Source organism: Prolixibacter sp. DSM 2831 (assembly GCF_056493735.1).
Genome location: NZ_CM151379.1, coordinates 3,114,258 through 3,171,928 on the forward strand (window position 1 = coordinate 3,114,258; position 57,671 = coordinate 3,171,928).

Below are 57,671 nucleotides of genomic sequence, written 5' to 3' on the forward strand. Positions count from 1 at the left end.
AGCAGCTCAAGTTTACGCTCATGCAATACAGCATCTTTTAATGCCTGTCCTGATAATCCACTTATATCATGACTGGAATTCCCAAAAGCTCTTTCTCTAATTTGGTTAACCAAACTGATTGCATCGGCATTCTGACCCAATTCAGCTTTTACTTCGGCCTGCATCAACATCACATCCGCCATTCTCAAAACAGGCCAGTCCATGCCTGATGATCGAGCATGATCTGTATAAGGTGGGTTCATTCGATTCTCATCCCACTTATTGGTAGCAATTCCACCATTGCATTTGTTTCCTGGAATGAATGACAATAATTTTTCATTACCATCCCCGTTACTTCCTGTTACTGTTACACTGGCATCTCTTCGCTTATCCCCGTTTTGGAAATCACCATAATATACAGTAGGAATAATACGAAGAGCACCGTACGTCTTACAGGGAGCTGCATTTGAACCACCCCCGTTCGAAGGCCGACCAAAGGCATATGGATATTCGCTATTAGTCCGCCTATCTCCGCCTTGAATATTACCCAGCTGGAAAATTGACTCAGGGCTTACCTGCAAGTTCTCAAAATACTGAAAGTTCATTTGGAATGGATTGTTGGCATATGATCTGCTATCAGTGGTAATCAGATGGGCAGTTCCAGCATTATCCATTGCTGCCTGAAAATATTTTTCAGCTACTTTGTAATAATCAAGATAATCGGAACGTCGGGCATACACACAACCGTATGCTTCATTACCTTTTTTGTCAAAAGTTACATTCCCATACAAACCAGGCATGTCGGTACGTATTGTCTGATAACCACCAGAATAAAGAGCCAACTCACCTATCAAGGCATCACAAAATGTCCTGGAAAGACGTTCTGCGTTTACACCTCCCTCTCCAAGCCGGTACATAAGTGGTTCAGCCTTTTCAAGAGAAGCGATTAAATCATCATATATATCGAAACGAGAGGTCAATTTATAGTTCTCCACATAGTTATTCTCATAACCATAAGGAACATCGCCAAAATGTTTGACCAAATCAAAATAACACATCGCCCTCATTGTCATTGCTTCACCATACAACTGAGTCCAATCGGAAACCTTACCGGCCGCCACATCAGCTTGATATGCCTTTTTCTTTGCGATTAAATTGGCTACCTTGGTCGCCCGGGCAAGAGTAGTATAAAGACCATCAAATCCACTTTTTATATAATCAATCGGTAACTGATCAGTCTGCAAAATGGCATTCATATTGTTACTGGAATTTTCCTCCGGATACATTTCAGCATCCGACCCAATCGGATCATTCCATCGGTAAACTCCCATGATACAAGATTGACGATAATTGGCATAACACCAGGATAACGTTTTAAACGTCTCCGAAGGTGTACTTGTAACAAAAGTACCATCAACATTGGATGGAGAGGAAGTATTCAGAAAATTATCCTGGCATTGTGTAAAAGTGACAGGTAACACAATTGCTATTATATAATATATTAATCTTCTCATAATGGTCACGTATTTTTTTTTATAAACTAAGATTTACACCGACGACAAAAGACCGTGCACGTGGATACGTCCCAAAATCCAATCCGGTTGTAGGATAAACAGCGTGGTTATGTGACGGATCGGCATTTACCTCGGGATCGAGTCCGGAATATCCGGTAATTGTAAGCAAGTTATAAACACTACCATATATACGAAGCCGGCTTATCCCTGCTTTTGTCATTAATGATTTAGGTAAAGTATATCCCAAAGTAAGCGTATTCAATCGAAGATACGACCCATTCTCAATACCGAGAGTCGAGGTAACTCCTACCTCATTATATGCCAACGGTAAAGTGGCATTCTTGTTGGCAGCATTTAGTTCTTCCGGCGTAGTCAGCCTTTGAAGTTGTCCGTTGACAACATCGTAAATTTTATAAGAGTTATTCAGAATAGCCAGCTTGTTCTGATATACTCCTGATTCTTTCGGACCATACAGAGAAGCCAGTTTATTGGCATTATAGATATCATTTCCATAACTCCAGTTGAAGTACATTCCGAAATCTACATTTTTATAGGTCACATTAAGATTAAAACCACCTGTATGTACCGGATTCGTATTTCCTATAACAGCAATATCGTTTTCATCTATTTTACCGTCATGGTTCAAGTCCTTATATTTGGGAAGTCCCGGATATGCATACTGTGTAGAAGGGCGATCCCCGGAGCTAAGTCCATGCACAACACCAATAAAACTGCTAAGGTCGGGCACGCCAGCTTTCAACGTGTATGTTCCATTATTGTAATTAAAGTCATTTGGCGTATAAAAACCATCGTAAACAAGTCCCCGAACCAGTCCGACAGGATGCCCTTCTTCCAGGATGTAATCATCAGACGGGTATGATGCGCTCCCCGCCCAACTCGCTCCGTAAAGCCCACTTACGTTAGGTGCAAGTTTATCTACATTGTTCCTGTTAAAGTTAATATTGCCACTGGCAGTTACTCTCCAATCGTGGTTTTTGAAAATCGTTCCGGTAAGTGATAGTTCCACCCCTTTGTTACTCGTCTGTCCAATATTAGCATAAGTAGCTGTAAAACCTGTAATTCCCGGAATACTAGTCAACATCAGCAGATCTTTGGTCGTATTCCAATAAACGTCAACAGTTCCCGACAATCGGCTGTTCAAGACAGCAAAATCGGTTCCTAAATCACGAGTAATGGTTGTCTCCCATTTCAGATCTTGGTTTGCCAGCGTAGAAGAAGATAAGTCATAAGCAGATTGACGTTGTTGATCAATAGCATATTGCCATCTCTGATCGGTCTCCGACGTCCACTTTTGTGACCATAAACTAGAACTGATTCCATCATTACCGACTTCACCGTATGAAAGACGAAGTTTCAAATAATTTAGCCAGTGGATATTCTTCATGAAAGGTTCTTCCGACATTCTCCATGCGAATGCACCGGCCGGAAAATACCCCCAGCGATTCGTAGGCGCAAATTTAGAGGAGCCATCGGCACGGAAGGTCAGCGTAAACAAGTACCTGTCCAATAAAGAGTAGTTTACACGGCCAAAGTAGGACATAATGCGGCTGGGCGTACTTACACTCGAAGAAATTGTACTGGAACCGACCGTCTGATCATACTGGTTAATCTGGGCGAACGCTGTTTTCATGTCAAAATTTGAAGGAAAATGGTTGGCCGAAACTTCCAGGTTGGTACCACCGGAATTGGAAACTTCCTGTCCCGCCAGCAGATTGAATTTATTATGTTCATTGATACTGACTTCATAATTTAATGTATTTGTCCAACGCATTCCCCAACTATCCGATTTTCCATAATCAGCATTGCCAGCATATAGTTTTTTTCCGGTTACATCATCAACATAATCGTTGTAAATAGCACCTGACCAGTATTTCTTTTGTCCCCACGACCGGCCTATACTAAAAACACTATTATATGTCAGCCCTTTAACAACCTTCCAATTTAATGTTGCGATACTTTTAAGAGATTGATTCACCCTAAGTGGATAATAATCCCTCACCCGGGCAGCAGGACTGTAAGTATCCCACATCGAATTCTTCCCGTATTGCTCAATATTACCTTCTCGCAATGCACTCAAATCGCCTAAAATATCTGACGTCGCAATCGGACGGAACCGATAGGCAGAAGAGAGCAATGATCCACTCCCATTCGATGTGCCTTCATCTCCAAGATTTTGAATATCAACATAACGTGTATCCAGGTTAAATGTAACGTTGTCGAACACTTTTTGATTAAGTTTAAACGATACGTTGGCACGTTTCAAATATGAATTTAGCTTCATCCCCTCATCATCCAGATAGTTGGTTGAGAAAAACATCTTTGTTTTATCGCTTCCTCCTGTAATCGTCAAATTATGGTTCCATGAAACAGAATTGTTATAAACCTTCCTCTGGATATCGTTGGAAGACAGATTCCGATAGCTTTCAATTCCCCCTGGATTATTGCCTGTATATGCCCCGATACCAAACAATTTTTCAAATGGTTCCCGGTAAGAATTTCCGTTCGCGGCAGCATTAGCCCAAACATATTTCAAATAATCATAGGGATTCAGAGCTGCCAAATATCTGGTAGGCGTATTGATTTTCATGTAACCGTCATAAGTAACAGTCGCTTTACCAGCTTTTGCCCCTTTGGTGGTAACCAGAATTACACCATTGGCTCCACGAGCACCATAAATTGCTGTAGATGAGGCATCTTTCAGCACATCAATACTTTTCACCTGGTCAGCAGGGATGTCGCTCAAATCGCCAGGAACCCCGTCAATTAGGATCAATGGCTGATTGCTTTGCGATATGGAACCTCCACCCCTAACACGGATAGAGATTTCTGCCCCCGGACGACCGTCTTGTGAAGTAACACTTACACCTGATAACTTTCCTTGCAGAGCATGGGCTACATTGGATGTAGGAGTAGCCAAAATCGCATTTCCGGTGACAGAAGCAACAGAACCTGTCAAATCCTTCTTCTTCATCGTACCATAACCAACCGCTACTACTTCATCCAGGCCAATTGAACTCTCTTCCATCTTAACATCAATTGTGCGCTTTCCAGCCACGGCAATGTCTTTCGTTTTCATTCCCATAAACGCAAATTCCAATGTTGCTCCCTGAGGTACATCGGTAAGCGTATAGTTTCCACTTTGATTCGTAATCGTCCCAATGCTACTTCCTTTGATGACAACAGTAACTCCCGGAACCGGAGTCCCCGTATTATCTATCACCTTTCCGGAAACAGTGATTTTCTGCTGGCCATAAACCGGAGTCAAACATTGCAGTAAAACCGTCAAGAATAATAGAGAAGAGAATCTCATGAATTGAGGCCTCATCCATATCAATCCTTGCTTCGTTCGAACCTTTGCTTTCATAACTTCCATTGATATTGAAATTTGGATTTAAAATTAAACTACACTCATGCACACATGAGCAGACATTAGTTACCTACTTCTTTTTCAATAAATTAAAAGAGGAGAAATTCGTACATTGTAGTTAGAATGACATACCAATCACCCTCTTTCACGCGAAGAACGAATCACACTTATGTTATTAGGAAAAGCAAAGCTTGCGGTCCACGGGAAATCTTTATCTGAACCTTTTTCATTCTATTTTACTAGTGAACATTCACGGTTCAGTGGTCGATATTCAAAACAGCACTTTAATATTTTGACATTCCAGCACTGGAACATACTATCAGCATCTAATTCTTTCGAAAAATTAAGCATTGTGAAATTTTTAAATACATTTCGTAAATTTTCGATACCTTTTTCACATTCAAATGTAAAATTTAAATAAATAAACAATAATTAGATTAACTTTTTTTAAACTATATCAATCTTCTTTATCAATATTTAATATTAAAAGATTAGCTATGTTCATAATTTCAACGACACATCGAACCATTCGTCAGAACAATTTCCCAACAGCCCACTATGTGTCACTTACACATCTAAACACAAATAAATGAAGAAATATATGATAATGTTCCGACAGGACACTGAACAGAAATGGCGGCAACAAAAAAATCGTAAATCACTTGTCATTTTCAAGACACCACAAGTCTTCAAAATACTCTCCACCAAACAAATATCCCTATCTTAAAGCCCAACAAAAAAATTACAAACAAAATCACCGAATTCAATTTTCTTTTGATGAAAACAAAAAGTATAAATTCAATTACGCTTCTTTGCGTTTTTCAATTTTATGGTTTCAATTAGTAATTTTCCCATTCAACAAATTTACTGGACCGCCCCACCCCAATTTTTTGATTTTATCTATTCACTGGATTCCAGGGCTTCAATCTCATTGTGAAAATGTATCCAGGTTAATTGCCCCCAATGAGTACTGTCTTAACGAGCGGAAATTTTAATGTTGTTTTCCATTTCACTGGATTTTTTTCCAAAACAAGTTTTCACACCTATCTCAAAAAACCCTTGAGCTTGACTGGTTACCCTGGTCCTGTTGAAAATATCAGCATCCGGGAATTTCCGGCAATCGGCTCAAAAAGTGGATGATGAAGGAGGGCCCCCCATTCTCTCAAAAACATATGGTTGTGCGACCTTAAAAAAAAATTAACGGCATTTCTTTCGGTTCACATTATAGCAGACGAATAACATTAATCCGGATCACCTTCTCCTTTATTCATTTCCGCTTTCAGGAAAAAAGCACCTGTCAAGACAATGTTTTTTTTATTCAACAAAGAATCCGGACTCAAAACCTGAATAAAATCCTCGTTTCTTATCCCGGTATTGACCCTGGTCTTTTTAAATACCACACTTTCCCGACCGGAATTTTCTTTTTGTTTTCTTACGTATATGAAAATGTATTCAGCATTTTTGTCCCGCACAACGGCACCTGCCGGAAGCGCGTATACTTCATTCTTCGGAGAACGTACGCGGGCTTCAATGTACAAGCCAGGAGCCAATACCCCTGCAGGTTCAATCTTCCCAGTCACCATCATGCTTTTTGTTTTAGGATTCAGCACCCGGTCAATTCCCGTAATTTCCCCATGATACCTCAACGAATCGTTAAATGCAGGAACTGAAAAGACAAATGTTTCTCCAACGTGGATTTGGTTAATATCTTTCTCGAATACCGTAAGGCGCGCATATAATTTACTGTTGTCAGCTATTTCAAAGGCGACTCTTTGCGGGTTGATCAATTCCCCCTTGTGAATGTTAATCTGAGAAACTGTTCCCGAAATTGGAGCCTTCAGGTAGATCGAGTTTTGAATATTACCGGCCTGTACGTCTGCAGGAGATATCCCGAGAAATTTCAGTTTCTCCCGGGCGGCAAAATACATGCCCCTTGCAGTTTCATATTCCGACTGAGTTTGTTGATATCGTTTTTGCGCACTCACGTTGGCCTCGCTAAGAATTTTCTGGCGTTGCAATTCCTTCTTCAAATAATCAAACCGTCCTTTGGCTCCCAGAAAATCCTGCTGAAACTGAATATATTCCGGATGTTTCAGACTGCACAAGATAGCTCCCTTTTGTACATGGCTACCTTCCTGGCAATTGATCATTTCAACATTTCCGCTTGCAAAAGGGCTTACTGAAGCCAGGTAATTGGGTAACAAACGAATGGTTCCGTTTACAGAAACTTGTTTTTGCATCTGCTTTTTAACGAGTTGTCCCATGGTTACTCCTGCCTGCTTAACCTGTTCCTCGCTTAATTCTACCTTATCCGGATTTACCTTTTCGATTTCGGATACCTCATCCTGCCCAGGTCTGCTCTTGGCAGACTTCTGATTACATGAATACAAGCCTGATATGGCAAAGATTGTGAATATGAATAATATAATTGTTTTCATTTTTATTTCCCGTTTATATAGTTGATATATAAAACTGTTTGATTGAATTCTGAAAGAATTTCAAGCCAGGAGATTTTGATATTGACAGCCCTGTCGATGTTCTGTAAATATTCAACATAGCCAATTTCTCCTGTTCGAAATAAGAGCTCAGCGTTCTGAATCAGTTGCCGACTCAAAGGCAACCCGTCGCTTTCATAATACTCAAGCTGTTTCTCGAGCGTTTGATACCTGAGGGCCAACTGTCGTTGTGAAGTCTGCATTGCAATCTTCAAATCATCCAGGTTCTTCTGTTCAATTTCTTTTCCGATTTCCGCGGCCCGAATTCGCCTTTGCTGGGCACCGAACCACAATGGTATTTCTACTCCTATCTGCCAGGCGTAAAAGCCCTTCTCACCATTGACCTTTTCTCGGGCATACTCGCCACTGATTTCCGGCAATAGTTGCGATTTTCGAAGTTTTATTTCACGGCTTGCCAGTTTTACTCTCGATTGCTGATAATTCAATTGAGGATTGCCTGCCACTGAATCGGTCAATTGTACTCCGGTCGAAAGAGCGGATTTTACCTGCTCCGGGATTATTGAATCGGGAAGCTGGATATTCATCCAACGCTGGAGCATCCTTTGAGCCACCTTCAGATCCGAACTGGCTTTTTCAAACTGCAACCCGATTTGCTCTTGCTTACTTTTAGCCGCCAACATCTCCAGTCTCGATGCATCTCCTGTCTTAAAACGCAATAAGGCAGCCTGATAGAACCGACCATACAAGCTGTCTATCGATTGGTAAAACAGCCATTTCCTCCAAGCAACACTCCAGTCGAAATAGGCAGCTGACACTTCCCTCATCAGTCTGTTTTTATGCTTACTGTAATCCAGCTCAGAGACCTTTGTCTTTTGTTTGAGATATTTACTTCGCTTAATCGATGTAACAGGAAATTCAATTGTCTGTCCAACACCTACTACTTTTTGAATCGCTTCTGCTGAATTTGGGTTCACTTCATCCTTCCCCATATAAACACTGGCTTTTGGGGGATCGAAAGCTGTTTTTTCAAGGGTACGTTGCTGTTTTATAGCAAGCTCCATAGCCTGCAGACCAGGATTATTCTTAAGGGTGGTCTCAATGGCTTCGTCCAAACTCAGTTTATGCAACCGTCCGTAGTCCTGCGCATGCGTTACAGCTGGTAATCCAAATATGATAAACAGTATCATTGCAACGACGTGCCCTTTCTTCTTCATTTTAGGTGGATTTTCGAACATGGAATACAATAACGGAAGCAAAACAAGTGTTAGCAGGGTGGAAGTCACCACCCCTCCAATCACCACTGTTGCCAAAGGGCGTTGCACTTCCGCACCTGCCGAAGTAGAAACAGCCATCGGCAGAAACCCCAGAATATCTACCGACGCTGTAAGGAAGATCGGCCGAAGACGGGAACGAGTAGCCTTAAGTATTCGTTCCTGAAGATCCGTGACCCCATCTTTTTTAAGGTCGTTCAGGTAGGAGATCAGCACTAATCCATTTAATACAGCCACTCCAAAAAGTGCGATAAACCCAACGCCCGCGGAAACACTGAAAGGCATTCCCCTGAGCCAAAGCGCAAAAACTCCTCCTATCGCCGCAAACGGAATAGCGGTATAAATCAATAAGGTCTGCTTCAGCGAACGAAGACTGATAAAAAGAATAATGAAAATCAGGGTCAGTGCCAAAGGTACAACAAGCGACAACCGATGGGTTGCCCGTTGCAGGTTTTTATACTCTCCACCATATCTAATATAATAGCCTGGGGGTAGGTCAAGTTTTTCACCCAGTTTTTGCCTGATTTCTTTCACCAGCGATCGAATATCGCGGTTTCGTACGTTAACCCCCACGACTATCCTCCGGTGCGTATCATCACGTGAAATCTGGTTAGGACCTTCTTCAAAATGTACATCAGCAACTTCTTTTAGTGGGACCCTGCCTCCGGAAGGTAATGGAACATATAGATTTTTGATGGATTCAATGTCTCTTCGGAAAGCTTTCTTTAACCGAACAACAATGTCAAAACGCTTTTCTCCTTGATAAAATGTACCAGCAGTCGATCCTGAGAGCGCTGTTCTTAATAAGGTATTCAAATTATTTATTTTCAGCCCATATTGAGCCAATCTGTTCCTGTTGTAATCTACAACAATTTGTGGCAAACCTGCGATCTGGTCAGGCCGCACGTCTGCTGCTCCCTGTATGGATCGTATGATGGAAGCTGCCTGATTCCCTTTTTTCTGCAAAACGCCAAGGTCATCACCATAAATTTTTACAGCAAGGTCGGCTTTGACACCCGATAACAGTTCATTAAAACGCATCTCAATAGGCTGCGAAAATTCAAATGACATTCCGGGGAGCACCGACAATGCCTCCTTCATTCGGTTGGCCAGTTGTTCGTAAGATAGGTCCGATGGCCAATCATCTTTATCTTTTAGTGCTACTGCGATATAGCCCCCCTCGATGGGATCGGGATCCGTCGGCACTTCTGCTGCCCCAACCCGCGTTACTACTTTTTCAACCTCAGGGAAACGAGATAGCAGGATATTTTCCACTTTCTCAGATGCCTTGGTTGTTTGGGTGATGGAAGTCCCTGGTGACATGCGAAATTCGATCGCAAAATCCCCTTCCTGAAGTTTAGGAATGAATTCACCCCCCATATTGATGAATACGTAAGCCGCTATCCCCAGAAGGACGATGGACATTGTAATAATAGCGGTTTTCAGACCTAATGCCTTTTGGATGGTTGGTATGAAAATCCTGTTATCAAGCCATATCATGAATTTATCGCCAATATTTTTTCTGCCAGCAGATTTCCCATATAGCAGCAACGAACTAACCATCGGAATATACGTCAGGCAAAGTATCATGGCTCCAAAGATGGCAAAACCAAAAGCCAGAGCCATAGGGATGAACATTTTACCCTCAACCCCTTGTAAAGTTAGAATGGGGATGAAAACAATGAGAATAATAATTTGACCAAAGGTGGCTGCGTTCATCATCCGGCCGGCTGAATGGAAAGCGATATCATCCAGTCTGGACCGCTTGTCAATGCCTGACAATTTTCTCAGGTTATCGTTGTTTCTTGCCAGTTGCACCGCCATAAATTCGACGATGATAACAGCTCCATCCACAATAATACCGAAGTCTAGTGCCCCAAGGCTCATTAAGTTCGCGGAAACCCCTAGGGCATTCATCATGCCTAAAGCAAAAAGCAAAGAAAGGGGTATAATGGATGCTACAATCAAACCTGCCCGCAGGGTCCCTAAAAGAAAAACCAACGCGAGAATAACGATGACTCCTCCGATAAGCAGGTTTTCTTCGACTGTCCCTGAGGTTTTTTTGATCAGTCGGGCCCGATCGATAAATGGCTTAATAACAACACCTTTCGGAAGGCTCTTCTGGATTTCAACAATCCGCTTTTTAACGGCGTCAATCACGCCCATAGAATTGGCTCCACGAAGCATCATAACAACACCAATCACCGTTTCTCCTTTACCATTTACAGTTGCAGCTCCATACCGGTTCGCATGTCCGATTTGCACAGTCGCTACATCTCCAATGGTTAACGGTACACCATTCCGGGTGGTAACCACTGTCTTTCGGATATCGTCCAGGGATCTCACCAGGCCGCGCCCACGCACATAATACAGATTCGGGCCTTTTTCAATATAACTTCCGCCGGTATTTCCATTATTGTCGGCAACCGCTGAATAAATATCAGAAATAGTAAGGTTATAACTATTTAACAGGTTGGGATCGACAGCTATTTCATATTGTTTAAGATAACCACCAATTGAATTGACCTCTACAACCCCGGGGATTCCGGATAATTGCCGTTTGATAAGCCAGTCTTGTATGGTCCTTAACTGAGTAGCATCGTACTGATCCTGATATCCCGGTTCAGCCTCAACCGTGTAGTGGTAAATTTCGCCAAGACCTGTACTGATTGGCCCCATTCGTGGAACTCCCAGCCCCGAGCCGATTTCATCCTGAACCTCTTTTAATTGTTCCGAAACCAGTTGTCGTGGTTTATATATGCCCATGTTGTCATCGAAAACAACCGTCACCACTGATAGTCCAAATCTGGAGATTGACCGGATATCTTTTACACCAGGCAGATTATTCATAGCTAGTTCAACCGGTTGCGTTATGAACTGCTCCACTTCCTGTGCCGCCAGATTTTGTGATACAGTTATCACCTGTACCTGGTTGTTTGTAATATCCGGTACAGCATTGACCGGAATATTCAACATTGAATAGATGCCCCAGCCGACTAAAATTAATGTGAATAAGCCAACGATTAGCTTATTTTTAATAGAGAACGATATAACATGATTGATCATTTTCCATCTTGTTTAATTTGGTTTATCATTTGAAGAAACGACCTTTCGGATTTTTTCTTCTCTTGAACGAAAAGACTTCAGAAATGGAAAATGCTAAATAATTAATTTACAATTTATTAGATAGATTACCGAAAAATTGTACGATAGTACAATCACCGGGATGAATGATAAGAAAATCACTTGATAGATAACAGTAGAAACATTTGAAATACCTGGAATGGCTGAGTTTCCAAGAGGAATGTCAACCGACAGGTTTGCAACAGTAACATCGTTGTAACTCTGCGCGGGAATATATGTATCATATTGGTCATCCCAGGTTTGATGAACACCACCAGGAAAATTGATTTCCAAAAAGGCAATGCAGTAAAAAAAGCCAACAATTGGAAGTAGTATTTTAATCCAGTTTCTCATCAAGTTCTTAATGCCTTTTCTGACCTAACAAATTTAAAAAATATTTGAGAATCATTCTGAGTTTTTGCATTTCCTCCATTATTTGTTTATTGACTTAACCAGAGGATATTTTTAATCAAAAGCCCCATCATCCACCCATATTTAAAGGCGTTCATTGATTACCTTGGTATAAATGGATTCATATGTCAACCGAAAATTCAAATCGATATTGGGATTGTCGGTCGTTGCCTGTTTGCGACGTTTTAGCAATACTCCTTCATGAGAGGCATCACCTTTGGGGCAATACAGTTGATTGTGGACAGCCTCGGCCTCAAATTCACCATAAACGAAAAATTGCTTCGCTAAACGCACAGAAAATTCAGCATCAAAGGATAACTTATTATTAGCAAAATCATACAGATAATGAGACCGTCGCAAAACAGGTTTTTGAGACGGTCTCTTTTTTATCAGGTAAAATACCGGAACAAAACACCTCCGGTTATTCAATGTTGTTGAGAGTGGAGATGAACAGTTACAATTCAAGTTTCTGTTTTTTTGGAAAGTTGACTGAAGGTCGTTCACCGTTTGACTATTCCTCAGAGATAAAAACAGGTAAATTCTGGATGCTAAACTCTCTTAACAAAACGCCAGTCATTTCATGATATTTAACAGACCATTTTCCTCATTTTGGTTTGCCCAGATACTGAACGAGTTCTTCAAAAAACTTTTTAGCCATCTTCATATTTCCTTTATCATTCGGATGGTATCTGTCATAGGGAACCCCAGGATATCTGCGCCCCCACATATCTCCGCCTCCGTATGGTGGTTTGGCCGTAGGATCTGGAATGCTATCACTGTAATCCAGTCCTGCTCCATTTTCCATGTCCACCATAATAATTTTTATTTTGTCAGTTATCCGGTGAGCTACTAACCTGGAAACTTCTTCATTAAACCGGCTGGTTGGTACTGAATCTTCCAAATAAAACCGTTTGATGATTTTACACAGAAATACCGTTATCGGATGGTTATTTTTGACCGAATACGCATTAATCATATCCAGCATGTCCATAACTTGGCGGGGTTTCTGTGCCCAGTCTCTGCCATTGGTACCCACATGAACCAGGAGAATATCAGGCTGATATACGGGCAATGCCTCTTGAACCTTTTCGGTAATCGCAGGGATGGTCCAACCCGGATAGGCCTCGTTATTCCAATCATACCAATTCGGGTCATCTTTCGGCCGCTTACCATGATCCTGTGAACCAACAAAATCGACGTTATAGCCTGCTTTGACCAACATCTCATACAACGCTTTCCGATAGCCGGTCCTTTCCGCTACAGACGGATAGTGATAATGTTCTCCCGCTGTAATGGAATTCCCCACAGGCATAATTTTGATTGGTTTTGCTGCTTTTAGGTTCAGACCGGCAAGCAGCAGAATCAAAAACAAAATAAAACTCAACCCCGCGGTAATGACTTTTGTTCTCTTCTCAGCGAAAAATAGTGGAAAAGAACTACGACACAGCAAAGTACCGGCATTTTTGTTCCTATATGGCATGATGAATTTTTGTTTAAGACTTGGCTGATGATTTCTGCCCAACTTCGCTACTACTACTTTTCAGACCATTCGCTTTTTAATAGAAAATAAAATGCGCTGTTTATGGAATTAGGTTTGGTTTTCAGTATTCTAATTATATACTTTTGTTTAACCAACTAGTTGACAGATACGTTTCCAACATCTTCTTGTACAAGCCATTTTCGGGCATCTGGTAGTTCTGTCGTTATATGGCAGTTGATAAAATCAACCTTATCTGTATGTCTAATAAAAAAACCATAGGCATTTGTAATCCCAAATTTGCTTCCTTCCGGGTATTTCCCATCATACTCCATAACCGTTTGGTTGGTGGTATTTATCCCACCTTTTAACGCTAGATTTAAATTCTCAAAAGTTACATTCTGAATATTGTGCCCTTTAATCCCCGTGATTATAGAAGGATATTGTTGTGTAAATCCTTTGCCACTAATATTTTTAAACTGGATATTGGAAATGCTTCCTATTCTTGGTTTTCTTCCCGGAACCGTACGTTTTCTATTTGCCAGGAGCATAAAAATGGCTTGCCCTGAATTTGATATCTGACAATCGCTGATATTGATATTATCAAGCACAGCGCCATCCATCGATTCGATTACCAGCGCCGAATTTTGATGTGCATTTTTCAGGATTAATCCGGAAACGTCAAAATTCATGAAGCTACCGATGCCATCTGTTCCAAGCTTAAAACAGTTTCCGGCATCTACATTCAGTTTGTCGATAACGCAGTTGCGAACGACAACATCTTTACAGCCATATTCGCTTCCGCTTTTAAAGCAGATGCCATCATCTTCGGATTTAATATTGCAGTCTTCTATATTCACATTATGGCAATCCACGATGTCTATCCCGTCGCGATTTGGTGTTAGTTTGCCGGTACGCACTTTTATATTGCGAATGGTAACACTATCAGATTCAATATACACCTGGGTCCAGCATCCTGGGTCTTTCATGGTAATGTCTGAAACCGTAATGTTTTTGGATCCGACAAATGCTAAAATTGAGGGTCTGTCTTTCTCAGTTCCCAGCTCCTTAACGTTCATCCACGGGGAATAATCTCCCTGACCGTCAATTTTACCTTTCCCCGTTATGGTTACATTTCGTACATGATTGCCGTAAATTAACCTACGTTGACAATCATGTAGCATTCGGTTCGGAAATTGGGTCTCAATCTTGTGATGAGGATATGCGGCTTCTGCATCTGATTGAATTCCCAATATTGTCGCAGCCGAATCTATTTTTAGGACCATATCATTCCCAAGCACTAATTGTCCTGTTAAGAAGGTTCCTTCTGAAAATAAAACGGTGCCCCCTGTTCCTTTACAAGCATCAATAGCTTTTTGAATGGCTTGCTGGTCGTTGGTTACTCCGTCTCCTTTTGCACCATAGTCATAGACATTGTAGATGTCTGTTTTTTTTTCAGCATTCGAACATTGAAATAAGATGGGAATTAAAAAAAACAGTAAATATTTATTCATCTCCTATGGTTCTTCAATTTTTTCGTTGTCATCATGTGTATTGCACATGAATGGAATATGCTTATCTTATATATTCGCTAATAACACTATTTCATTTTGTTAGTTTTCCCAAAGCCACTTCCATCGTTTTGCCCAATCCAGCAATGCTTCGTTTCGCCACTTTAGTATCGTTTTAGCTCCTTGCCATTGCCCGTCGAATAATTTCGGATCGGAGCGGTCGGTATACCAGTGGGTACCTAACTGATAATCTGCAGGTCCTGGTTTGCCCGGCCAATGGTCATCTACCACAAACGTACCTTCACGGGCCCAAAATCCCGGAATACCTGAAGTAATCGTATACGTTAATGTCTCGGCCTTCTTAGGCGCATATCTTACCCCATAGTTGCCATTGCCAAGGTAGAAACCTCCCCACTTTTGCCCCGCAACCTTCAGTGTAAAACAGGTGGAATCAGATGGAATTTCGATTTTCGGCCCCTTGAGGTGGAATTCCAGTACAGAATAAACCGGAACCGTATCAGCAATTGTTGTATTTTGGTTGAAAATAATCCGAGGACTGTGGTTCATCTTTTCAAAACTACCGCCCCAGCTTTCCCCCTCGGGATTGTTCGGCGCACCGTTCATCATATACAATACCGAGGGTGTATCCCCCATCTTGATCCGACCGTCGTAGTATCTTTTGAAATCTTTTCCTAAGTATCCCGCACCACGGATATAACGAGCGTAATAGTTATCGGTATTCAGGCTGTCCGGTACACCGGTATTGGAAAAGAAGCCCCTGTAGGAAGCATTCACCTCGATAAACCATAAATCAGGAAAATTTTCGGCAATATAGGCGTAGCTATTAACGCTCCATTTCTTGTTTGGCCCTCCAATCCAGTAAACTTTGATTTTACTCTGAATTTCCGGTGCATCATGCAATGCCTGAGCCAAATCGTCCAGGCCACCCCAGACCAACACCCAAAGTGGCCGATCGCTTTTCCTTTTCGCACATTTGATAATCCAGTCTGAGCCCTCGCTGGCCTTGGAGTATCCAACGTACGGTGCTCCCCCGCGACGCCCCTGCTTGGTCACAGATCTCAGGTATTCGGGTGATGGAAAATCTTTCCTGTGTTTCCGAAGCTTGGGCAGATCCTTTTCATAGAGACCGATCGCTCGCAAAATCTGGTTTTCATTACCATATCCATAGGAAGGAGAAGAAACGAGCCCCTCAATATCAAACATATTACTATACATCAGCAAGTGAATCATCGATTGATTATCATCCGGATCTGTACCTCCAATATCCGTGCTGATAAGCACCCGTGGCTTCTCTGACACCGGCTGCTGAGCAAACAGGGGAGCGCTACAAACTAAGAAACTAAAAATCAGTGCAATTCTATTCATGATCGGATAAATTTTATTTCAAAATATTTTTAATAAATTCTTTATCAATTGCTTATTAGCCGTCTGTTACTCTTTTTTATTTGACATACAGAATTCGACCTTCCGGATTGAACGTTACATGGACATTTTTATGTGACTTTGTCAGCCGAATCGTATACGTGACTACTCCCCCTCTGTCGGTCATATCTGCATCTCGTATATCATACTCTTTATAAGATTCATGGATGGTACTCATAATGGCAGACGGAACCTTAGATTCCGGAAGATCTTTATGATATTCCAATAAGTTTACTTTATCATCAAACAGAAAGACTGCAGCATCTCCGGCGATGATATAGTACTTTTTCCCGTTTTCTATTACGTATTTGGCTCTGTCAATTTCATCTAACGGACCGTAATTTGTGCGTATATATTCCATGATGGAAGCTGGAATCTCATCGTCTTTCAATTCTTTTCGATATTTAATCAAATGCCCCTTGTCATCAATCCAAAAATACCGGCGCTTTCCATCAATTTTGAATTCTATTTGATATTCGGTTCTCCCTCCTTCTTCAAATTTGTCCGCATCGCCCACGTCGAAAAAAGGTTCTTTAGAACGAATGGTTTTAAGAACAACCCCGGGAATTTGACTCACGTACAAGTCCTGGTGATATTTTAGGATCTGCCCTTTGTAATTTATCGTCACTTCGTTCAACTTGTCATTTACTTTACACCTCACTTCATAGTCGCCATCTTTTAGTTTCCAACGAATATCTTCCGCATTAGGAAACTTTAACTGAAAGGAATTCAAGACCACAGCGGGTATGTTTTCCTGACTAATACTCTGTGCTGCTGCGCTCATCCCCAAAAGGACGAAAACTAATACGTAAATCGTCTTCTTCACCTTTTCAAATTTTGTTGATACAAAGAAAAAACATGAACCTGTAATAAAATGGGAAACAATCTGGAAACAATCTGGAATTTCGTCGTGGCAAAAACAAATAATAATCAACTATTAACTAACGCTTCTCGCTTACTTCAAAGACATGTTTCCCATTGAACGAATAGAATAGCTTCAATCCAGATGCATCAGTTATGGCACGCACAATTGCCAGTCCCAATCCGGTTGAACCTATATCTGTTGAGTTTCTGGCAAAACGTTCAAACAGTTTATCATCCAGCTTCACTGATTCCTTACTTGTGTTTTCAATGGTGAATGAGGATGAAGAAAGTTTGACAAGGACCTCCCCTCCGCGTTGGTTATGGAAAATTGCATTTTTTACCAGGTTCATGACCAGAATGACTGCAAGGTTCTTGTTCATTTTAAAAACCCAATTATCTTCTTTTTGATATTCGATCTTAATATCCTGGTATTCCGTGTAATCTGAAAAATCCTGAATAATCTTGCTAAAAACTTCATCGAAAGAAACTTGTTCCACTGAAATGTATTGCCTGTTCTCAATTTTTGAAAACAACAACAGGGATTTATTCAGCCCTGAAAGTCGACGTAAGGTATCGATAATGCCACCAAGTTTCTGGATTTGATCTTTAGATAAATCCTCATCTCCGGCAAATAATTCGAGTTTATTAATTCCGATGGCCAAAGGGGTTTGCAATTCATGCGCAACATTCTCAATAAATTGCTTTTGGTTGTTAAAAATATCTACGTTGGTCCTTACCAGATTTGTAACCGAATCGTTCAACATTCGGAATTCCTCAATTTTTGTCTTAGTGGGTTCGGGAATGGCTCCCCTGTCCAGCCTGAACTTATTGAGGTAATTCAACAGTTGGTAGAAAGGTTCCCAGGTTTTCTTCAGGACAAAATTGTTGACCAGAATCGAACTGGCGAATAGCAGCAGGTACAACCAAAATAATGAGGTGGCGATTTTTTGAATTAATTTGGATTTATCTATCTCGTGTGAGATAAGCTTCATTTCATAATATTTCCCATTAGATGCAACAAAAGCGGTAGTCAACAACCTGGTTTGGTACGTCTTGTTTTTGAGGTTGGAAAAAACGACGGTATCTTTGTATGTATCCCTAACCTGAAGAGCAAACTCTTCATCTACCCGTTTTATGAGATAGTTATTTTCCTCAAAGGTATCCTGTTCAGCGATTAGAGAATCATCCTTTAATTTGTCGATGACCACAATTTTATAATCGGCAAGGCCTTCATCGATGGTCTTTTTAACTTGCTTAAGTACCTGATAATAGAACAGAATCGCCCAGAAACTGATCAGGACAAACAAAATCGCAGAAAGCAATGTTAATGTGTGATTAATGAGCTTCATTTCACAATCAATTTGTAACCCATTCCGTAAACGACATCGATATCAATCATGGCATCACTATTCCGTAGTTTTTTTCGCAAGTTCTTAATTTGCGAATAAATAAAATCAAAATCATTGGCCTGATCAATGTAGTCACCCCAGATATTTTCAGCAATTGCTGATTTACTGGCAACCCTGTTTTTGTTCATCATTAAGAAGACAAGAATATCAAATTCTTTACGGTTCAGATTGACAGGTCCATCATTCACCAAAGCCAATCTTTCTTCAACATTGATCTTCACATTTTCCAGCTCCAACATCTGGTGGTTATCTGCTCTTCGGCGGCGTATGACCGATTTTATCCGCGCATTCAATTCGGCCAGGTGGAAGGGCTTGGTCAGGTAGTCATCAGCCCCAAGGTCAAGCCCCTTTATTTTATCATCCAGAGAATCTTTTGCTGAAATGATAATGACACTATCTGCTTTTTCAATGGTTTTCAATTTCTGCAACAGTGCCAGACCATTTCCATCGGGTAGCATAATATCAAGAAGAATACAGTCGTAATCATAAGAAACAATCTTGTCCAAACCGGAACTAAAGGTCCCGGCCTCTTCTACTATATAGCCTTCATCCTGAAGAAATTTCCTGATTAGTTCCTTCATTTCGGGTTCATCTTCTATGACAAGGATTTTCATATAACTGAGTTTATCGTTGGTGAACAAAAGTCATATTGCCCACTTGAAATTTGACAACAAAACGGCCATAAAGTAATTCTGCGCACACAATGGCAAATGAACCGACAAGCTCAGCACATCATGCTGAAATGTATATTTTCGAATTTTCACGAGATTCTTTTGATTTAGCGTAAAAATGAAAGATTCTGGCTCGTTCCACCTGGAAAGTTTGCCAGTATCTTTCACTTTTTCAGAATAAAACCAATTGAATTTTCCCATTCAACTGCAGCAAAATTTTGATTTGTTAACCTGCATCATGCATTAGAAAATTTATTTCGCTTCCCGGACTATCTTATTCTCTGGTACGCTTTTGTCAAATTCTAAATGATCAGCCTTTCCTGTTATTTTTACCATTTCTTTTCCAGAATGATATTCCAGGTTGGTCAATTGAACATGACTTACATCGTTTAGCAGAATAGGTAGTTTCTCCGGGGCTGTTTCAGCAATTTTTAATTTGTTGATCGTTATACTGTCGCTAAAGGATATACTTGCTGGTGAACCAACTTTATTGGAGATGGTCAGGTTGTCAAATGTAATGTTTTTGGCATCCTTCACGTCAATCCCAAGCTTTCCTCCCAGTTCAATATTCTTAAATGACACGTGGTTAACAGGCATTTCTGGCAGCCCGATGATTTGAATAACATTGTGCTTTGCATATTCACATCGAATATTTTCATAGTGGATATTCTCCACCACAGGTGTTCCGCTGCTCACTTTCGGCTTCGGAAGCCTGTCCCCGCCGGAATAAAGCATATTAATCCGAATGGCTTCACGCTGAATGGTATCAGCAGATATATCTTTAAACCAACAATTCCGAATGTAAGCGCCCCTTCCCCTGTCGGTTTTTATCCGGATCACTCTGTCTGTGCCGTTGAATCGACAGTCATACGCGTATACATTTTCAACGCCTCCTGACATTTCGCTTCCGATGACAATACCTCCATGACCTCGCAACCCTTTGTTGTGACGGATCAGGATATTTTTGCAGGGCATTCCGATTCTCCGGCCATCTTTATTTCGCCCGGACTTTATGGTGATACAATCATCGCCTGTAGAAATGGTGTTGTATTCAATCAGTACATTCGTGCATGAATTGGGATTGATACCATCACCATTTGGGGTATGGCCATATTCGCCTTCGGTAAGGATATGAATGCCCCGAACAATTAAATCTTCACAGAAACTGGGATTGATCGTCCAAAAAGCACCATACTTGAAGGTTACTCCTTCCAGCAGGACATGTTGGCAATACAGTGGGCCAAAAAATACGGGGGGCAGATAATTATCCAACGAATTAAAATGCCTTTCCTTTAGAGGAACCTCATTTTCATTCATTTCAATTAATTTACGATTGCCAAATCCCGGTTTTTTACGCTGTTCCCACCAGGGTTTCCCCTGTCCGTTCAATACTCCTTTACCTGTAATCGCAATATTTTTCTGCTTAAACGCATAAATGAAAGGTGAATAAGCATACACTTCCGACCCTTCAAAATTGGTCAATACTTCTGGCAAATAATCGTTGAAATCCTGACTGAAAAGTAGTTCGGCTCCTTCGTCCAAATGAAGGTTGATGTTGCTCAATAACACAATGGGGCCTGTTAACCATTTACCCGGAGGAACAACCACGGTACCGCCACCAGACGCTGATAGCTCTTTAATCGCTTTGTTGATAGCTTTCGTATTTTTAAATTCGCCCCCCTTCTTTGCCCCAAAATCGGTAATAGTTACAGATTTATCAGGGAAATGTGGCCTATGAAAATCGAATTCCCCGAAAGGTGTAACGAACGGCTCGATCTTATTGGGAACCTGTGCCCATGCATGTTGGCACAAGCCTACTAATACAATTTGTATCAGTACTAATTTTAATGTTGATTTCCAGTTCATAATGATTGTTTCTTTGTTTTTAGCATATGTATCACACTATGGATTCCTCTGGTCTTTAGAAGAATCTGGCCACAAGACCTTAACTACTTCTCGGGCCATTCGCTTTTTAATAGAAAATGAAAGGCACTGTTAATAGAATTGGGTTTAGGCTTCACTATGATGAACTTGTCATTTTCTAATAGGCGTATCATTTCGGCACCGGCGTAAAGTACCGGACCATAACCATGAGTGGCGTAAATGCTTCTGCCCCGATAGTAATAATAGGTATTGTCGCTTGCAAAAGTAGTTCCTTCACAGGTTCCGTCTACAGCCCCGTTTTTTAAAACGCGTGTATTGACGGCATTCCAGCCCATTATCGCAACCGGTCCGTACACGTGACTAATCCATCCTTCATTGATCCCTTTGGCAATACAATACGTAAAAATGGCTGTACAGGATGTTTCCAGATAGGTATCATTTTTGTCCAGTAAATTATGCCAAAAACCGGTGCCATCCTGAAGATGAGCCAAAGTACGAACCATAGAACGGAACAAATCCAAAACCTTATTGCGGCCAGGGTAATTCTCAGGTAAGACACTCAAGACTTCAGACATAGATAAAATTGCCCAACCGTTTGCACGTCCCCAGTAAAAGCGAGGATCATACTCTCCGGAGTTTTTATTCCATCCGTGATCAAACAATCCAACTGAAGGGACATACAGTCTCTGAGCCATTTGGAGTATTTGTCTTACTGCATCATCGTAATATTTATGATCTCCGGTAAGTTTACCCATATTCACCAGGAAAGGTACACTCATATACAGATCGTCTGCCCAAACCGATACATACTGTGGACGGTGACGTGCAAGTGTACCATCTTTCAAACGGAATTGCCTGTTGGAAATATAATCGGCAATGGTGTCTATCAACGGCAAATAATCCTTGTTCTTATTCTTCAGATAGGTCTTGATCATCGCCGCACCGATTGACCCGCAGTCGTCCAACGCCTTAAAATTGGGAGTTCTGCCCCAACCGCCCCGGGCTTCTTTACCGAATACCTCATGGTTCTTCTCAAAATAGGGCAGGGTTTTAACTACCAGATTAAAAAAACGGGTATTGTCGGCAAAATATGTCGAGTCACCTGTCACATCATCAATGTATTCGAAAGCAGAAAGAACCACTCCGTTGGTATAAGACCATTCGCCGGCAAATCCTTCTGAAACGCGTGCATTCTTGTTCGGCGTGGTAAAATCAGTAATCTCTTTTCCTGTTTTTGAATCGATAATTTTCAAATCGCAGGTCGAATCATAATAGTTCCGCACCCGGTTTAATACTCCTTTAATACTATCAACTGATGGATAGGTGTAAGGAACAGGATAATCCGGAACTCGGCTCTCTGTTTTTTCCTGTGCAAACAGGTTTGAGGTATTTAGTGAAATGCAAACGATAAGCAGCACCCATTTGTACAAGCTCATCCGTTTTCTGCAATTTGGCGCATCTTTAACTACGGAACGATAAATCCTCATTTTACTTAAAGTTTTCATATTTACTGTATGTTTGATTTAAATCTATTCAACCGTAACGACCACACGCTGGTAACGGGTCAGTTGCGGAGTACCGTTATCTTTCACTTCACAAATCACATGAATGGTTTCGCCCGGAGCAGCATCTTCGGGTACTTTGAATGAAGCATCCCGCTGATCGGCATTTTGAATATCGATGACTCCGCCATAGGTATCTGCTTCTTTATATTCCCACCATGTGTAGCTTAATTGATCGCCATCCGGATCGGTTGTCCCTTTAGCGCTCAGTTGAATTTTGCTACCGGGTTTTGCCTTTATGTCAAGAGCATTGGCCAGTTGAACAACCGGAGGATGATTGGCATCTTTGAAGGGCTTTACACACCATTCAGCGCGTGCTGCAAAATCGTTTTGAAATGCATCCGACCATCTCCAGATGGGTTTAAAATATTCTTTGAATGCTTCGCTTGTGGATGATGTTAAACCTGCTTTTTCACTCATCCTCCCCCAACCTGAGCCTCCATACCAGCGACCTTTTGGATATTCATAGCCTTTAACCGGTACAGAATCAAGCCAGGTATTCTCGCGTACCCTTACATAGCGGCCGCCCCAGCCGCCCCAGTCCGGCGATTCAGTACTGCGCAATCCGGTTGGAATCTCATATATAAAAGCGGGTGAATCACCTTCGGAACGGAAATCTCCTTTGTCAAAACCGTCCTTATCACCCGTGTGCGCCTTGTAAAGCGAACACAAAGGCCCATGATTTTGCAGGATATGTTTGTTCATCCATGCAGCATCAAAATACTTTTGCATGTTTTCAGGCTGAATATTTTTCCACCGATAGGCTATGGCCTCAAACTGGTCGGAAATGATGGTTGGAATATTATATTTCCCCCAGTGAGGGCGGATGTAAGACTGATAGGTTGAATCTTGTTCCCATATAAAGAAAAAGCGCATTTTTTTTGCGACTTCAGCCATTCGTTCAGGATGTTTCTCTTCAATGGTTTTCAGCGCCCGGGCCAGGGTATTTGTACCACCCCAGGCCTCTATCCAGACGGGTCGATTGTCTGATTTATTCAACAATACTTTTACAATTTGCTGTGACCCCGGTGTGATGGAATCCATCTCGCCTTCAGACGCCACATTTCCAAGGAACGAATGCGCTCTCAGGTACTCCGGCGTCGGGTAACCCTTACTGTTTTTAATCAGGTTGGGATAAACTTTTCCATAGGCATCAAGGAAGGGTTTCAACCAATCATCACCGGCCCACCGATGTCCATGAGAATGATATTGAGAACTTGTCGTAATAATTCCTTCGATATCGAAATCGTTTGCATAAAGCAGAAAACGCACCATGGAACATTGGTCGTCAATCTCAGCATCGGTTAAAACGATAACCCGTGGCTTTATTGGACTTACAAATGTATGTTGCGAACTGGAACACCCCATTATTATCGTAATCAGCGATAATAAGAATAGAAACGAAAAATTAGAGCGCATATTATTTATGTTTAGTTGTGTATGAAATATACCTTAGTCGTTCCCGATTAATTCAACCGACTGTAACTCTGCAGAACTTTCCCCACAGACACGGTAAACATGCCCGGTTCCAAAACCTCATGCATGTTCCGGTCGAAGAATTTCAGTTTGTCCAAGGTATTTTTTAAATCCACTATTTTTGATTCCCCTTTCGTCAGAAATATTTTCTTAAACCCTTTCAACTCCACCAATGTCTTCACACTGATTAACATTCAAATAGAAACTTTACCAAGAAAGACTTCATATATTTTTCGACGATTACGCAAAAGAACAGGTATAGCATAAGCTTTCCACTATGCTATACCTGTCCAAAAGACAATTAAATTAGGGTTGTGTTTGTAGTTGAACAGTAATAACCTGATCTAACGTTAAAACTTTGTCATAAATTTTTACCTGGTCAATCAGGCCCCTGAACATCCGCTGGTAACCATAATGGATGCACTCTTGATTGAATTGCCCGATAGCCAGATGACCAATACCCTGTCCGATAGGTCCGGCCGGATAAGGAAACTCATTATCCATGTAGGCTTTACTGACGTTGTCGCCAAAATAATATTTCAAAGTTCCACCATTATCATTCGCATCATAGGTGACGGCAAAAAACACCCAGTTTGAAGCACTGCCAAGCGGGTTGGTTGTTATCTTGGCACTACTTATCGCCGCTGACTTGTCTGGCCACTGGTTAATACCAGTATTGAGACTACCACCTTTCATATAAACGATATCGAAACCATCATGGCCACTATTAATCCATGAAACAACACGGTTCCCTCCCGAACCAGTTTCGTCTAATTTGTTATTAACCCAACCGGTCACCGTAATCTGAGTCATACCGGCCAACTCAGGTATCATTGTTGAACTATGAACGTAGTTATAAGTATCGTATTTTGTACCAAAATCGACTGAGTGGGTTCCGCCACTTCTCGGTACATTGTCCGACCATGATGGTATATTTGCACTCATGTCAAGGGCATCATACTGGGTAGCTAATGAACCGGAATTGTGAACGACTGTGTCCTGACCTTCATCGAAATTGTAGGCGAATAAGGGCTCCGGAACAGGTACAGGAGTATAATCTATTGGTGCAAAATCTGATTTATCATCAGCATTATCGACATATCCCGGAGGAGCCTCACATGCCATGATGATATCATTGGGATCGCCAAGGCCATCACCATCTTTGTCCGCATAGAATGGGCTCGCCTCTTCACATGGAAGATTATCATTGTTGTCAGTATTGTCGGCAACATAACCAACTGGCTGAATAGCGGAGTAGACAAAAACCAGTGGATTACCTCTTCCGTCCCCGTCCTTGTCCTCGTACCAGGCCTGCTTAGGGTTCCAGGGATTAGTCTTCGTACAACTAACCATGGTAATACCAATTAAGGCGATGTACATTATTGCTAATATTGATATCTTTTTCATTTTTGTTTCATTTTTGTTTTGTACAAGATGCATTTTCCAGCAGCCGTTTTTCAAGCTTACAGTCTGAAATGCTTCAAATACCTGGCTTGAAAAACTGGCTAAATGGCTACAAGACAATTAATATCCAGGATTCTGGTCATCGTTAGTCAACCCTTCATTAAGCGTAATTGCATTTTCAGGTATCGGGCGCAGGTACCATTTGTCCTGGAAGGTAATGCCGTTTTTCTCAAAATCAACATTGTATTTTTCGAGCATGTACTTCAACATTTTTGTCCTTCTCAGCATGGGCCATCTTCCATCATATTCGCCCAGCATCTCTTTCCCTTTCTCCAGGAAGAGGGCTTCCAAAGCCGATTGCTGGTCGGTAGCGTTATCCAGCGCATTGGTCAGATCGGTTCCGTTTGGATCAATTTTGTTACCCGGACGATCAATCACTTTCTGCACCAGATCACGGGCTTCGGGAATCTGATTCAGGGCAATACAGGCTTCAGCTTTCAGAAAATAGGTCCCCGCAAGACGGGCCAGCACAATATCCCTGACGCTTGCACTGTACTCGAGAGTACTGTTCAACGCGTTCTCCGGGCAATCGAACTTCTTAAAGCCTGGTACACGCCCACTGGTACCACCCCAGGCCTGTTCGGCATATTTTTGCCGGTCGTTCTTCCAGATAGGGAAAAGAAGGAACCCACTCGCCAGGTCACGACCCGTCATAGTCTTCACTTCCTGTATATACTGAGCACTGTCTGCTGCTGTCAACTCCGTTTTGTTGGGATCCCAAATTACAGGGTTATAATACATCACCTGCTCTGTACCATCGGGGTTATAATAGTTAAAGTAAGGCTTGTACGTATACCACATAAAGTCATAAGCATAGCGTTCGTCGTTCTGCTGGAAACTATGGTGAATCTGGTAGGCCGGGATTAAGGTTTCAGTGGAGCGCTTCATTCCGAGACCCGCGCTTCCGCCATAAGATGCAAAGAGAGACGATTGTGTATTACCATCTTTTTGGACATCAGCGATCGAGTTCAGGCTGTACTGAACCGTAAAGATGAACTCTTTATTGTTTTCACCGGCCTCGTCCCAAAGTTTGTTATACGGGATGCTGATGTCTCCTTTACTGGAGATCACCGCATCGGCATAGTCCTTGGCTTTCTGAAAGTCGTCCGCCGAGCCCATATCCCATCCCCGGCTCAGGTAAACCTTGGCTAGGTAATGATTGACAACGTCCTTGTTTACCCTGCCTGGCGAGGCGCTGGCAGATACCTCGGTCAAGGCCTGTTCCATCTCGCTAATCACAAACGCATAACTGTCGGCCAAACTGGACCTTGGAATGTTTATTTTCGGGCTGTTGGTATATTCGTCACTGATCACGATCCCCCCAAACTGCTCAATCAGGATAAAATGATAAAAAGCCCTTAAAAAACGAAGTTCACCATCATACTGTGTTCTTTGAGCATCGCTCAGGTCTGTCGGCAGATCGTTGTAATACAGCCCTGCATTGGCAGCCTGGATAGCCTTGTAGCAATTGGTATAAAAGTCTTCTACATGACTTTCAGACGGGTCCAGGGACTGATAACGGGTCAGTGCCGCCAGGGCTACTGCATCTTCCGCCTTTGCTTCCTGGTAAAGGTCTGTCCCTGCCAGATCAAGAATCGGTGTAGTTCCGTAAATACTCCTCAGGTCGGAATAAGCAGCAGTCACCAGTGTTTTATATCCGTCTGCCGTACTGTAAAATTTATCATTGGTTATCCCTCCTTTGTTGTCCTCATTCAGAAACTTACTGCAAGAGGTGGCAAACAGCAGAAGGATGCTTAAGTATATAAATATTGACTTTTTCATTACGGTATGTTTTTTTTATTAGAACTGAAGATTGACACCAAACTGATAAGTCACATTGGCCGGGCCATTACCGTCCCTGACCCTGGATACAGCATACTCGGGATCATAACCTGGGTAATTGGTGAATACAAAAGGATTTAGAACATTGGCGTAAACACGCAAACGTTTAATCCCTGCCCTGTCGAAAACAGCGTTTTGATGGAAGGTATACCCCAACACAATGTTTTTCACTTTAACAAACGATGCATCCTGGTAGTAGGCAGTATTGCCGTTAAAGTTGCTGTTGTTCGCATTCTTGAAGATCGGGTACTTCGCATTGACATTTTCTTTGGTATTGGTTGTCCAACCCACATTAGTCGCATAGCCGTTGGCATCCAGTACAAAATTATTCCAGTCAATAACCGGTACACCCGCTGGCATATAATAATCATAGCTGGCGAGTTTTACAGTACTCCGACTGCCCTGGTCCAGGTAGATATGGGAGAAGTCGTCGTCGATCAACATGCCTTGCTTGGTAATGATGTTAAACGAGAAGTCCCAGTTCTTAAACTTCATATTGGAGCTCATTCCTCCGGTCCAACTGGGATCTGGATTTCCCAGGATAACTTTATCGTCAGCGGTTAACTTACCGTCTCCGTTCGTGTCGATGGTGTGTGCCTCCCCGGGAAGTGCCGTATGATTATCATAAACGGTTTTACCGGAATCATAGTCAGCCTGGCTCCAGACACCCTGAACGCGGTAATCATAGATCACATTGATCGGCTCCCCGATAAAGCGCTTTTCTCCAACCACATCTACTTTCCTTCCATACAAAGACACAATGGCATTCTTGTTTTTGGCGAAGGTAAAACTGGTGGTCCATGAAAAGTTCTTGGTTTGCACGTTGACAGTGTTCAGCGCTACCTCGATCCCTTTGTTGCTGACCGAACCAATATTATCGCTCATGCTTGCCACGCCACTTTCAACGGCCAGTTTCCGGCTCATTAACAATCCGTCGGACAGCTTGTCATAAACGTCCACTGAACCGTTTATCCGTTGATTAAAGAAACCAAAATCAAGCCCAAGGTCTGCCTCCCGTGTCTTTTCCCATGTAAGACTCTGATTTACAGGACTTCCAGGAGCAAAACCGGTCCACACGTCACCTCCAAAGTTATAGAGTACTGTACTGCCTACATCAGGACCTGCCTGGGTGGCATAAGCTCCTACTCCGTTGTTGTTCCCCGAGTGACCATAACTGAAACGCAGTTTCAGGTTGGATAACCAGTCGGCCTGCAGAAAGGATTCTTCCGATGCACGCCACGCAACCGCAGCGGATGGGAATGAGGCCCATCTGTCCGCCAACTTGGAGCTACCATCATAACGCATTGATGCAGTCAGTAGGTATTTACCCTTGTAGTCATAGTTCAATCGGGCCATGTAAGAGACCAGAGAAGTCTCCGAATAGGAAGATGAACTGTTCGCCGGGTTAAAATCACCACTAAAAAGGTTATACCAATCTGAGTCATAAGGCATACCCTTGGAATCTACCTTTAATCTTTCGGTACGGGTAGAATAGGTACTGAAAAGACCTGTTGCGGTTATGTGGTGGACATCATTGATATCTTTTTTATAGGTGAGCACATTGTCCCATGAGTAATCAAAGGATTCCGTGTTGTCAGAACTTGCTTCCCGCGTCGGCCTGGGAATTCCTCCATAATAGGTATCCTGGATGATACCATTAAAAACACCTTTTCTATTTCGGTAAAACCGTGGAGCAAGCGTGGACCGGAGGGTCAAACCATCAACAGGACTTACCTCCATGTAGGCCGAAGCTAGCACGTCATAACGCCTCGTCTCGTTCTTACCAGCCGCAACTTCCGCCAACGGGCTAAGCGTTCCGGTTTGGCCACGGTCCGAATTAAGGGCAGGATCGGCACCCGGCTGTGCAATGATACTTCCATCTGGCGCATACGCGTTCCAGTACGGTGCCATCTTGTTCAGTTCATTATAAGCATTTGGATAACCTTCGTCATAAGTAGTTTGAGACAGGTTAATCGTGGCCCCCATCTGGAAATGTTTCGATGGCTTGTGGTTCACACTGACATTGAGGTTATAGCGGTCCAGGTATTCCTGCTGGAAATTACCAGCCTCATTCTGATAGCCCATCCCCACGTTGTAAGTCAGATTGTTAGCCGATCCAGACATATTGAGGTAATGGTTCTGCTGGTGACCTGTTCGGGTCAACAGGCCAAACCAATCCGTGTAGTCCTGCGTGTAGAGCTTGTTGGCAACCGTATAAGCACCGGAACCATCGTTCCTGGCTGCAAGTGGCCCTGGCTTACTACCTTCCGGAAGTTCCCAGTGACCTGTATTCTGGTTAAAAGTATAGTAATCCATCACCCGGTAATCGGCAAACTGCCGGGCACTCATAAAATCTGGCAAACGGGCAATCTCGCGGATACCATAATAGCCGTCATAAGAAATATGCAATTTGCCACCTTTCGTATTTTCGGCATTCTTGGTGGTGATAATAACAACACCATTGGAACCCCTGGATCCATATATGGCGGTCGAGGAAGCATCCTTCAAGATATCAACCTTGACAATATCCTGGGGGTTCAAAAAATCAATATCCCCAGTAACAATCCCGTCAACAACGTATAGCGGGTTACCCGATTGCAGCGAATTCTGGCCCCTGATCTGAATACTCAGGCCACCACCCGGCTTGACCGAGGTCTGAGTGATATCAACACCCGGAACCTTCCCCTGGATACCTTCCAAAACGGTGGTCGTCCCTTTACTGACAATATCGCTCGCACTTACGGAGCCTACTGCTCCCGTTAGGTCCGACTTCTTCACCGAACCATAACCTACCGCTACAACTTCATCAAGCCCGATAGCTTGTTCAACCATTTTCACATTAATGGTAGTCCTACCGGCTACGGGTATTTCCTGCGTTTTCATACCCACAAAGGAAAATACAAGCGTGGCATCACTAGGCACATTTGAAAGCGAATATTTACCATTGGCATCAGTAATTATTCCATTCTGTGTCCCTTTCTCCACTACAGTTACGCCTGGAAGCGAAACTCCCGAAGCATCTGTAACCTCCCCCGATACCGTGAGCTTCTGCTGCGCATAAACAGGCGTCAGACATTGCACGACAATCGTCAGGAATAATAAGGAAGAGAATCTCATGAGTCGAGTTCTCATCGCGATCAATCTTTGTCTGGATTGATTCTTCTCTTTTGTCATTTTCATAGGTACTAAAATTTGGATTTGAATTAGGCGAAGCACATACAACCATGAGTTAACATGATTCTTTATATTCATTTTCAATGATTAAAAAAAGACTCCATTTTCCATCGATTATTTTGTTAGGTTTAATACTGAACACTAAACTCCCAAGAATAAAATACTTTCAAACACTAAGAATGTCAAAATCAACAAATAAAACGAAGCTTTCAGCACATCTTTGTTGTTCCCCAACAGCAAATACGAAATGCAAACCATTAACATTCGTAATTTTTCAATACATTTTCACAACCCAAATGTAAGATTTTAGTAAATTTTAACAAAAAATATTTATTTATTTTTTACTTTGATGTAAATTGCTTTCGGTTTTGTTAATAATTTCAAATAGTTTTGCATAGAATTTAGCAAACATAAAAAAGATTTACCTATGTCGAATCGCTCATCTAACACAATCTATTCTACTCTGTATCTACATACTACACTTAAACATAAAAACAAAATTGTAGGGACTCGCATCAATAAATCAGTAAGTAAAAACAAAAAACAAACAAATAATTATTCTTTCGTTTACCTGAATATTTTATTCGAATATTATTATTTGCGTTCTATTAACTCGCTCAGCTTAATCGGGGCATACTTGTCTGATTTATTGGGGTGTTATTAATCCAAATGAAATACCTTCACTACCATACAGTTTAAGTTAAGGGAGCAAATAATGAGTTTTCATATGAAAAAGAAAATAAGTAATTGACTCAGAGCGACGTAAGAAAAAAAATAGCAAGAGAATGAAACTTAAAAATTTACTGCCAAATCAACGGCGCGAGAAAATATTGGAACTTTTGAGAGAAGACGGTTCGGCTAAAGTTGCCTCTTTGTCCGCATTATTTAAAGTTACTGAGGTAACCATCCGACAGGATCTCGAGAAACTTGAGAAAGACGGCTTCGTTGAACGGGAACACGGTGGTGCCTTTCTGAAGAATGTTGAGGACCAGGTACGAAACTTCTCGCTTGTCCACCAGGAGAATATGGACAAGAAAGCATTGATTGCCGAAAAATGTCTGGAATTTATCGAAAGTGGAGATACGATTATCCTCGATTGTGGCTCCACAACCACTGAAATAGCAAAAAGGTTAAAAGGATTGAAGAATATAACCGTTATTACAAACGCATTGAATATTGCACTTATCCTCGGGACAGAACCTGGAATTGATACAATTCTTACCGGCGGTGAGTTTAAAGCCCCAACTTTATCATTGACAGGGCAAAAAGCGGCAGATTCTTTTAACGGGTTAAATGTCCACAAATTATTTTTGGCAACTGCAGGAATTTCTTTAAAAGCAGGCCTCACCTATCCCAGTATCAGTGACATTGTTGTTAAAAAAGCAATGATTGAAGCCGCCGATACGACATATCTTGTTGCAGACTCAACTAAAATAGGCAAAAAAGCACTAGCAAGCCTGGGGGCATTGACCATTGTTGACTACATTATTACTGACGAAAGCATTAAAAACAAACACCGACAAGTATTTGAAGAACACGAGATAGAATTGATTATTGCACAAAAAGACAAAACAACTAAAGAATTTATAAAAGCAAAAACCGACACGAGTAATGTTCTCTAAACCTGGCATAACCCGTCACATTAAATTACTTTCGAAAACCAATTGCAAAAAGATGGACTTTCCTCCCATACGGAAAAAATTAATTTAATCAACAACCTTAATACCGTAATCAGGGTTCTTGTTTGCCAACCTTTTTTGCAACAAGTCTGATTTTACCAACGAATTTTAGGAACCCACAAAGTCACGCCCCGGACTTGTGCTGCCTTTACAGCTGATTCGGAGCCTTCCTTTAGCTATTCTTCCAGACATTTGGTCGACAAATCCGGAGCTTGCTTTGTGCTTGAAGTAACCTGACACAATCAGTCAATTGACTCCTTTCACCTCCCCCTGGAGGCATTCAACCGACCCTGATTGGTGGAACAATCAGGTCAACATTCTCCAACACGATTTTCATATTCAGCGAGTCCCAATTGATGGCAACTCCCTGACATTTCATCCATTTAGAATACAGAGTTTAAAAAAGTAAAAAGAAAACTAAACTAAACTGACAATTACGGGATCAATTTCATTGTCACCCCAGTTTATGGAAGTCGTATTCTTAATTGAACAAATTACAGAGGAACTTGCTGAAAATGTAAACAATAGTAAAAATGTTCGACGAAAGATTTTTTGCTATTCTCAACAGAATATCAAAAAAGCCTTTTGAACACCAACATCAAAACGATTACGCAATAATAATCTTAATGTCATTGTCTTGGAGCATTTTACTGTCTGCTTCCCTGATTTTTGAATCGGTTATCAGGAAATCAATTAAAGAAAGAGCACCAAGACTGGCAAAAGCGCTTTTCCCAATCTTACTGGAGTCGGCAACCAGGTAAACTTCATTGGCTGACTCGATCATGGCGCGCTTAACAACAATATCACTGATACTGGGATAAGTAAGGCCGGATTTCAATGTGATTCCGGCAGTGGCCAGGAAAAGTTTATCCACATGAAGCCCATCAAAAAAATCGGCAGCTTTCTGACCGGTTAATGAAAGCGTAGGTGCCTTGAACTCTCCTCCGGTTACCACCAGATTAATCTCAGGAACCCCCCCAAGTATCAGGGCAATATTCAGGGAATTGGTAATAACCGTCAGGTTCTTAAAGTTGTTGATTAATTTGGCAATTTCAGTGGTTGTTGATCCAGAATCCAGAATAATGGTGTCGCCATCATTGATATACTCCAACGCCTTGCGACCAATGATAGCTTTTTCCAACAGATTATCCTGATTTAGTAAAGCAATGTTCTTTACATTTAATCCAATATTTTTGAGGTACGCCCCACCATGCTCCCGTTCTACAAAACCGTCTTTCTCCAGTTTCTCGAGATCCTGTCGAATGGTTACCTCTGTGACTTTAAATATCTTACTAAGCTGCACGACCTTGGCATGCCCGTCTTCTCTGATTAGGTCCAGGATTTTCTCCCGTCGTTGTTGTGGTAGCATTATTTTGTGTATAGGTTGAACGTTCTTCTAATAACAATTTATCTGAATTCTTTTCTTCGCCCTGCTAATTACACCCCACACGACCAAACACAAATAATAAAAAGCAGAAACGAAGACAAACGAAATTTAAATCTTTCTCAAACTAAATCTTTCAAAAAATAGTACATATCTTTGGACTCTGATTGAACCCGGAAAATCTACGCTATCATGAAAGTAATCTTTTTCTTGAGTATTATCGCATTTTTATTTACTCAATGCGATACATCAAAAAAAACAAAAAATAAGGAGAACACCAATCAAAAACCTTATTCATTATTGATGGCTGAATCAGTGATGAACAACAATCCTAAGGCGTGGACGGTGGACTACCAGTCGAAACCCAACTGGGGATATGTTCAGGGCTTGGTTTGCAAGGCACTCCTCCAGGAATCGAAGGAGACCGGTAATCCAAAATATTTCAATTATGTGAAAAACACTTATGCGGATGTACTAATCGATTCGACAGGAAACATTCTGGGGTATAAAAAGAAGGATTTTAAGCTCGATGATATTAATTCAGGAAAAATCCTTTTTGCGCTCTACAAAAAGACCGGGGATAAGCGCTACAAAAAAGCCATTGAAACTCTTCGGGACCAGCTTCGGGAGCAACCCAGAATACCACAGGGAGGATTTTGGCACAAAAAGATTTACACCAACCAAATGTGGTTGGATGGTCTCTACATGGAGGCTCCGTTTTATGCTCAATATATTGCTACTTTCGGCAATCCGTCAAATTTTGACGATGTCACCAATCAATTTTTATTGGTTGAAAAACACCTAAAGGATCCAAAAACCGGGCTCTATTATCATGGATGGGATGAAAGTAAAAGTGTTTTCTGGGCCGACCCGAAGACCGGACTTTCCAAGAGTTTTTGGGGAAGAGGTATAGGCTGGTTATATATGGCCACCATCGATGTGCTCGATTTTTTGCCAAAAAATCACAAGGACTATAACAAACTTGTTAATATGTTCAAAAATCTGACAGACGCCATTATTCACTATCAGCAGAAAGATTCCGGTGTTTGGTACCAGGTGATGAACATGCCAGCCCGCAAGGGCAACTATCTGGAATCGACCTGCTCTACCATGTTTACCTATGGAATGATTAAAGGAATTGAAACCGGAATTTTAGATAGTAGTTATAGTAAGCCGGCCATGAAAGCTTATAACGGGATTTTAGCCACTTTCGTAAAAACCGATAAAAATGGGAATCTTGAAATTACCTCAGGTTGTTCCGGTGCCGGATTGGGACCTGCAGGAAATACCCGACGCGATGGAACTTTTAAATACTACATCAGTGAACCGGTCCGATCAAATGACGGCAAAGCCATTGGTCCTTTTATTATGGAAAGTCTATTGATTGAGAGCAATCCTGTTTTACGGACGATGGTCAAATAATTTTGAGTCGTTCAGATGCGATTTACAAAATTCGAATTACAAATTTTAACCATAAAAGCTCTTTAAGATGAAATTCAGAATCGAAAACTGGAGTAAATATGGATTATTCTTCCTGGGAATAATCTCTTTGAGCCTTTTGAGCTGTTCTTCCAAAAAGAACAACAATTCATCTGGTCATGCAGTAAAACCAAGGGTCATTGTGAGTTCAGATATTGGTGGTACTGATCCGGATGATTTTCAATCCATGATTCATTTTCTGATGTATGCGAATGAATTTCAGGTGGATGGAATTATCGCCTCACCTTACGGCAAAGGTCGAAAAACAAATATCTTACATATCATCGATTTGTATGCAAAAGACTACCCTAAATTGAAAAAACATGGCGATTTTCCTTCCCCTAACCAATTGCGTTTGGTCGCGAAACAGGGAGCTACGGATGGAAATCCGGCTAAAGGATGGGGAGAACCTTCCGAAGGTTCAAAATGGATCATAAAACAAGCGAAATCAGATAATCCTCAACCTTTGTGGATACTTTGTTGGGGCGGACTGGACGATGTGGCACAGGCTCTGCATGATGCCCCGTCGATAGCCTCAAAAATACGGGTTTACTGGATTGGTGGACCTAATAAAAAATGGAGTGTAAGTCCTTACCAATACATCGCCCGAAATTTTCCCAATTTGTGGATGATCGAAAATAACTCTACCTATCGGGGGTGGATTATTGACAAAAGCGCTAATCCTGACCTTAAACCAAAGCCATTTTACGAAAAATACATAAAAGGGAAAGGAGCGCTCGGGAGTGATTTTGGCAATTATTACGGTGGAGCAATAAAAATGGGAGACTCGCCCTCGGTTGCCTACCTGTTGAACGGAGACCCGGATAACCCGGCAGGGCAAAGTTGGGGAGGCAGTTTTACAAAGCTTCCGTATAGTGCATTTCGAAATTACAACCGGAATACAACAACTACGGATACGGTTCCGACTTACAGCGTTGTGACCTGGACATTTGACTCGAAAGAAAATATCGCTGCCAGTGAGAATCCGGAAATATGGATGGAAATTGATGGACAGCGTATTAATGGATTTTACGCTGGCAATGGTGTTTTTAAAGTGCGTTTTGTACCCAAACGAATTGGCAACTGGAAATACACCGTGAATTGCTCTGCGAAAAGTTTACAGGGGCAAACCGGTGAATTCGTCAGTGCAAATCCGTGGCCGGGAGCAGAGAATCCAGATAACGCCAAATTAAACAACTGGTGGAGCGATCGAACAGATAAAGACCTGTACGTCGGACAATACCAGGGAGCGGAAACAATAGCCAAGTGGCGTAAGGATTTCCTGATGGACTGGGCAAAAAGATTCGAATGGATTGCAAACTAAAATTGGAATAGTCTGCGGGCTCTGAAACTCAAATAGTTTCAGAGCCCGCAGGTTATCATCAATCATTATCAGTAAAGTTACAGCACGTTTTCCAACTTGCTCAAGAAGGTTTTTCAAAAAAAAACGATTTTTAACTCTCACCATTTCTCCCATTCTCACCTTCTCCTCAACACTAACTGTCGGGAGCCTTTTCACTTTAACCTTTGCCTGAGCCTCTGCCTTCGCCTTTCACCATTTCTCCCATTCTCATCTTCACCCTTTCTCTAATTCCCCACGTGCCTGCAGGCCGTTGCCTAACCAGGTAAAAAAAGCCGGGAAGTCAACAACCTTCGGCACCGCACAAAGCCGGCCCGGCCTGTTCGTTCATGTCACCTCATCATTGTCATTCCCTCACAGTCCGCACCCGCTTTCTTTTCCGTCGCATTCCCGCTTCGTTCAACCCCCGGCTATACATGAAGCTGCCATCCGTGTTAATCCGTGAAACGAATCCGTGTGCATCAGTGGACATAATTCGCGTAATTCATGTGGGTAGTCCTTGTACGCTGCCTTAATTCGTGAAATTCGCATTTATACAGAAATAGCCATCTCACACTCGCACGCCGGCTGTTATTTGAGTCACACTTTTCGTGTGGCCACCGCCAATCCTATTACAGCACTTTGCCTTTCGGTAATTAGAGGTTTCAGTACGTTTAGCTGAATGCCATTTCGTCCATCTATTACGTAGTCTTAGGAGCGTAGTCAAAAAGCTGTAGCCATCCCGGGTGTCCCAACAAAAAGACCGCTGCCCCCATAGCGCCCCTGGCAGCGTTGCGCCCCAAATAACACCCTGCCCACCAACTGAATTTACATAACATGTAGTTCATAGGAACAACCCCCACAGCCCAACCGTGGGCCTGATTGTCCTATAACCTAATTATGTAAATCAGTAAGCCCCAACCACACCACCATTCCATAGCATCGTCATCCGTCCGCGTAAATCCGTGTCAATCAGTGGCCTCCAATTCTCCCACTCTCCCATTCTCCTTTTTTGCCTTCGCCTGAGCCTTGGCCTTGGTCTGAGCCTCTGCCTTCGCCTTCCACCATTTCTCCCATTCTCATCTTCACCCTTTCTCCAATTCCCCCAGTGCCTGCAGGCCGTTGCCTCACCTGGCAAAAAAAGCCGGGAAGTCAACAACCTTCGGCACCCCGCAAAGCCGGTCCGGCCTGTTCGGTCATGACGCCTTCACGTTGTCATTCGGTCACAGCCCGCACCCGCTTTCTTTCCTATCGCACATTCACTCCGTTCAACGCCAGACTGCATAGGAACCCCACTCCGTGCTAATCCGTGAAATAAATCCGTGTCTATCCGCGCCATCCAATTCGTGTAATTCGTGCGCGTCAGCCTTGCGCGTTCGGTAATTCGTGTAATTAGTGTGTCCAAGAAAAAAGCCACCCAAGTTAGGCGGGTGGCGACATAAGCACACTTATTCACCAGGCAAGGTCAAGCCCTTCGGGTTTTGGAAAAAATCTCCATCCTCCTTCGTCGAATTGTATTTTTGCCAAAAACCTTGCCTTCAGCCGGCCCGCCTGTTGGCTGGCTTTCTTTTTTCTTTTTCGGTTTCTGTTTTTCTTTGAGAAAATAATTACGGTCTAAAGTCTGTAATCTATTGTCTTAAAACTTAATTCTTAACACTTAAAACTTTGGATCAAAAAAGACCTCCCTTTCGGAAGGCCTTTCCACACAAACCTCACACACGGTCACCATCCGGTGACTTCTTTCTCCACTTGCCCCTGACAAGCCTGCTCAACGTCAGAGAAACAACAAAACTCACCACCGCGCCGACAGCAGCTAAAAGCGCCGTTTCCAGTAAATCCTGCCCCGTCAGGTTCACCAGGGTACTCAGCAGCGTTCCGCCTAACGTACCGGCGCGGGTCCCACCATCAACAGCCGTCATGCTCACGGCACCTCATCGCTTCCGGACTCTTCGTCCTCCACAGCCACCTGGCTCACAGCGCCGGCGACGGTGCCGGCTACCGTCAGGTATCCAGCCAGTGTCGTAACAGCTGCGGGCAAGGCAACCGGAGCAGCCAGTAAAGTTCCCCCAACAGCCGCCAGGGCGAGCCCGATAGTTCGTAATACCCGGAAAAATTTCGGGGTGCGTGCTTTAGCTCTTTTAATTAAATTCATGTCCAACCATTTTGGAATTACGTGTAATGTGAAGAAGAACTTCTTCATCTCTTCGAATAGCCGGCAATACATGATTCAGTAATCGTTGATTCGCCGGCCTTGATTGAGTCCCGTAGCCGGGCCCAATAGTTTGGTCACCGGTGCAATGCATCCAAACAACTCGCGCAGGGCATCATTGGCCGGGTGAAACAGAATCCAGGTGCGCCCGGGAACTTTCAAAACCTGTAAGTGCCAACCCCGTTTTTCCGTGTAACGTGCCTTCAGGTGATAACACCCTTCCGGGATACAGGAAATCCTTTTTTGATTGGCCCGCCAGGGTAGTTCAATGGTGTGGCAGATTACCTTCCCCCGGCAATAAACCACACCATTCGTTCCACTGGGGAAATAACTCCGGTAGAGCTCCAGGTCCACTACGGCAGATCAACCGCGACAATGGCCATGGCATTCAAAGCACCACTCTTCAGCGGATAAGCCTCACCATTGACCATCTGGAAGAACTCGATGGAGAAGGCCAGGAAAATCGGCGACGGACTCGCAGCTTCAATCTGCACCTCCAGCGATTGAGCCTCGTGTTCCACACTGTCAATTTCCACAAAATCGCTCACAGCCATTTTGGTAGAAAAAGATTCCCCCTCAAAGTCAACCGTTGCCCCCAAAGCACCAAAGCGGAGATGGGTAGCATCCTGCACCATCGCCAAATCGGTCGTGGGTACCAGTGCCGGCAGCGACACCTCCAACGCGCCGGTTGCCCGGTCAACGGCCGTGGCAAAAGGAACATAAATCGTTCCTGCCAGCTGGGCGCCTGCGTTGAATTCAAACCCTTTCAGCAAAGCCGGGTTCCCGTCGCTCACGGTACGCTCACCGCGGGCGTTGGTCGCATCGGCCTGGATAACCTTCAGCATCTGCGTGGTCAACCGGTTCGAAACCCGGTTATCAGCGGCATGCACCATCAGCTGCCGCAGCGCGTTCCGGAGCAGCTTACTCGCTTTCCCGGCCCGGCCAAACTCCGACCCGTTTTCACGCGTCCTCACAAACGCCGGGTCATTCTTGATGCGGTCACCATCGACGCCGCCTTTCGTACGGGCATAATACTCTCCGCCGCTCTTGTAGAAGGAAAGATCACCAATCGCTCCTTCTAACTTAATCAACCCCTTTTGTCTTGCCATAACGCATAGATTTTGGTTACTTCCAGCAAGTTACCGTAACAGCTGCGCCATCGCAAAAACCACCTTCCGCCAAAGGTCAAAACGGGTCATTTGTCCCTAAATGTCTGTCAGGATGGAAGATTATTATTAAATTTCTTATGAATATTCCGGAAGATACTCCGGAATTTAAGTAAGGATAGAGTATAGATAAAGTACAAATTATGCTGTTGCACCGAACTTGTATTTACCCCAAAGATGTGCAGCGGATAACCGGTAAAAGTGAGCGGTCAGGAAGAAGGCTGCTGACCAAAATCCGTCAGGAGCTGGGAAAAGCTTCCCATCAGTTCATCACTGTTGAGGAGTTCGCTAACTACACCGGTTTGCCGGTTTCCACCATCCGCCAATACCTTGTCGATTAGCCCTAACCGACAACCACAGCACCCCTTTATCACTTTTCCATAAAGTTTAAATCAATTTAATATCAATTAGTTGCAAACAAAATACAAGAATGCTAATTTAGTGGATAGTTGAGGCACATCAATCGCGTTCATTCCATTTCAAAAGAATTGAGAACCACGCAGTGACCTCCACTGAAACCGTTCTGCTAATCCATTGATATCATACAACATACAGCATACGATACAAATCTTGTCACCCCGACAGATTAAAAATCAAAGAGGCTGTCCAAAAAGTAAAATTGGACAGCCTTTGTTTTTGTTGTCCCTTTAAGGTTTGTATCTTAAAGGTGCTAATGACAACACGATCAAACGTACGATTTAAAAGTGTTACTTCCCAACAGTCCGTACTGTTTCCGGGTAACCTAAGCGATAAAATAGCGGCTAATCACCCGGTTCGTCTGGTTAATCAGGTTGTTGACCAGTTAAACATAGACGATATTTTATCGACGTATAAAGGCGGCGGAACAAGTTCGTATCATCCTCGGGTAATGATTAAGATACTGTTTTACAGTTATCTGAACAATATCTATTCCTGCCGGAAAATAGAACGGCAACTTCAGGAAAATATCCATTACATGTGGCTTTCGGGTGAAGCAACGCCTAATTTCAGGACCATTAACAATTTCCGAAGTCAGAAATTAAAAAATAAAATCCATCAGTTGTTTGCCTCGATGGTTCGGTTGATGAACGAAATGGGGTACGTTAGCCTGGATGTACAATACATTGACGGGACAAAAATCGAAGCAACGTCAAATCGCTATACGTTTGTTTGGCGTGGCTCGGTTGAAAAATACAAGGATAAGCTTGAAGCCAAAATCGAAAAGGTATTAAAAGAGATTCAGGCAAGCATTGAAGTGGACTCAGCTTCCCCTGAAGAAGACAACCTGCCACAGCCGATTGATTCCGAACTGTTACAAAAGAAAATCAACCAGTTAAATGAACAACTCTCAAAACTGAACAGGAAACAGCAAAAACAGTTGAAACAACTGGAATCGGATTCCCTGCCCAAACTGAAAAAATACAAACAGCAACTCGAAACCCTGGGGCAAAGGAACAGCTACTCGAAAACCGATACCGATGCCACCTTCATGCGCATGAAAGAGGATCATATGAAAAACGGGCAGTTAAAGCCTGCTTACAATACTCAAATCAGCACGGAGAACCAGTTTATTACCCATTTTTCACTTCATCAGCGCGCCGGCGATACCAGCACTCTGATACCACACCTTGACTATTTTGAATCACTTTACAACAGGCGATCGTCCACGGTGGTTGCCGACTCAGGCTATGGCAGCGAAGAGAATTACCAACATCTGGAAAATCAGGGCATAAAAGCCTTTGTCAAGTACAACTACTTTCATAAAGAACAAAAAAGAAGTCAAAGGAATAATGCTTTTTTGCCGGCAAACCTGTATTACAATCAGCAAAAGGATTTTTATGTCTGCCCCATGGGACAACGCATCAGTAAGGTGGGGAGTAACAGTCGCAAAACACAGTTGGGATATGAATACCAGGTGAGTATCTACCAGGCACAAAATTGCACGGGATGCCCGCTTCGGGGGCTGTGCTATAAAGCCAGGGGGAACCGAAAGCTCGAAATCAACCACAATCTAACCCGATTACGCCGGTTGGCAAGAGAAAGGTTAACCAGCGAAGAAGGCCTTTACCACCGCAGTATGCGCCCCATCGAACCGGAAGCGGTGTTTGGGCAGCTGAAATCAAACAACAAATTTAACCGGTTTACCCTCAAAGGATTATCCAAGGTGGAAGTAGAGTTTGGGTTAATGGCCATTGGACACAACTTGAGGAAGTTAGTGGCCCTAACTATGTTCAAACATCCGAAAAATTCCGTTCCTTATACAATTATTTTCGTTTTTGCAGTAATATCCTGCAAAAAAGCAGGCCTGGAACAAAGCCTACCAAAAATCAGGAAAATGTTCGGAAGAAACAGGTTAGCTGCTTAAAAAATGAGGCCGCCCTTTTTGGACAGCCCCTTTTTTTTATGTCTACTGTCGTTTTCCTGCCGCCTTCATAAAAAATACTTGCAAGAAAATTTCATTAGCCTGCTACAATGCCCTGCCGCTGCTACCCCGTGAAAGTGATGGCAGGGGTGTTCACAACAATATTTTTATGGCACACTGATCTTTACTTAACATTGCTTACCGTTTCCAATAAAGCTAAGCAGGCAAACCCCCGGTAGTAGTTTGCCTGCTTATCATATCGGATGACTCTTGCTCTAAAGGGTCACATCTTCATTCAACCGGATATCCCGTGAAGAGGCGCCCACTTTGATGTTGAAGACTCCTGGTTCGAGTTTCCAATGATTCTTCGATTCGTCCCAGAATTTAAACGCATCAGGTTTGAGGGTGAGCTCTACCTTTTTTGTTTCTCCCGGAGCCAGAGAAATCCGTTTGAAACCTTTCAGTTCTTTCAGGGGACGTTCTACCGAACACTTTTTGTCAGTTACGTATACCTGGGCAATTTCATCCCCGGCCCTTTTCCCGGTGTTCTTCACATCGAAGGAAACAACTACATTATCACCTTTTTTGTTGACGTTTAGGCTGTCATAGGCATATGTTGTATAGGACAAGCCATATCCAAACGGAAACCTGACATCCAACCCTTTCTTGTCATACCAGCGGTAGCCAACAAAAATTCCTTCGCTGTAAGTATCATCATAAGTATAAAACCTTGCTGTGTCCTTATCATTGGTAAACACATTGGCCAGTCTTTCGGGAAGTATTTCATCATCAGGAACTCTTTTTAGTTTTTCTGAGGTGATCTGGTCATACCCTGCAGCAGGTGAATCTGCAAATCTTTTTTCAAAGGTATAAGGAAGTTTTCCTGAAGGGTTCGCTTTTCCCGTCAGTATATCCATTAATGCGGATGCACCTGTTTGTCCGCCATAGAATGCCTGAATGATCGCTGCCGGCTGGTCCTCCCATTCCATCTGAACCGGTCCTCCCGTTTGCAGGCATACAATCGCATTTTTATTCAGCGAAACAGCTTTAGTTATCAAGTCATTGTCTGGAAGCACAAACGGACGATCCCTGCCTTCACTCTCTGCATCTTTTCCTTTTTCCGGAAATCCACAAAACAGTATGATTTTTGAGGCAGACCGAAGGTCCTTTGTCGACGGGTCTTCCACATAGTTGACATTGTCTTCTCCAAACGTTTCCTTTACCATTTCCAGGTAGGTTTTGTTGTCATATCCGTGGACATGGGCGGAACCACCTCCGGCTAGTTCTTTCCGCATAGCATTGTTTCCAGCTACAAGGATTTTTCCTTTTACCGTCGTCGGGTCGATTGGAAGAATTCCCTTGTTTTTCAAAAGGACAATCCCTTCCAGATTGGTTTGATAGGCAATTTTCGCTCTTTCGTCCCAATTGTTAATCAACGAGCTGTCTCTGTAATTCTTATCGTAGAACCCGGCATAAATGCATGTTCTCAATATCTCTTTCGCCATTTGGTCAATCCTTTTTGACCCGAAGATTTTTGACGAATCCCTTTGCATGGCCAATCCGGTTGGCATTTCCAGGTCGACGCCACTTTGAATGAATTTCTCACCGTTCCAGACTGAGTTCCAGTCTGTCATCACCAGTCCTTTGAAACCAAATTGATCTTTCAGGATATCGGTCACCAAATGTTTGTTCTGCGCAGCCCACTCACCATTGACAAGGTTATACGATGTCATCACCGCCTTAGCACCGGCGTCGACCCCTTGTTTAAACGGCTGAAGATATATTTCATGTAGAGCTCTGTCAGAAATGATGGAATTGCTGAGCCGCCGTCTGAAATCTGTTTCGTTACCGGCAAAATGTTTCAATGTTGCAGCAGTTCCGGTTGATTGCAGTCCCCGAACATAAGAAGCGATGAGCTGTCCTGCCAGGTACGGATCTTCGCCTACGTATTCAAAGTTCCTACCACATAGCGAATTGCGCATGATATTCATCCCCGGTCCCAACAAAAAATGAATGCCACTGGCACGGCACTCCTCCCCAATCGCTCTGGAATATTGGTAAGCCATCGTTGTGTCCCAGGTTGCCGCCAACAACTGAGGACAGGGAAAAGCGGTTGTTTTATCGTAGTAATAATTTTTGTTTTTCCTGATGCCGGCGCTGGCATCGGTAAAATGTACAGCGGGAATGCCAAGTCTTTTAATGGGAAATGTCCCCATCACGTCTCCACCTACCAGTTTGAACCGTTCTTCAGGCGTCATTAATTTGACCAATTCCTCTGCTTGTTTTCCAGCTTGTTCAAAGGTTGCTGGTTTCTGCAACAGTTCCTTTGCTTTTTCTGTGGGGGTTTGGTTGCAGCTTGAGAACAAGGCTGCGATGAATAATAGAAAAACGAAATTTTTCATCTTTTTTTAAATTTTTTAATTTCTGAATGTTCAAAATCCCGAGCCACCGATCGGGACAGGAACTCACAAGAATTCTAATCATCCTCGGATGTCTGTTTTGGAATGAAGAAAATCCATGTTCGTTTCATTTTGATATATGATAAGCTCTTGAACTAAAAATTTGATGTAAAAATCCTTGTCGAGGATTATAAATGTAGAAAATATTTATCGTTCCCGTCCGGGGAATCTGTTGTTTTTTCCCGGATTTACGTTAGATGCGGGTTTTATAGCGTATTTGCTTGATGAGGTGGCTGATTCCCATGATGACTGTAAAGCTGTTAAAAGTACCAGCGTACTATCGGCCAAAGCACAGGCTTCTCCCAGAACCCGATTGTCTATCCTCGGATAAGCCAACGTCACCTCTTCTTCACAACTTTGTAATAAAATAATTGTTTGCTAAGAAAACCTTTAAAGTTGGTCCTTCTCTCGGAGAAAAAAAGGAAACAAGGAGGGACTACTAAAAACAAAGAAGGATGTTGCAAATGATATATGAATCGAGAATCTTGAACGCGACCGGATTTTCGCCTATCCGGTAATTTAGTAACAAAAATAGAGGTTGTAATTTCACCAACATGAAAGGAAGAGAAACGATAATTTGGGTAGGATTGGTGTCCTTTTGGTTATTCCTTATTCTTGAAATTACACTCGATATTTGGTTCGGTTCAAAATTTCCGGGTTACAACTGGAAAACAGAATCGATGTCATACCTCGGGCAAAGCGGAAGCCCGATTCAGCATTGGGTATCTTTATGGGGCGTATTCTTCTCGGTGCTGGTTTCTTTATTCGTCGTCGCTTTTTACAGGGTATACCCTTCGAACACGTGGCTAAAACTGGCCGCCTTTTCGTTGTTGCTTTACGGACTGGGAGAAGGAATCGGTTCGGGTTTATTCCCCATTAATCCTCCTGATACCTCCATTACCGTGGATGGAAGATGGCATAACATTTTTAGCGGAATCGGGGACACAGGAATGGTTCTTCTCCCACTCTGGCTGATGCTGATGTTTCCCCAGAAGGAAAATCGAAAATTACATGCTTACCTCTGGACGGTAGTTGGAATCGGCCTGGTGATGACATCCTTCTTTTTAGTTGCCAAATATTACCAGCCCGACAATTTTATCTTGCATGACAAGGGAGTGTGGCAACGGATTTACACATTGAATTACTACGTGATGCTGCTCGTTTTGAGCTTCAAAATGCTTCGTGATAAAGACAAAAGATCATAAAAAAGGGGAAACAAGATGCACTCATTCCCCCTTTACCGACATCCGGAAAATACTAATCAATCATTTTATTTCTGCCACCAGGCTTTGTAGGTAGTTGTCTCCTTTCCACCCATTTTCTGTATTTCGTCGTTGTAGTTGGTGGTGTTGATGGTGCTTTCGGTGGTCGGATACAGGAATCGCGTAGCAATATTTCCACTGTTCATGTTGGCATTGCCGCCGGTCTGCAAAGCCGGATAACCAGTGCGCTGATATTCAATCCATCCTTCGAAGCCATTGTTGATATTGACCAGCCATTTCTGGGTAATGATTTGCTTCATGGAAGCATCGCTGGAAGAACTGTCGAACTTCACTCCGTCGTGCGTCAGGTAGTTGGAAGCAGCGGCCGCATCCAGACCAATTTCCGCGTAAGCGCCCATCACCCCCTTGTTGTAATAGCTGGCGGCGTTGCCCGGGATATAACCTTTCAATGCTGCTTCAGCCAGAATGAACTCCTGTTCTGCATAGGTCATCACCCGCGCTTCAGTGAGGTAGCCGTTGGAACCGCTTTTAAAGCTGCCATTGAAGTTGGAAGCGGCAGCAGCCTGTGTGCTGGTCGCATCGACGACAATGGGCATTCCGCCGTAGTTGTCGAAACTGAATGTTCCGGTAGAAGATGCATTCGCGGTTACCGCAAAATAATCACTCACCCGTGCCGTGTCACCGGTTGCTTTAAACGTATCGTAGAGAAGACTATTCATGTACTTCACGTTGAAATCACCCGAGCGCTCGGTCAGACTGACAAAGTTGTAAGGAATGGACGTCGGCAGTTCGAGTGCCGCACTCTGCGTCGCATCATCCATCAGCATGCCGTCGTTAACGATGGCTGTCATCTCAGCGGACACATCCTTTTGAGAAGAGATTCGCAGCAGGTAACGCAACCTCAGAGCATTGATGAATTTCCGCCAGGAGGCCACATCCGAGTTAAACAGCAAATCACCACTAACATTGCCGTTCGCGTTAGACTTCAGCAAATCGTCTGCTTTCTTCAGGCTGGGAAGAATTCCTTCATCCGGATCGGTATAAACCTTTTCCTGCGAATCGTATTTCGGCGTATAGGTTCCGGAAGCTCCCTGAAGAGCGTCCGAAAAGGGAATATCGCCCCACAGCTCTGTCAGCTGGGCAAAAGCGTATGAGCGCAAGGTAAGCGCTACGGCCTGCAACATCGGGTTGCTCTGTGTTTTCCCGAGGTCGTACAATGTATTGGCGTCGCGGGCTGCCTCATACATGGCAGTCCAGTACGGCTCATTGGTGACCGGCGAATAACGCGTCGCCTGATTGTAGTACGACTGGCTGAACGTCATATACTGGCCATAACCGTTGCCCAGCGTCCATGCCATGCTGGAGTTGTGGTAAAATTCCGAAACAATGGTATTGGACAACATGGTCGTGGCATCCGGTTTTTCCAGGCTGTTGGGATTGATATTTGCGTTCGTCAGTTCTTTGGAACAGGAACTGAAAAGCAAACTCGCTATGATGGGAACGATAAGAACAAATCTATTCTTTTTCATTTTCTTCGTATTAATCGGTTACATTAGAATTTAAGATTCAGTGAGAATCCAAGACTTTTCGTCGACGGAATACTCAGGAACTCCGTTCCGGGCAGAATTTGCTGACCGCGCAGGGCAAGCGTTTCCGGATCGACATCCTTATTCTGGGTGAATTCCAAAACATTTCTGGCTACAAACGAGAGGTTCAGATTGGAAGCCGCAGTAGACTTCGTGTGGAAGATATTTCTGAAGGTGTAGCCCAGACGAAATTGCCTCAACTTGAGGAAGGAAGCGTTGTACATGAAGGCTTCGTTGTTGGTAGCGTTGTAATACGCATTGTAATAGGTCGCAGCATCTACCCGCACTGTATTGGGAACATAGTTGCCGTTGCCGTCATCCATCACTCCTTTTCCAACAATTCCGGTTTCGCGGCCCGGCAAGGTTTCAACCGACATACCGCCGGCCATTACACCCAATTCGGTATACGAATAGAATTTGCCGCCCTGATGCCAGTCCCACAGGAAGTTCAGGTTGAAGTTCTTCCAGGAAAGGTCGTTCGACCAGGTGAGGACAAAATCGGGATTATAGTTGCCCAACAACGTGTTTTGACTTGTCGTGAACTGAGGCACGCCGTTTTTGTACACGATGTTCCCTTTATCATCCCTGACAAATGAATTTCCGTACATGTTACCCAACCGCTCTCCTACTTTGGCTATGTATTGGATGGCCCGATAGTAGCGGTCGTACTGCGTTACCTGGGCATACGTATAACTGGTGATTCCGCCCGGCAATGCGGTTACTTTGGCTACATTGTGACTGAAGTTAAACGTCATGTCCCAGTTCAGCTTATCGACGGTGCTGGAACGGAACGGAGAAGCTGTTAATACCAGCTCGATTCCCTTGTTATTGATGGAAGCTCCATTGACGTAAGCATTGGAGTAACCCGATGAAACCGGTACCGGAAGTTTCACCACTTCGTTTTTGGTATCCGAGTTATAAACAGCCGCGTCAATTCCAATGCGGTTATTCAGGAATTTCATATCCAAACCAAATTCCGTGGTTGTGGTCGACGAAGGTTTCAGGTTGGCATTCGCCAGCACACTGTTGCCGGTCGTCAACGGATAATTGTTAAACGGAGTCTGCGTGACGTACGTATTGTTGATGGAATACGGATCGGCATCCCGTCCCACTTTGGCAGCAGAAGCCCTGACTTTCAGCAACGAAATGGCTTTCGGCATTTGCACCATACTGGAGATGACCGCACTCAACGAAGCCGAAGGATAGAAATAGGAATTGTTTCCTTTGGGCAACGTGCTGGAATGGTCGTTACGGGCCGTCACATTCAGGAAGAGCTGACCTTTGTAGTCGAAATCGCCAATCGCATACATACTGTAAATGAGCTTTTTCGATTTTTCCAGAAGCGTAGGCAACTGGTTTTTGGCATTCGAGAAGTTGTACAATCCCGGAGTAATCAGCGCGTTGGCAATATTCCGGGTATACGTAATGTTTTGCAGGAAGCGGTTGCCTCCAAATGAGCCGCTGGCATTGAATATGGAACTCTGCTTTTTCTTGTAGCTTAACAGGAAGTCCGTGTTATTCTCGAAATAGTTCACATCGTCAGTACGGAAACCGCCGGTAGGAAAACGCACAGTAGTGAATGCGCGGTGACCTTCGCGGCTATCCACATAAAAATCCGATCCGGTTCGTACCATCAGGTTCCAGTGCGGGTCGAAATCGTATTTCAGTGACGCATTACCCAGTACCCTGTTTTTATTGAAACTATTCACGTTATCGTAAAGCGTTACGTACGGGTTATCATGGTTTTTCCAGTAGCGGAACTGGTTCTGCTGGTCCCGGCCTACCTGCCACTGCTTTTTCAGTGAATTGATGTCGATGTTCATCGGCATGCCGTAAACTCCGAAGAAAGTATACATCACACTTTCCGAGCCGTAACCAATGTTCGGACGGTTGGAACTGCCACTGTTGATGAAATTGATGTAAACGTTGGAAGTTAACTTGTTTCCAAATTTATGCTGACCACGCAACGCAACGGTGTAGCGTTTCAGGTCAGTTCCGGGCAGAATGCCTTTGTTATACAACTGACCAAATGAGAAGCGGTAACTTCCGTTGTCCGTTGCACCGGAGAACGCCAGGCTGTTTTCGGTCGTAACGCCTGTCTGCAGGAATTTCTTAAAATGGTCCGCATGTCCAATCCACGGCGTTGGTGTTGCTGTTTTGCCACTTTGTCCCAATGCAACGAGGTCGCCGGCCTGCAAATTCGTTCCCGGTACCGGGCTGTCGAACTGCAGCACATCTAATGACGGGTCAAATTTCAGTCCCCAGTTCGGGATATTATTTTCGTTGGAAGTTCCTCCGTTGACAAACGAATAAGTGGTCGGTGAACCGGAAAGCGGGTAGGCATCAATACCTGCACCGTATTGATTTTGAAGACGGGGTAGCTTTAACGGCGTCTCCAGCGTGGTGGATGAATGAAAGCTGACGCCAACCAATCCTTTTTTCGAGGCACCTGTTTTCGTGGTAATCACCACTGCACCGTTGGCTGCGCGCGAGCCATACAAGGCAGCGGCAGTAGAACCTTTCAGTACGGTCACATCGCCAATGTCATAGGGATTGATTTCGGCAGCACCATTGCCCCAGTCAACTTCGGCCCATGTACCTTCGCTGGAGGAATTCTCGACCGCATCGTTGAAATACGTTTCATTGTTAATCGGGACACCATCGACAACAAATAAAGGCTGGTTACTTCCGGAGAAAGAATTCTCGCCGCGAATCACGATGCGGGAGGTGGAACCTACTCCTGCCCCTCCGTTGGTGACATAAACACCGGCCAGCTTTCCGCTCAGATCGTTGATTAGGTTGGGAGCCGTTACCTGTGTTAACGCTTTCGGACTTAACGTCTGAACAGCATATCCCAGATTAATTTTTTCCTTTTTAATCCCGAGGGCCGTCACCACCACTTCCTGGAGTCCGGCTTTATCCTCGTTCATGGTCACATCGATATTGGTTTGGTCGGTAACCGGCACGGCCTGGGTGGTATAGCCCAGATAAGCGAAAATCAGAACAGGATTGTCTTCGGTGATGTTCAGCGTATAGTTTCCTGAAACATCGGTCACAGCCCCATGGGTCGTTCCTTTTACCACAATACTTGCTCCGATTAACGGCTGACCTGTTTTGTCGACTACTTTCCCCGTTATCGTCTTGCCTAAGGCAAACGCTTGAGAAGACATGAACAACAATCCAAGCAGCCATAACATAAAACGTCGGCCGTTGCGAATGGATGGCTGTACCGCAAAATGATTTTTCATGAGTTAAATTTTGGATTCAATACTTAAAAGAGTTGTTTTTCAATGGTTGAGAAGCCAGGCGAAATAATCATTCCGGGCTATATCAAACAGTCACGTGATATCAATCTGTTTCTCAACTCCGAAAGTGGGGAAGCGTCATTAAGGGGACTTAAATCATCATTTAAAATAAAGTCAAACCCAAATTAAAACCGGATTAGAATGAAATTAGCATCGAATTATATTACAATAATTGTTTACGTATGTAATATATTTTTAACCGTTAGCTATCAATCGTAATACTTTTGTAATAACCAATTAGCCAAACTGACACGCCCTAAAAACAACATCAAAAATTAGCCTAACTGATATAGAAACAGGTATTTCATTAGCCAACCGAATAACTATCCGAATTTAGTAACCGTTGGAACAGGAACACGATACTCCACTAAATCACAACACCTTATCATTTTTAGTTGCGACACAAATAGGTGACGACCATCTAACGCCATGTAACATCTTTGCAACAAGCTGTCAGCAAGTCGTTTTTCGGGAATAAGTCACCTTACAAGTGAAATTCGGGGAATGAAAAAAGACCAAACTCAGGGGCCTTCATGGTATAGAAGAAGCTTCCGGGTTCAGTCTTTTGGGAAGGAGAAGAATATATGATGGATTATTGGTTTTCGGGATGCATGTGGGGTTTGTACATTAGATTGTAAAATATTCAGATACTGATTCGTTAACTATTCAGTGATACAAAATGTGACCATCATAGTTTACTGCTCCTGCATAACGTAGCCAAAGCCAATCCGAGTCTTAATCAAACTCTGATGATGGCCATTATCCATCTTATTGCGCAACGAGTTGATGTAAACATCCACGATATTGGACCGCTGATCGAATTTCTTATTCCAGGCTTTCTCGCTCAGTTCCGAGCGACTAACCACTTTTCCCCTGTTGACAGCCAGGTATTCCAGCAGATTGTACTCTTTCGAGCTGAGTTTGATGGGCCGGCGATTCCGGAAAGCAGTCTTGGCATACCGGTTAATTTCCAGGTCGGCAATCTGGATGGTATCGACAGCAACCGGAGCTTCCATCACTCTTCTTAACAACACTCGGATTCGCGCCTTCAGTTCGCTGGTATGAAAAGGAATGGACAGATAATCATCGCAACCACATTCAAAGCCGCAAAGTTTATCCTCGATTTTTTCCGATGCCGATAAAATCAGTATTGGAACCTGGTAATTGTTCTCCCTGACGCTTCTGCACAACTGATAACCATCTGATTCAATCGTTTTCACAGCTATCAGGACTAAATCATAGTGTCCGGACAATGCCAGCGCTTCGCCGGTTTCATCGACGTAGGCAATGTCGGCTTCATATCCAAACTCGTTCAGGCTTTGTTTCAGTGATGAGGCGGTCTTTAGATTTTCTTCAATGATCAACAGTCTTTTGGTAGACATTCCGGGTGCTTTTGGGTTCATAATCAGTTCCGTCAATTACTTCAGAACAATAATAAACCCAAGGCTTTAAAATGAATTAAGAACCAGATTAAAATGAGATTAGAATTTGATGTTATTTCAAGCGTTATTGGGAAATGAAACCGTTACCTCAGTTCCTTTTTGCAGCACGGAGGAGATGGATAAGGTTCCCCCGTGTAGTTTAATAATCCGGTGAGCCAGCGACAAACCGATACCGAATCCTTCGAAGCTCCGGGCATTGGTCCCCCGGTAGAAAGGCTCAGCGATATTCTGAAGTTCCGCTTCAGCAATCCCCACGCCCTGGTCTTTGACAGAGACCGTGACGGAACCGGCTTTCCCTGTTATTCCGATAACCACTTCCTTATTACCAGAGAATTTACAGGCATTGCCGATGATATTGCTAAAAGCTGCCCACAGCAAGCTCTCGTCGCCCCTGACCGACAACCACCCGGACTCTTCCGGTAAACGGGACATGTCGATCCGGATTTGATTGTCGGGGTTGGTGTTTTCCCATTCATGAACCAGCTCTACCAGTAATTCATCTATCCGAACCGGCGTGTTCGTCATCTCCTCGTGGGTGTTTCCGGCCTGGGCCAGTTTCAGCAGACTCGTAATTAAACTGTCGAGTCGCTCCGATTCCTTTTCGATAATCTGAAGCGCCTTTTTATAATCATCCGCACTCCGCTCCTGTTGAAGGGAGACTTCCGCTTCACCCAGGATGGCTGTCAACGGATTCCGCAACTCGTGGGAAGCGTTGTTGACAAAGTTGCTTTGCAGCTGAAAAGCGGTTTCCAGCCGATCGAGCATGTGATTGAAGGTAACAGCCAGCTCCGAGATTTCATCTTTGTTGTCGGTTGCATCCAGACGAAGGTGCAGGTTGTGAACACTGATATCGTTTGCTTTTGCCGTGATGGCTGCCATGGGTTGCAGCACCTTTCCGGCATACAACCGTCCGATAAAGTAAATGACAATCATCCCGATGAAAAAGGCTATCAACAGCACATGCAACAGGTTTTTGAGCTGAGCCTGTCCGTACCGGTTTTTTGCCGACACAATCACCACAAAATTGCCCTGGTTGTCGAAGTAAAGCATACCCACATGATAAATTTTCCCGGTTCGAAACCGGGCATGCTTTTGGCTAAGAATCTCGACCAGGAAAGAGGGACTGAAATTCCGGGGAATATGTTGGTTATTGATCAACCGTTTCATACTGTCCGTCGGGATGATCGTCTCTTTTTCTTCCGATAGCTTATGGAGGTATTTTTCCTGAATTTCCGCGTACATCTCCGAACTCACTTCATCCTTCTCAAAATGAATTCCGGCAATGATGTTGGCGCGTTCACTCAGTCGCTGGTAAAATTCGTAATCGGTATACCGGTCGGAGAAAATGTAGATGAAAACCATGATGACCAGCAGAACCGAACCGGCGAGAAGTGTGAAGATGAGCGTGATTTTATTGCGGATTTTCATAACCGGACTATTCCTCTTTCATGATGTATCCCATCCCCACCACCGTGTGAATCAGCCGCGAATCAAAGCCTTTGTCGACCTTCTTCCTCAGGTAATTCATGTACACGTCAATCACATTGGTGCCCATGTTAAAATTGATGCCCCAGACATTTTCCAGCAGGTCGACCCGGGACAGCACCTTTCGCTGGTTCTTCATCAAATACTCGAGCAGGCGATATTCTGTAGAAGTCAGCTTAATTTCCCGGCCTGCCCTGACCGCAATTTTGGTGTTCCGGTTGAGCATCAGATCGGATATCTCCAGCTGGTTTCCGGTCTCGAGGGAGAGATTCTTTCTTCGCGAAAGCGCTCTGATTCGTGCCGTCAGCTCCTTAAATTTAAACGGCTTCACGAGGTAATCGTCGGCGCCCGAATCCAATCCTTTCGCAATGTTATCGGTGGTTCCGAGAGCTGTCAGCATTAAGATGGGGACGTCGATGAAGCCCAGCTTCCGTATCTTCGTACAAACTTCCAGGCCATTCATCCCGGGAAGGACAATGTCCAGAATCACCAGGTCGACTTCATTCTGGGTCAGCAATTCCAATCCGGTAGGACCATCGTATGCAGCAAAGACCGAGTAGCCCTGCTCTTTCAATCCTTTTTTGATGAATGCGACCACATTCTGTTCGTCCTCTATCAGCAGTATGTTCATCGTTGTGAAAACAAAGAATCGCTTAAAGGTAATTTTATTTAGATTTTTTCAAGTTAAGCTGAGGTAATTTTTGAAGGAAGAAAGGCGAAGGGAAAGGCACAGGCGAAGAAACAGGCCGAAGGAACGAAATTGAGAGTGGTTAGGCGGGTATAGTCCGGATGGGGTGAGTAAAAATTAACAATCGACTTATAAGTGAAGCATTATACCGCGTAGCGGTTTGGGTATTGTAGAATCGAGGCGATAAGTGCTGATATTTTCCCCGTAGGGGATATACAAATCGTCAATTCCGGTTAAAGGTATCTAATGTATAACTCCTACGGAGTATGCGGTCTTCCATTCAACATTTCAGCTACAATACCTAATGCCCTACGGGCAATCGCTCCTTGGTTACACGTAGAAAGGGGCAATTCGGACGCAGTCCGGATGGGGTGAGTAGAAAAACGATAACACAAAAAATCACCCCGCCGAATCTTCTTCAGCGGGGTGGTTCATTTCATCCGGTGGTTACAAACACTTTAAGCAACCGGTTCGTCGCCCGACGTAGTGTCGGTGGCGTCACCTTCAGCCGGTGTTTCCTCTTCCTCCTCAGGTTGCGGCAGCGGCGTCGACGAGCCGTAAATGACGTAATCGTTGTAATACGCCTCATTTTCGCCGTTCCAATACCGTTTGCCCGCATCGCACACCAGGGTAATCATCGCATAGAGTTCATTGCCTACGCTGGCTCGCTTCTGACTGGCTTCATCGCGCTGAGCGATTGTTTGGCTTACCCCGTCGATAGCATCGTCCAGGTCGTTGCAATCTTCCGTCAGTCCTTCGGTGAATGCCGGCATCCCTTCGGCTAACGAAATTGTTTCGCCAAACCGTTCGGCTGTTTGCAACAGGTTGCGCCCGTACCGAACCAGTTCATCATCCTTCATTTTCGATGCCCCGGTAAAACGAAAACTTTTGAATTCCGGCGAATCGCCCCCCAACAACAACTTCAAACGCAACTGGTACATATCAATCGAACGCAACAATGCTTTCCGGGTGCTTTTCACCAGGTCGCGTTTCATCGACAAAATGCCTTTCCAGTATTCATCGGTCTCGATGGCTTTGCTGGCATCCACCCCATTTTGCAATTGGGTTTCAAAATCTGCTGAAAATCCAAGAGAAAGAAAGGCATCCTTATCCCGCTCATAGAGATATCGGATGTGGTCGCCCCGTTGGTTTAGTTCGGCATAGCCGAAAGAAAAATCAGTGGTTTTCTCGGTCATGGTGTTCAATTTAAGTTTGGAAAGTTATTCTGGTTATATCCGCTCCGGTTCAATGATTTTTGTGGTGGAACGGTCAGGGAAGCAACAACTGTTCTTCCGTATAGTACTTCCCCCTATCGTTTGCAATCGCTTCACTGATGCTTTAGGGGGAGAATTAGCTGATTGGTCCGGAGCAAAATCTCCGGAGTTCAATTGGTCTTTTTCTGATATCATTTACAGTAGGGCAGTTATCAAGGCAGGTTCCGCAACACTCAAGGCCACCAACGAAACGCTCAACACAACTTTGGAAGCGCTCAAGGCTAATCCGGAAACCGTCGAGGCTATTCTGGAAATGCTCAAGGTTGGTTCGGAAGTTGTCAACGCTACTTAAGAAACGCTCAAGGCTATCCGCGAAGCACTCAACACAACTTTGGAAATGCTCAAGGCTGGTCCGGAAGTCGTCAAGGCTACTCAGGAAATGCTCAAGGCTACTTCAGAAGCCTTCAACGCTAACCGGGAAGGCTGACAATCCTGCCTTGACAGGTTCTGCACTTGTGTTGACGACTTCTCAACCTGTCCCGACCGCTTCCCGATGTATGTTGAAGGATTCCTGACCGGGCTTGACTGCTTCTCTGGTTGTCTTGACTCCTGCCTAAACAGGCTTGACGGTTTCGATTGCAGACCTAATGACTATCCATGCCGCGTTGACTATTTCCCGGGATATCCCGACAGGATAACTGCGACAAATCGGGTTCAAAGAACGCTCACGTTCGTTTCGGAATTGAAAAAAGAAAGCCTCCGGCCTTCCTGCCCCACTGTTCTGTATGCCCGCTAAAGTTTCCGTTTTTCTGTCCTGGAAACGAATGAGTTTTTAACTTAAGTAAAAAATATGTTTTATGCCAAAAATTTTGATGAACGGTCGCTTTTTTCTGATGAACGGACGGATCTGGTATGCGAACAAAAATTATGATAATAGAAAAACGGGGTTCATGAAGGAACTGAAAACCAATTTCAGAAAGATTTTTATTACCTTGAAAAGCCTTAATGACCAACAAAATGAAAACTGACCGAAACAAATTAAAAATCCACTGGGCAAGTTTAAGATATAAGATACCAAAGGTACACATAACACTCCCGTATGGGAAATATATGTTACTTTTAGTACACATATAAACTAGTTATGCAAAATATTAAAAACCACAAACTAACTGATTTATGGGGATAAAACATCACGAAATATTTCAAGTTTATCTTCCGAAAAATATTGGAGAGGATGGAGATTTAGCTTCAATGCTAATGGAAGAAGCCCATATAATTTCAAATGGTGAAATGACTCCGACATTTGAGCCTAATGACCAAGATAGAAAACCACTAGATGTAATTCTTCTCCCGTCATTAGTTTATGCTGCCAAGAAAAGATTTGAGACAGAACAAGAGCAAACTAGAGAAATAAACGACACAATTGATGCCGAATTTAGTAGAATGCTATTGTCGATAAAACCAATTTATAGACTGACTGAATTTATTGAGTACCACTACGACAATTGTAAATTGGATAAAACTATCTTCCTCAAACACCTCAAATTTGTTGTGTTGCCATTGACAAAGAAAATTATTGAACACAATTCTGCTCAAAAATTCAAAATAGAATATCCGGAGTACTCTCAAGTTGAAGAGCTAATTATTAATTGGATAAATGAAAAAACAAACTTATTAGAAACAAAAAAAGAAATTAAACCGGAGAATAAGTTTGCAACAAATATTGAGAGAGCAGAAAATATTATAATCAACA

General features: G+C 43.3%; 37 protein-coding genes and 1 pseudogene (2 of these 38 cut by a window edge). 8 read left to right on the forward strand and 30 right to left on the reverse strand.

The window, feature by feature from the left end; all coding sequences use genetic code 11:
• From AC060N_RS12650 to AC060N_RS12735, 18 genes are all read right to left on the reverse strand, one after another.
• A protein-coding gene (locus AC060N_RS12650; protein ID WP_479524117.1) for a RagB/SusD family nutrient uptake outer membrane protein crosses the window boundary here: on the reverse strand, nucleotides 1-1,493 show its 5' portion. Its footprint begins 553 nt before the window's first position; only the first 1,493 of its 2,046 coding nucleotides appear in the window; it begins with the start codon at nucleotides 1,491-1,493; the stop codon falls past the left edge of the window.
• Between the two features lie 19 nt (nucleotides 1,494-1,512).
• Nucleotides 1,513-4,878, reverse strand: coding sequence for a SusC/RagA family TonB-linked outer membrane protein (locus AC060N_RS12655; protein WP_479524118.1), 3,366 nt, complete (start codon nucleotides 4,876-4,878; stop codon nucleotides 1,513-1,515).
• Between the two features lie 1,244 nt (nucleotides 4,879-6,122).
• Nucleotides 6,123-7,319 (reverse strand): efflux RND transporter periplasmic adaptor subunit, encoded by a 1,197-nt coding sequence (locus tag AC060N_RS12660; protein WP_479524119.1) that lies wholly within the window; start codon nucleotides 7,317-7,319, stop codon nucleotides 6,123-6,125.
• Between the two features lie 2 nt (nucleotides 7,320-7,321).
• Nucleotides 7,322-11,674: a CusA/CzcA family heavy metal efflux RND transporter gene (locus tag AC060N_RS12665; RefSeq protein WP_479524120.1), complete on the reverse strand. Its 4,353-nt coding sequence runs from the start codon at nucleotides 11,672-11,674 to the stop codon at nucleotides 7,322-7,324.
• Between the two features lie 93 nt (nucleotides 11,675-11,767).
• Entirely contained in the window at nucleotides 11,768-12,085 is a 318-nt protein-coding gene (locus AC060N_RS12670; RefSeq protein ID WP_479524121.1) for a hypothetical protein, read from the reverse strand.
• Between the two features lie 661 nt (nucleotides 12,086-12,746).
• Nucleotides 12,747-13,622 carry an SGNH/GDSL hydrolase family protein gene (locus AC060N_RS12675; RefSeq protein WP_479524122.1) on the reverse strand — a complete coding sequence of 292 codons (876 nt, stop codon included), beginning with the start codon at nucleotides 13,620-13,622 and terminating at the stop codon, nucleotides 12,747-12,749.
• A 155-nt stretch (nucleotides 13,623-13,777) separates the two neighbouring features.
• On the reverse strand, nucleotides 13,778-15,133 hold the full coding sequence (locus tag AC060N_RS12680; protein WP_479524123.1) for a glycoside hydrolase family 28 protein: 1,356 nt from the start codon (nucleotides 15,131-15,133) through the stop codon (nucleotides 13,778-13,780).
• Nucleotides 15,134-15,232: 99 nt separating this feature from the next.
• On the reverse strand, nucleotides 15,233-16,516 hold the full coding sequence (locus AC060N_RS12685; RefSeq protein WP_479524124.1) for a nucleoside hydrolase-like domain-containing protein: 1,284 nt from the start codon (nucleotides 16,514-16,516) through the stop codon (nucleotides 15,233-15,235).
• 76 nt (nucleotides 16,517-16,592) lie between these two features.
• Entirely contained in the window at nucleotides 16,593-17,399 is an 807-nt protein-coding gene (locus AC060N_RS12690) for a PepSY-like domain-containing protein (RefSeq protein WP_479524125.1), read from the reverse strand.
• Nucleotides 17,400-17,514: 115 nt separating this feature from the next.
• Nucleotides 17,515-18,786 (reverse strand): sensor histidine kinase, encoded by a 1,272-nt coding sequence (locus AC060N_RS12695; RefSeq protein ID WP_479524126.1) that lies wholly within the window; start codon nucleotides 18,784-18,786, stop codon nucleotides 17,515-17,517.
• Nucleotides 18,783-19,460 carry a response regulator transcription factor gene (locus AC060N_RS12700; RefSeq protein ID WP_479524127.1) on the reverse strand — a complete coding sequence of 226 codons (678 nt, stop codon included), beginning with the start codon at nucleotides 19,458-19,460 and terminating at the stop codon, nucleotides 18,783-18,785. The genes AC060N_RS12695 and AC060N_RS12700 overlap by 4 nt, the downstream gene beginning before the upstream one ends.
• Before the next feature lie 309 nt (nucleotides 19,461-19,769).
• On the reverse strand, nucleotides 19,770-21,383 hold the full coding sequence (locus AC060N_RS12705; protein WP_479524128.1) for a glycoside hydrolase family 28 protein: 1,614 nt from the start codon (nucleotides 21,381-21,383) through the stop codon (nucleotides 19,770-19,772).
• Between the two features lie 83 nt (nucleotides 21,384-21,466).
• Nucleotides 21,467-22,837, reverse strand: a complete 1,371-nt coding sequence (locus tag AC060N_RS12710) for a glycoside hydrolase family 88/105 protein (protein WP_027586144.1) — start codon at nucleotides 22,835-22,837, stop codon at nucleotides 21,467-21,469.
• A 93-nt stretch (nucleotides 22,838-22,930) separates the two neighbouring features.
• On the reverse strand, nucleotides 22,931-24,382 hold the full coding sequence (locus tag AC060N_RS12715) for a DUF1593 domain-containing protein (RefSeq protein WP_479524129.1): 1,452 nt from the start codon (nucleotides 24,380-24,382) through the stop codon (nucleotides 22,931-22,933).
• Nucleotides 24,383-24,429: 47 nt separating this feature from the next.
• Complete coding sequence (locus tag AC060N_RS12720) at nucleotides 24,430-24,633, reverse strand: fibronectin type III-like domain-contianing protein (RefSeq protein ID WP_025865077.1); 204 nt, start codon at nucleotides 24,631-24,633, stop codon at nucleotides 24,430-24,432.
• 112 nt (nucleotides 24,634-24,745) lie between these two features.
• Complete coding sequence (locus AC060N_RS12725; protein ID WP_479524130.1) at nucleotides 24,746-25,792, reverse strand: LamG-like jellyroll fold domain-containing protein; 1,047 nt, start codon at nucleotides 25,790-25,792, stop codon at nucleotides 24,746-24,748.
• 171 nt (nucleotides 25,793-25,963) lie between these two features.
• Nucleotides 25,964-27,685, reverse strand: a complete 1,722-nt coding sequence (locus AC060N_RS12730) for a RagB/SusD family nutrient uptake outer membrane protein (RefSeq protein WP_479524131.1) — start codon at nucleotides 27,683-27,685, stop codon at nucleotides 25,964-25,966.
• Nucleotides 27,686-27,703: 18 nt separating this feature from the next.
• On the reverse strand, nucleotides 27,704-30,877 hold the full coding sequence (locus AC060N_RS12735) for a SusC/RagA family TonB-linked outer membrane protein (RefSeq protein ID WP_479524132.1): 3,174 nt from the start codon (nucleotides 30,875-30,877) through the stop codon (nucleotides 27,704-27,706).
• A gap of 827 nt (nucleotides 30,878-31,704) precedes the next feature.
• On the opposite strand from AC060N_RS12735, the gene AC060N_RS12740 reads away from it, so the two are divergent.
• Entirely contained in the window at nucleotides 31,705-32,541 is an 837-nt protein-coding gene (locus AC060N_RS12740) for a DeoR/GlpR family DNA-binding transcription regulator (RefSeq protein ID WP_051539040.1), read from the forward strand.
• Nucleotides 32,542-33,205: 664 nt separating this feature from the next.
• Here AC060N_RS12740 and AC060N_RS12745 read toward each other — a convergent pair.
• A complete protein-coding gene (locus AC060N_RS12745) occupies nucleotides 33,206-33,967 on the reverse strand; it encodes a DeoR/GlpR family DNA-binding transcription regulator (RefSeq protein ID WP_479524133.1) in 762 nt (253 codons plus the stop codon).
• A gap of 318 nt (nucleotides 33,968-34,285) precedes the next feature.
• Between AC060N_RS12745 and AC060N_RS12750 the strand changes: the two genes are divergently transcribed.
• Together AC060N_RS12750 and AC060N_RS12755 are read left to right on the forward strand one after the other, a co-directional pair.
• On the forward strand, nucleotides 34,286-35,404 hold the full coding sequence (locus tag AC060N_RS12750; RefSeq protein WP_479524134.1) for a glycoside hydrolase family 88/105 protein: 1,119 nt from the start codon (nucleotides 34,286-34,288) through the stop codon (nucleotides 35,402-35,404).
• 67 nt (nucleotides 35,405-35,471) lie between these two features.
• On the forward strand, nucleotides 35,472-36,785 hold the full coding sequence (locus AC060N_RS12755) for a nucleoside hydrolase-like domain-containing protein (protein ID WP_479524135.1): 1,314 nt from the start codon (nucleotides 35,472-35,474) through the stop codon (nucleotides 36,783-36,785).
• 1,727 nt (nucleotides 36,786-38,512) lie between these two features.
• On the opposite strand, the gene AC060N_RS12760 is transcribed toward AC060N_RS12755, so the two are convergent.
• From AC060N_RS12760 to AC060N_RS12775, 4 genes are all read right to left on the reverse strand, one after another.
• Nucleotides 38,513-38,725 (reverse strand): hypothetical protein, encoded by a 213-nt coding sequence (locus tag AC060N_RS12760; RefSeq protein WP_479524136.1) that lies wholly within the window; start codon nucleotides 38,723-38,725, stop codon nucleotides 38,513-38,515.
• Entirely contained in the window at nucleotides 38,722-38,952 is a 231-nt protein-coding gene (locus tag AC060N_RS12765) for a hypothetical protein (RefSeq protein WP_479524137.1), read from the reverse strand. The genes AC060N_RS12760 and AC060N_RS12765 overlap by 4 nt, the downstream gene beginning before the upstream one ends.
• A gap of 75 nt (nucleotides 38,953-39,027) precedes the next feature.
• A complete protein-coding gene (locus tag AC060N_RS12770) occupies nucleotides 39,028-39,363 on the reverse strand; it encodes a DUF5675 family protein (protein WP_479524138.1) in 336 nt (111 codons plus the stop codon).
• Nucleotides 39,363-40,118 carry a hypothetical protein gene (locus AC060N_RS12775; RefSeq protein WP_479524139.1) on the reverse strand — a complete coding sequence of 252 codons (756 nt, stop codon included), beginning with the start codon at nucleotides 40,116-40,118 and terminating at the stop codon, nucleotides 39,363-39,365. The genes AC060N_RS12770 and AC060N_RS12775 overlap by 1 nt, the downstream gene beginning before the upstream one ends.
• 200 nt (nucleotides 40,119-40,318) lie before the next feature.
• Between AC060N_RS12775 and AC060N_RS12780 the strand changes: the two genes are divergently transcribed.
• On the forward strand, nucleotides 40,319-40,516 hold the full coding sequence (locus tag AC060N_RS12780; RefSeq protein ID WP_025865065.1) for a hypothetical protein: 198 nt from the start codon (nucleotides 40,319-40,321) through the stop codon (nucleotides 40,514-40,516).
• Nucleotides 40,517-40,848: 332 nt separating this feature from the next.
• Nucleotides 40,849-42,369: pseudogene (locus AC060N_RS12785) on the forward strand (IS1182 family transposase); the annotation flags it as partial.
• Between the two features lie 422 nt (nucleotides 42,370-42,791).
• Here AC060N_RS12785 and AC060N_RS12790 read toward each other — a convergent pair.
• Complete coding sequence (locus AC060N_RS12790) at nucleotides 42,792-44,918, reverse strand: beta-glucosidase (RefSeq protein WP_479524140.1); 2,127 nt, start codon at nucleotides 44,916-44,918, stop codon at nucleotides 42,792-42,794.
• Between the two features lie 611 nt (nucleotides 44,919-45,529).
• Here AC060N_RS12790 and AC060N_RS12795 point away from each other — a divergent pair.
• The gene (locus tag AC060N_RS12795; RefSeq protein WP_479524141.1) at nucleotides 45,530-46,180 is read left to right on the forward strand and encodes a DUF998 domain-containing protein; all 651 of its coding nucleotides are present in this window, start codon (nucleotides 45,530-45,532) and stop codon (nucleotides 46,178-46,180) included.
• A gap of 65 nt (nucleotides 46,181-46,245) precedes the next feature.
• On the opposite strand, the gene AC060N_RS12800 is transcribed toward AC060N_RS12795, so the two are convergent.
• The 6 genes from AC060N_RS12800 to AC060N_RS12825 all read right to left on the reverse strand — a co-directional run bounded on the left by AC060N_RS12800 (nucleotide 46,246) and on the right by AC060N_RS12825 (nucleotide 55,900).
• On the reverse strand, nucleotides 46,246-47,727 hold the full coding sequence (locus AC060N_RS12800; RefSeq protein WP_479524142.1) for a SusD/RagB family nutrient-binding outer membrane lipoprotein: 1,482 nt from the start codon (nucleotides 47,725-47,727) through the stop codon (nucleotides 46,246-46,248).
• A 23-nt stretch (nucleotides 47,728-47,750) separates the two neighbouring features.
• Entirely contained in the window at nucleotides 47,751-51,032 is a 3,282-nt protein-coding gene (locus AC060N_RS12805) for a SusC/RagA family TonB-linked outer membrane protein (RefSeq protein ID WP_479524143.1), read from the reverse strand.
• Between the two features lie 752 nt (nucleotides 51,033-51,784).
• The gene (locus AC060N_RS12810; RefSeq protein WP_479524144.1) at nucleotides 51,785-52,471 is read right to left on the reverse strand and encodes a response regulator transcription factor; all 687 of its coding nucleotides are present in this window, start codon (nucleotides 52,469-52,471) and stop codon (nucleotides 51,785-51,787) included.
• Between the two features lie 117 nt (nucleotides 52,472-52,588).
• Nucleotides 52,589-53,959: a sensor histidine kinase gene (locus AC060N_RS12815; protein ID WP_479524145.1), complete on the reverse strand. Its 1,371-nt coding sequence runs from the start codon at nucleotides 53,957-53,959 to the stop codon at nucleotides 52,589-52,591.
• Between the two features lie 7 nt (nucleotides 53,960-53,966).
• Nucleotides 53,967-54,647 carry a response regulator transcription factor gene (locus tag AC060N_RS12820; protein ID WP_153639595.1) on the reverse strand — a complete coding sequence of 227 codons (681 nt, stop codon included), beginning with the start codon at nucleotides 54,645-54,647 and terminating at the stop codon, nucleotides 53,967-53,969.
• 515 nt (nucleotides 54,648-55,162) lie between these two features.
• Nucleotides 55,163-55,900, reverse strand: a complete 738-nt coding sequence (locus tag AC060N_RS12825; RefSeq protein ID WP_479524146.1) for a hypothetical protein — start codon at nucleotides 55,898-55,900, stop codon at nucleotides 55,163-55,165.
• Here AC060N_RS12825 and AC060N_RS12830 point away from each other — a divergent pair.
• Entirely contained in the window at nucleotides 55,884-56,270 is a 387-nt protein-coding gene (locus AC060N_RS12830) for a hypothetical protein (RefSeq protein ID WP_479524147.1), read from the forward strand. The genes AC060N_RS12825 and AC060N_RS12830 overlap by 17 nt on opposite strands.
• 824 nt (nucleotides 56,271-57,094) lie before the next feature.
• Nucleotides 57,095-57,671, forward strand: the 5' portion of a protein-coding gene (locus tag AC060N_RS12835; protein ID WP_479524148.1) for a hypothetical protein. It continues 137 nt past the right edge of the window; only the first 577 of its 714 coding nucleotides appear in the window; the start codon lies at nucleotides 57,095-57,097; its stop codon lies off the right edge, out of view.

Bases quoted from the DNA above. Each gene is read 5' to 3' on its own strand.
- AC060N_RS12655 (WP_479524118.1), bottom strand. From the start codon at position 4,878: ATGAAAGCAAAGGTTCGAACGAAGCAAGGATTGATATGGATGAGGCCT.
- AC060N_RS12715 (WP_479524129.1), bottom strand. From the start codon at position 24,382: ATGCGCTCTAATTTTTCGTTTCTATTCTTATTATCGCTGATTACGATA.
- AC060N_RS12790 (WP_479524140.1), bottom strand. From the start codon at position 44,918: ATGAAAAATTTCGTTTTTCTATTATTCATCGCAGCCTTGTTCTCAAGC.
- AC060N_RS12720 (WP_025865077.1), bottom strand. From the start codon at position 24,633: ATGTTAATCAGTGTGAAGACATTGGTGGAGTTGAAAGGGTTTAAGAAA.
- AC060N_RS12730 (WP_479524131.1), bottom strand. From the start codon at position 27,685: ATGAAAAAGTCAATATTTATATACTTAAGCATCCTTCTGCTGTTTGCC.
- AC060N_RS12665 (WP_479524120.1), bottom strand. From the start codon at position 11,674: ATGATCAATCATGTTATATCGTTCTCTATTAAAAATAAGCTAATCGTT.
- AC060N_RS12685 (WP_479524124.1), bottom strand. From the start codon at position 16,516: ATGAATAGAATTGCACTGATTTTTAGTTTCTTAGTTTGTAGCGCTCCC.
- AC060N_RS12740 (WP_051539040.1), top strand. From the start codon at position 31,705: ATGAAACTTAAAAATTTACTGCCAAATCAACGGCGCGAGAAAATATTG.
- AC060N_RS12800 (WP_479524142.1), bottom strand. From the start codon at position 47,727: ATGAAAAAGAATAGATTTGTTCTTATCGTTCCCATCATAGCGAGTTTG.
- AC060N_RS12735 (WP_479524132.1), bottom strand. From the start codon at position 30,877: ATGAGAACTCGACTCATGAGATTCTCTTCCTTATTATTCCTGACGATT.
- AC060N_RS12815 (WP_479524145.1), bottom strand. From the start codon at position 53,959: ATGAAAATCCGCAATAAAATCACGCTCATCTTCACACTTCTCGCCGGT.
- AC060N_RS12810 (WP_479524144.1), bottom strand. From the start codon at position 52,471: ATGTCTACCAAAAGACTGTTGATCATTGAAGAAAATCTAAAGACCGCC.
- AC060N_RS12710 (WP_027586144.1), bottom strand. From the start codon at position 22,837: ATGAGCTTGTACAAATGGGTGCTGCTTATCGTTTGCATTTCACTAAAT.
- AC060N_RS12670 (WP_479524121.1), bottom strand. From the start codon at position 12,085: ATGAGAAACTGGATTAAAATACTACTTCCAATTGTTGGCTTTTTTTAC.
- AC060N_RS12795 (WP_479524141.1), top strand. From the start codon at position 45,530: ATGAAAGGAAGAGAAACGATAATTTGGGTAGGATTGGTGTCCTTTTGG.
- AC060N_RS12775 (WP_479524139.1), bottom strand. From the start codon at position 40,118: ATGGCAAGACAAAAGGGGTTGATTAAGTTAGAAGGAGCGATTGGTGAT.
- AC060N_RS12660 (WP_479524119.1), bottom strand. From the start codon at position 7,319: ATGAAAACAATTATATTATTCATATTCACAATCTTTGCCATATCAGGC.
- AC060N_RS12805 (WP_479524143.1), bottom strand. From the start codon at position 51,032: ATGAAAAATCATTTTGCGGTACAGCCATCCATTCGCAACGGCCGACGT.
- AC060N_RS12705 (WP_479524128.1), bottom strand. From the start codon at position 21,383: ATGAACTGGAAATCAACATTAAAATTAGTACTGATACAAATTGTATTA.
- AC060N_RS12695 (WP_479524126.1), bottom strand. From the start codon at position 18,786: ATGAAGCTCATTAATCACACATTAACATTGCTTTCTGCGATTTTGTTT.
- AC060N_RS12780 (WP_025865065.1), top strand. From the start codon at position 40,319: ATGCTGTTGCACCGAACTTGTATTTACCCCAAAGATGTGCAGCGGATA.
- AC060N_RS12700 (WP_479524127.1), bottom strand. From the start codon at position 19,460: ATGAAAATCCTTGTCATAGAAGATGAACCCGAAATGAAGGAACTAATC.
- AC060N_RS12755 (WP_479524135.1), top strand. From the start codon at position 35,472: ATGAAATTCAGAATCGAAAACTGGAGTAAATATGGATTATTCTTCCTG.
- AC060N_RS12825 (WP_479524146.1), bottom strand. From the start codon at position 55,900: ATGACCGAGAAAACCACTGATTTTTCTTTCGGCTATGCCGAACTAAAC.
- AC060N_RS12675 (WP_479524122.1), bottom strand. From the start codon at position 13,622: ATGCCATATAGGAACAAAAATGCCGGTACTTTGCTGTGTCGTAGTTCT.
- AC060N_RS12765 (WP_479524137.1), bottom strand. From the start codon at position 38,952: ATGAATTTAATTAAAAGAGCTAAAGCACGCACCCCGAAATTTTTCCGG.
- AC060N_RS12820 (WP_153639595.1), bottom strand. From the start codon at position 54,647: ATGAACATACTGCTGATAGAGGACGAACAGAATGTGGTCGCATTCATC.
- AC060N_RS12680 (WP_479524123.1), bottom strand. From the start codon at position 15,133: ATGAATAAATATTTACTGTTTTTTTTAATTCCCATCTTATTTCAATGT.
- AC060N_RS12745 (WP_479524133.1), bottom strand. From the start codon at position 33,967: ATGCTACCACAACAACGACGGGAGAAAATCCTGGACCTAATCAGAGAA.
- AC060N_RS12725 (WP_479524130.1), bottom strand. From the start codon at position 25,792: ATGGTTAGTTGTACGAAGACTAATCCCTGGAACCCTAAGCAGGCCTGG.
- AC060N_RS12750 (WP_479524134.1), top strand. From the start codon at position 34,286: ATGGCTGAATCAGTGATGAACAACAATCCTAAGGCGTGGACGGTGGAC.